Origin of the sequence: Pseudomonas sp. W22_MBD1_FP4 (genome assembly GCF_052113765.1) — a bacterium.
Lineage (GTDB): Bacteria > Pseudomonadota > Gammaproteobacteria > Pseudomonadales > Pseudomonadaceae > Aquipseudomonas > Aquipseudomonas sivasensis.
Window position 1 is genome coordinate 114,014 of sequence record NZ_JBGQOI010000013.1, and the last position, 50,714, is coordinate 164,727.

Here is a 50,714-nt window from a genome sequence, read left to right on the forward strand (position 1 = left end):
AGACAGCTAACCCGCTCCGTGGCAGGTACTTGAACCGAGAAGACCTCTCGCAGGCGATCCTGGACGCAGAGAGCAAGAACCGAGAGCGCGATAGCAAAGATGGTGTGGCTAGCTTCTGGACGGGCTTGTAGGGCCTCTCGTAACCTCAATGGAAAATGCTCCAGCTACTTCCATTGAGGTTACTAAATCCGCATACTGTGGATCTGCAACGTGCACCCGATAGAGGTGCAATATAATTGGATCGTACGATCCAGTGTCAGCAACTCCAACTCCCCAACCATTCGTTTCGTACGTCGCATTTAATCAATGTGCGTGGCCTGCCGCACCGCCCCCCCCCACCAAGACGCTTCTCTCTCCGCTCCCGTGTAAGGCTTTTCAACGCAAACGTATAGATCGCTTTGAGCGTTAACGATGATCAGCATCGCTGCGCCAGCGAATAGATCGATTATATCGCTGCCGGTACAAACGCTTTGAGCGCTGCCGTAAAAGCTATTTTGTCCGTTACCGTCTCCGGCGCGTTTTACGCTAACGGTATCAAGCTCTGTGCCGCTGCCCTTACAAATCGATCAGTCGTTATCGCGTAGAGCGCTTTATTTGCGAGCGTCACACAGCGCATTTCTTCGCGAGCCTTCCAAGACGATTGGACGTTGGCGTTTACAGCGCTTTGTAAAGTGAGCGGGTATGGCTTTGCTAGGCGCAAACTTCTCAAGCGCTTAAGCGAAGACGGAAAACATGCTTTACGCAAACGATGAGGCGTCCTGGGTTGGGGGTGTTGAGGGCGGAGTTGATTTGTATGTTCTGTGAAGATAGTCCTCAACCGCCGTATAGATTCACTGGATTGTGCTTGGAGCCGCAGGCACGCGGAGGCGAATCAGTAACTGAGCAGATCAACGACGCAGCATTGGTTTTTTTGAATTGAAGCTAGTCGCCCGTCAGTTATCACCAGGGCATTGCGAAGTTGAGCGAAGTTCCACGCTGGAACTTTTGGATCTGAATCCCAGGCTGGGATTTTCTCATCACAGCAAAAACAACAATCAAGGCAAACAATTGTGAATCAGTTGAGTCTGCCTTGTGTCGAGCATGAGCGGAGCGAGTGCGAGACGGCGCCTGTGGAGTAGCTAGATTTATTTTATGCCAGGCATGGGTACTAGTTTCGCTTACAAGCCAGAGGGCGCGCGTGTCCTCTGTGTCCTAATGATTCGAAATAATTAGAAGGGTAGATTTCAGTAACCTAGAAAGCTCGGCCGCAGTGAAAGGAGATAGCTGAGGCTTCGTTTTGTGTCGAGCACGAGCGGAGCGAGTGCGAGACGGCGCCTGTGGAGTACCTACCTGTTTTTAGGTCGACAACGACGGGGGTGAAGTGCTTACTCAAAATTGCGCGAAGTTCCAGGCAGGAACTAAAAGAACGGAAGATTCAGTTGTGCGCAGAGAAAATAGAAGACCTGTATAGCAGGTTGCCGGCCACCGCTCTGCTTTGTGTCGAGCACGAGCGGAGCGAGTGCGAGACGGCGTCATGGTTGGGACTGCATATAGGAAGGCGGTGGTGCTGATTGATGTAGCGTTATGGTGCTCATGTCGCCTGACCGTCCATGTAGCCTAGAAGGCCTGGGCAACAAGATCGGGCGAATGCCATGGACCAATCTCGCAATCTACCCGAGATGCCACTTCGAATCCGAGCGGGCCAAGGGGCAAGCATGGGATTCAGACAAATTGTGGCGTCGATTAGATCTATAGGGTCAGGCGCTTTTTCAATCTACGTTACCAGCCCAGTGGCGGGTGTAGTGGTTGATTCGCTTAAGGCATAAGCAAGGGGCTTAATCACGCTAAGTTGCATGTCGCAAAAATGACGACACCACCACCTCATAGAAGATGGTTAATTCGGTCAATCATGGCCCCCCTTTCCAAGCTATCTGGTTATTGCTCCCGCCACCGAGCACGATCAAGCAAGCAGATTGACGACTAGCGAATTGCTGTTTGGCGCCAGACTTCCGTTGGAATCAATTGTGCTCATGAGAATGGCGGGATAGGTGTAGGCGCCAGCTTTGATTCGATATAGCGCAAGATTGGGGGGCCTTCAAAGCCTAACAACTCGACATGATCAGGATGCCAGATGAATATTGAGCGAACCTTCCAGGGTATGTTGTGCTTGATGGGTAGGTGATCATCGTAATCAACGGAAAAGGCGCCGCCCCTCGCCTACCCTCGCGCCACAAGAAGTTCCACAGTGGAACTTTCCTTTGAGTCGTCCGCGCCTCCCTCGCCCCATACACAGATTTTGTTAGAGGCAGGTTAACCTTTAGGAGGTTGGGCCATATGTCAGCGCTTGGTAAATCTCTAGCAGGCCAGCGTTGTAGCAGCGAGATGGCTTCTCGATGCAAGGCGCATTCTCGAAAAGGTAGCCTCTTAAATCGCAACGCGCTCGTGCTGATATCTTTTCCGCCAGTTCCTTTTGTACATAGACCCAGAAAGTCTTCTGCGCCCTCCTCCACACAGATCAACGGAGCAAGTATCCGTAGCTACCGCAGATGCGTTGCGATGACGCTCAAACCTCTGAGTAATGCAGAATCGATCTTTAAGTACTGCACCCATACTTCCAGGCGGTTGGACGTGTACGGACGCGAGCGGTGGCAAGTCGATGCTTGGGGAGGAGTGGATAAAAGTGATCTGTGCGTTCAACAGTACGTTTCTCATCGATGATCCATCGTCATGCCGCTCGATGTTTGCAGCACTTCTGATGCGACCGGATCAACACTAGTACTGAGGAAGAGTCGCTATACCCGGCAACCCCCGTCGAAAGCAGTCATCGGCGGCATTGGGCTTGAGATGGGCATCCACTCGATGGTGATTTGGCAAATGATCGCGATTAAAGGTTTACCAATCCAATAGTGGCGTTTACGCCAATAAGTGGCGCAAATGACTTATCTAATTGAAACGCCGGTATTCGGTCATTGTTCTGACTCTTTGAGCCAGTCGTTCAAAGGAAGACATTCAAAGGTCCAGGCTGGAACTTTTCAGGTCGTCCACAATTAAATTGGTTGAGCTAGCAAAGGGCTACAGAGCCACTCAGAGTTCCAGCGTGGAACTTTATATTTAGGCGTGCGGGCCCTCCTCTGCCGCAATTCGAAAATTACTAATACTAAGTTCCAGCGTGGAACTTTTGTGATGGTGCTGATGTTTTCGTTGGCGCCCCGACCTTGGCGCCAGCGGCAGTATCGATGTCACGCTTGAGCAATTCGTTACTGCTTGGGATCTAGATCTACTTTCTTGGCCAGCCTTTCATGGTTTCGAGGTGCGGCGTGATACCAGAATATGGAACCGATATGCCCGACTCATGTAAGCATGCAAAGCAACCTTTACGTAGATCCACACGGATATCCGATTGATTGCTTACCCAGTTAATTAAGCATAGAAACTCACATCCATCGCGCGCTGCCGGCACTGAGCCAAAATAAAATAGGAACATCCTGGAGGGTTTAGGCTTTGCAAAGGGATTTGACTTAGTTCCAGGCTGGAACTTTAGGTTATGGTTGAATCGATGATCGCCATAGGCTCTTTTGATGATGATTTCCCGCGCGAGATGGCTGAGTAATATTCGTTAGTGCGACGAGTGTGTTTTTTATCCTGGCGAGGTGACGCGCTAGATGGTGAGTGGGAATTCTTATGCAGGCTATGCTGGGTTTAAAAAGTAAATCACGCGATGTCGAATGACAGATGAAGCCCTGTAGTGCCAGACACTGAATGAGCAATTCAATACCATGTAACAGCCGGCTCACGTGAACCAGCACACGGAGCGTGCATTTAATCCAGGTTGTGGAGCAGCCATGCTATTTGAGAGTTCCACACTGGAACATTATCAGGGGCTAGAAAACGAGTGTGGGTACGAAGATGCCTGGCGCTGCATTGGTTACGATGTTTCATCGCGGTTACGAATTCAAAAAATGTAAAACCCAAATCAGGACCGAATGCTTATAAATTTGAGCAGGATTTTGAATGGTTCCTATCAATCTCAAGCCGATTAATAAGCACTTTCACCTATTGATCATCGTTTATCGTATGCGCTCCTACGTGAAATCAACATGAGTCGCTGGGCAGTAGTGCTCCACATTTCAACGTAGAGCGTTATGGAAAATTGTGAGTTTTCGTATGTTTTGCAGGGCACACCTATACATCAGCGTCTATCCAAGATCCGGAATCGCGCTACTACAAAGTTTCATGCTGGAACTTTTGATTGATGGGGTGTGGGTTGATGGTGTTTGGCACAAGGCTGGTTAAGCCATACATCGACAAGACGTTAGCTTACAAGTACAGCCTGTCGGTGACCTACGTATCATCCCATCCTACCTAGATGATTCGTAGCGCACGGCGAAGGTAGCGCAATAAATTGATTGTTCTTTGTAGCTCCTCTTGTCGACAAAGAATCCAGTGAACCTCCGTGACCTCAGGTCAAAGCTCCTATGTAACTGAAGCTACGCTTTTATAGAGTGCCTGATATGGCTATTAGGAGGTGCCTGATTTACAGGAGCTAAGCGCATCTGTCGGCAAGTTTTAGCACCAGGTGAGGTAGGGTTGGAGGTGATACTTAGTGGAATGCCAGTGCTTCAGGTGTGGGATAGGCCCTGAGAGGCTTTGGTTGACTGATGTACCAGTCAAAGGGTGGAAGATGGGGCTAGAAGTGAAAACTAAAGGCGAGCGGGACACTCCTCACTGGATGAGGATTATTTTTTAAGCATATTTCTGATGTTTTGGACCGATTGGTTGCCGACAGTCTTCTCGCGGGGCGCCACGGCCGGCTTTTCAGGCGGCGGACCTGTTTTGGGGGGAGGAGTGGAAGAGTTTGCCTGAGAGTTCCAGCGTGGAACTTTTGGCGCCACTTGTACGTCGGCGGCGGTAGATGACTGTGCAAGCGCTGCACTAGCTAATAGTCGACGTACTGACGGCTTCTGGGCTGAGAGGTAGTTAAAGCGGTGAAAGTTTTTGTGCGGCACAAGGTGCTCGGGTGCCACTCGAACGCCCCGGTAACCACTCTGCTGGGCCAGGGCGCGCAACGAGGCAGCCATAGCCCGAGCAGAAGTGTAGAGCCCGATGGCTTTATAGAAGGCGGGGGCGATGCAGATCAGGGCGACGCCGCGATGGATCAGACCATGGCGTGATAAATTCGAAAGAGCGCGCTGCACCGTCCGCTTGCCCAGGCCCGTCTTGCCGGCAATTTCACCGATGTAGATTTCCCTGAATTTATCCTTCCTGACTTCCAGGCAGGCGCCAGAAACCAGATCGCATTTATCGATGAGAAATGACAGCACCTGAACAATGCTGCGGCGGAGTTGGTGATGCATGCGGTGATTGCCAAGCGATTCCCGCTCGATACGAATTCTGGACTTGAGGGGGTAGCTTGACGTGTCGCTTGTGGCTGAGTTCCAGCGTGGAACTTTGTTGCCTAAAGCCTTGGCTTCCCGCATGAGCTTGTACTGAGAGTGGTGCTTGCGATTCCCGTAGTAGTCCAGGTCGACATCCCACTTCGCGCGCTTAACACTCCGTAGGTAAGCCAGATCCGCCATGACCATTGGATCGACTTCAAAGCATGCGAGCTTATCCTTCAACATTCGCTTGAAGTTAAGGACGCTCATCTGTGGGGATTTAGGACTGGGGGAAGTCATTGGTTAGAGGCAAATTTAAGCCTGCAAAAAACTCGGTGACCAAGCAATAGGGGAGGGGGTGTTGAAAAAATGGTGACGAAATGCGCAAAAACGCGAAACAGGTATTGACCTGAGTTTCACGATATCGGATTATACGGCCTAGAGTTTCGCTAAAAACTCTAAGAGACTTATGCATAATCCGGCATTGCATTTTGACCACTTAAACCCGCCCGCTAGCTCGTTTAAGGCCACAAATGTATTTGCCGGTTTTTTTTGTCCGCTCCCCCTGCTCATGCTGGCCAGTTGGCCTAAGTGTGATGCATCGAATTAATCTGGTACTAAAAGTTCCAGCATGGAACTTTTCAATTAACGCTCCGCTAAAAGCGTTAATTTGTAAGCACTTATCGGAGCTACGCTCTCTGTGTGCAAATTCTGCGTGGTACGTTTCTTGTATGTGCGTGGTACAACAACGCCGGATACTACCCTACGAAACCGAACGAACGGTACTGTTTATTTGTACAGTTACGGGCGGGCCTTTGAGTTTATCTTGCCTGGGTTTAATATAACTCTACGTAGCTAATGCGCGCATGAAAACACATGCAACCAATGCTGGTAAAGCGCGGCCCCAATAAGCCGCTAAACGGCAACCAAGTCACTTGAGAATGCGATCACCATGTCTAAGCGTGAAGAACTCGACGGCCTCCAGTACGGTGCCCAGGTGCGATTCTGGGGATTGAAGTTTCCAAGATTCGCTATCGAGGTTATGACCGCCACGATGGATCCAGTAAGCGAACATCAGGCTCAGTCCATACGGTGCACGCCTGGATGGGGAGGTGTTTGCATTCGACTGGCCGGCAAAACAGATGTAGCCGGCTACAAACAAGGAACGTTCGCCTTTGAACCAGGTACCTGGTGGGCCAGGGTTAATCCTCTTCAATTTGCGAGCCATCAGTTGAAGACGCCAGTAGCGCGGTTTCTCCTGGTTCGCATCGGAAGTCTTAAAACCAGACACAAGCTGATCGAGTCAGACGGCGCTCAAGCACACTGCGTAATCATCGAAAAGGTGGAGCCCAAAAAGTACCGCAAGAGAATGCAGCTGGTGATTTCTAGCACCGAAGGGGAGGGGGCGATCAGCGAGTTGGATCCTGAACACCGAGAAGGGGAGGGCGGTGTGCCTGCTCCCGAGAAAAAGGTTTAAAGTCCACGTAGATCGTATGAGCTAAATATTGCCAAGGTTCCCCAGGTTTGCGGGTGACAATTTACGGCGCGTCTTTCCTGGCTCAACGGGAGTAGTCGAGTTTGGTAAAGATGTAGGCTTTGCGTTGGGCGTTGGCTGTTCGTTTACCGCGCCAGCTGATGATTTGGACACCTCGGGGGCGGCGGGGGCGGCGGGTCCAGAGAGCTTGGTTTTAGCAGATGACTGCTTAAGCTTACCCCCCATCCATTTCGGCGCGGGCATGCCGCCCAGGTGAGCGCCAGCCATCACAGCAGACATGAAGCACTCAACGTCTGCGTCATGCTTGTAGAGTGCAAAACCGCTCTCGCCAAACAATTTGACACGAGCCAGGTGAAAGAACGTTGAGCAGGACTCAATGAACAGCCTCGTGGGAACGTGAACGTCATCGAGCACGCACCGTAAATCCACAAAATCAAGACCATTTGCCAGCGCATGCTGCTGATGGAGTGCTAGGTACCGGTCAGCAATAGCGATCATGTTGGCAGCGGTCGTTGCCTTCTCAAGAATCACACGCTCTCGTGTATGGCCGTCAGCCATGGTCACGCAAACCACTTTGATTGGCATTTGTCGCAAACCTTTAGATCTTCATGTCTGCGTATCTTAGCGATGGCCAAGAACGATCACAACAAAATTGATATGCAAATATCGTTGTTTGCTTGCATGGGGCTCGCCCGCGTATGCTTGCTCGATATAGCGTTAAGTTCGCTCAACAATTCAGGGCTGAAGATGGCTGGATACGACTATGCAAAGGGCTTCATCGGTGGCTTGAAGGTGACACCTGTATCACGTGATGAAGATAGGGTTGGCCGTACGCCAGCTGTGCACGCTCAGGTGACCGAGTACTTCAAATTTGGTCAGTTCTCGTGCGACGCGGGGATGCTGCTGTGCGGGTCACCTACCAAAACCACCCTCTATGAGTTCCCTGGCTCAATCAGCGCGATAACGTGTTATCGGTGTATCGCCCTGCTAAATCGCTGGTCGCGTGACTGTATCAATTCGCGTTGTACCGGCCATGCATTTACCCGTGACGGAGTTACAAGAACTGTAGCTGCTAAGTCAGTCCTGTTTGCCGCTGAGCTGCTGGAGGTGAACCATCAACTGCTGGCTCGACGCGGGCAAGTGAACATCTCTCTCTCCTCGCCTGATAGCGCCAGCGATGGCCTGGAGTCGATCAGGTCAGTTCTGACCGCGCATGATTATGGTTCGGTATTCGAACGGAGCAATGACGCCCAAGAGTGGAGACTGATCAAACCGGCGACCGAGGCCGAAGCGGCTCTGTTGAAGCGGAAGAAGGGAGAGAGTGCTCGCGGCAATACAGCAAAGCAGGGTGAGGTTCGCCAGAATCACCTGGTGCGACTCACGCCGGCCGAGAGTGCAGGTTTGAAGGCGCTCGGTGGTGCCGCGTGGATCCGCGCGAAGATTGCCAGCACAGCGATCCCGCGCAAGAAAAAACAATTTGCTTTGGATGAAGCGGAAAGACCATTGAAGGGTTTCACTCTGCGCGCTACCGACAGAGAGTGGGAGAAACTATTGAAGTTGGGAGGCAATGCCTGGGTTCGCTCTGTGATTAGTGCAGAGCGAGCATCGGACAGGGCGCCAGCAGAAGAGGCTCAGCAAATCGCAGCTGAGCAAGGAATCGCGCAAAGGACTCCCTAAACATTAATCGCTGAATTAACCAGTTCACGAGCATGATCAATGTCTGATGCATACCCCTGATCAACAAGCCATTCGCAGGTGGTTGCTACCTCCGCAGTTCGCACAGCGGCTTTAATGGTGCCAATGAGGCGTTTTTTTAAACCACCAGGCTGTACGACACGGCTGGAGGCGTCGACTGTTGCAGGGTTGATCATGAAGACTCCTTTATTCTCGATTAGATGGCCCGGAATAACTTTGGGTATCCACCTTGATGGCTCACTCGCCGGCTTATGCTTCATTCAGTGCCGGTTTCTTCCTGCGGCTGGCAGTCACCACACATGCCAATCTGCGATTCCTCAAGATCTGCGTGGCAGGTGCTGCACTGCTCGATGGCCAAGAGGTTTGCGCGATGATTGATATGATACAGATGGCCGCGAACAGGGACGATCCGACTACGCGCGCCACGCTTCATTGAGCGCTGATCGATGATCACGTTGTATGAAACCTGAGCACGACCAATATCAACCATTTCGGTAAGGTGCTTGCGAGCGGTGCTGATTGAGACGCCTTGCTGCTGGGCGTATTGCGCGGCAGTCATGTCCATCGCTGTCATCCTGGTTGCTTGCTATGGTGGTATGTTGCAATGAGCAGAGTTTACCATAAAGTGTAAACAGAAAAAGGGTTAATTTACTGTTTATGGTAAACAAGTCGGCTGCGCCATCGCGATCCGACATCAAGCCCGCCTCTACCTGGATGGGTACCTTGCAAAGCTGGGGAAGGCTGCCGGGATCGCTACAGCGCCGCGCAACCATAGAATTGAAGGGCTGACTCAGTAGAACAGTCGAAAACAGCCCCTAGGCGCTCGTGGCGCTGCGGGCGCCGACAGCATTCACAACTCGCTCGCACGTTTGTTGGTCAAAGAACCCGATGTGCGTTACAGACCTGGGGATGCCTAGTGCTTCAGAGAGCCACTGATAAGCATGCTCGCGCTTCATAGGTGAACCCTTGCCACGCCACAGCGGGTCAAACGCCGCATGAGCTGCGTTGCGGGCCTTGCGGGTTGCGCCATCAGCAAGCGTTCCCAGCGGAATGTCAGTTTTTGGATGGCACCCGACATACGCCTTGCACGCGGAGCAAAAATAGCACCATGGCCACTCGCCGTATTGGCGGCCGTAGAAAACGTCGTTGGTCGTAAACGAGACGTGGCCACCGCAATAGCGACAAGTCGAAGGAGCCGGCAGAGGATCCTGAATACGAGCCTTTGTAGCGTGGCAAAAGCCAGGGATCGCGGGGCTGCTAGCAACTTCAATGTTGAGCAGCACGGCCAATTGGTCAGCAAGTGAGGGCACTGAATTCAATTCCTCGAATCTATGAATGCAAAGTTGGCATCCTCTTACTGGCGAAGCCCCGCACAATGGCGAGGCTAGGTGAGTAGAGCGACCTTAACCGGTCGCTGCAACTGCGGTCGTAATGATGCGGTACTCACCCCAGTCGCCAAGCTTGCAGGGGAAGTCATAGGCATCACCGAGCATGCCCTCCGGATGATTCGCCAGCATCAGATGCCTACGTTCAATAGCTTGCTCTTGGGCGGCCTGTACGATGGCGGCGCCATCAAAGTGACGAGTGCCAGGCCATTCGCCGTAAAAGTCTCCGGTCAGCTCCTGGGCTGTCTCGCCAGCATCGGCAACAAACAGCGAGGCATCGCCAAGGTATTTTCCGTCCACATACCAAGTGCGACGCTCAACTCGGGCAGTGATCACAGTCTTCATTGGGGCCTTCCTCGATCAGTTTATGAGGGCGTCAACATTGAGGGGGGAGGAGGGGGCAGCCAGAGCGGACATCGCTTTACGCAGAAGGCTTTTCACCTCATCCGTGTCACCTTCATCCAAGAGGAAGGCCACACTGTCCAGCTTGTTCAAAGCGAGCTGCATCGCTGCCAGCGCCAGCGGCGAAGCACTTATGGCGCGAGTGCAGGTATCAGCGAGAAGCCGCTCCTGTGCAGGCTCAGCAGCGCGGACGGTGAGGAACAAAACATAGTCCTCCTCCAACCTTTCCATGCTGGGTACTTCCGCGAAGCTATAGAGCTTGGAGTCGCCGAGGTTCTGGCGTTCGGCAGCGGGGAAATTGATTTGCAACGGCGTCTGGCTCATTACGGTGTCCTTCTCGAATGAAGCGGACACACAACTCGTGTCCTGGTACTGCCGAAGGCCCTTGCAGGCCGGAGGTGGGGTGAGGTAATTCGCTACTTCGAAGGCTGGGGTGGTTGGTCCATGTTGAAGCCTTCCCAAGCACCACGCACCCAGTCGACCGCGTAACGGCCATTGCTATTACGCTCAACCAGAGTTTTAAGCATCGCGTCACCAGAGGAATAGCCGAAGCGCTCGACAGCGACGCGCAAGATCCCTTTTTCGAAATGAGGGCGCTTGTGATCAGATGGTTCTGTGGGAAGGGTTCGTTCATTGTTCATGCGGATGACCTCAAGATGCGGCCCGGCGTACGAGCCAGAATGGTTAGGCCGCGTCGCGAGTCGCGCGAGCTTCCTTCACTGCCTTGTGGTACTCCGCAATCATACGGGCCACTTCGTCTTTTGCCTCGCTTTCGGGCATTACGGAGAGCATTGCATCAACGCCTTCCATCAAAACCATACCGGCCAATGCGCGGGCCTTCATGCATTCATCATGCTTTGCTTTCGAAATCATTTCGGAGCCCTCAGTGATTTGTTTCAATGAGGGAAGTTTACCATATAGCGTAAACTATAAAAGCATTAATTTACGGTTTAGCGTAAAACTAGCAATCTACTCGCAAAGTCTTCTGCCGAGCGCCCGCACGTGCCAGATTGGCAACCATGCTCGTGACATGCTGTGCTGTTACAGACCGCACGATAACCCGTGCCGCCACACAGTTCGCAGGTGCTACCAGTGTGGGCGGGGCAACGGTAAACCTCTCCTGGGTGGCCGTGGGGTTGTCGTGGCAGGTGACCAGCGCCAGCATCAGGCACGATGCTTGAGAAATACTTTTTGAAGCTTTCTGAAACCGTGTTTTCTATCATTCACGTCTGCTCGGAAATGGGTATTAGGTGCAGCTAACCACTCAGCACCATCTTTAAACAGCCTTCTTCTTCCAGGCTCATAAGGTTCTCATAGGGCGCGGGGTGCCCCAACACATCCAGCAGACCAACAAAGATCTCCGGCGTCCACTTCGCTTCCTCAGGATTCAAGCGAGACAGCTGCGCATACGCTTCGTCGAAAAGCCCATATCGCAACAGCACCTGGGGCAATAATTCGACTTGTAGGCCATCAGCTATCGCACTGCAATACTCAAACATCTGCTGTATTTGGATAAGCAATAGCCCTGCTGCACTGCCCCTGGTGTCGTGGAGCGATTTGATACACATACGTTGGATGTCATCGACCATATGCATGAAGCGCTGCCATTCAATGCCATTGAGGGCGCTCGTGGAGTGAGCCTTTACCCTCAACCGCTCGCGGGCTTGCTCCCAGCTTTCACCAGGTCTAGCGCCAGCTGCGACTTGCGCGTCATTCAGCGGCGCCTGGCTGTCGTCCATAGATTCGATCACAGGGCTCCCCTATTCCTTTTCAGCTGCACGCTTTACGGCTTTTACCTTAGTCTGTCGAGCAGATGCCTGTATTTTCTCAATAATGCTGTGCAGGCCGGCCTTTGCCGCAATTAGATTGGCTGTATCACCGGACGCCGCCTCAAGGATCGCGCTGAGGTAACCAGCTGCGTCATGCAACGCTTCCAGTTCTGGAGCAGATACATAGATGCTTGATCCTTTCATGGGCACTCCGTTAATTGGCGGGAAGGTTATAGGTCTGAAGGTAGGTGATGCAGTCCTGCATTGCCTCACGCTCCGACGGCGCAGTCCCCCAGCCATATCCGTTACGGCCAGATACATCCCAGCCCCACATACCTGGTGAGCCGCTGTGCATCCCAAAGGCCACTGTCACTAGTGTTTGAGTCTTCTGATCCTCGACCGACATTTGAAACTCCTTACAATGATCACTGCCCGAGCAGCCCATTCACTTGGTGCTTGGTGAGGCCCGATCCGATTTCGCTGATGCAGGTGTAAATAACCCGATTGCCGGCGTCGTCAGTTATGACGTTGTGGCGCTCATAGAGCCCTACTTGAGCTTCATCCAGTACGAGCACTCGGCGAACGGTCCAAGTGACTTTGTATCGCACAGGAGTGGTGTTCACGCGCTCGCGTTGCTGCTCTGCCAGCAGGCCATTTCGACATAACATGTTCGGGCGATCAATCTGCATAACAGCGCTCCTTGTTTACTCGCCGCTTTTTGCCGCTTCAATCTCGGCTCGCCGCTTCATCACATACTGCTCCATGTAGTGAATCGCCTTTTCGAGATTAGCTACGGCATAATCTGGGCAAGGGACAGAGTATTTCTTCTCGGGATCATTGACCCAGGAACGTACCGTGCGGACTGAGCACGGCCGACCGCTGACCGAGGCGATTAACTCGGCGCTTTTCTTTTGGGTAATATCGTAGGTTTTGAGTAGGTGCAAAAAACGAGTGCGATTGTCCACGTGTGCCTCGGCTTAACGACAATAGGCAATCTTGCCTACGCAAGCATATAGGCAATCTTGCCTACTGCGCCAGCATTTGTAGCGCTCTTCAATGGGCGCCGCTCTGCTGACGCGGCCCCGCGTATGACGGCAGGGCTTGGATTCAGGGGGGAGCCAAGGTAGGCCCCCATCGGCAGGCATGTTGCAGCTGGCTACCTGGCTCTGGTTGGTCCTACACCAGCCTCACGGGCGCGCGCTTATCGTTGGCTTTTTGTTTGAGCCAGAGTCCGCGTTCAGGCTCGATGCCAACCATCTCGTTACCCCAGTTACCTTCATTCCAATAAACTTTTATCTCGCTATCGCTGATCGGTGAGCCCGTGTAATCGGCGATCATCCTGCGAAGGTCGGCGCGACTGTAGGCTGCCGCATATATGCTTCCAGAGGTACGGCCAGGATCGGCACCTTCCCACTTTGGGTCGTGGCGGTTGTGGCAAAAATACGACCGACCATTCCAGATCTTTAGCTTTCGGATGGGCATTTATTTTCCTCGTCAAACAGCCACAGGGTCGCATTCAGCCAAATGCGCTGCTGTGACGCTGCAAAGAGCCGCCCGTTGTTCATCACTTATGTTGGCTGTCTGCATCCAGTTGTTTAGCAACACCGCCCCGTAGGATGCTTGCTTGCGCGCTTTCCTGAAGCGTTCCTGTAGTCCCTCAACTGATGCAACAACGCTATCAGCACCTGCCGATGGATCCACTGCGAGGGCGCGAGTGATTTCACGCAAGGCACGCACCGCGTCACGAGCGGCTGTACTTGCCTCGACACTGATCACGCTGCTTTCAGCGATCGAATCCAGTTTCCAGAAAATGTCCGCCAGCTTCATATCCTGCCGACCAGTCATTGTGCCCCATCCTTTCGACCTGGCGGACGCCAAAATAGCATCCCCCCTCTACTGGCTCTGCCCCGGTTTTTAGGCCAGGGCTTGGGGTGGATAAGTGCTCGCTATTTGCGGATCCCGTGTCGCTGCATAAGAACCGACGTTGCCGAGCGATATGGTTCACCGAGGTAGTCAAGCAAGCATTCAGCCTCCTTATCGGTGACCTGTTCGTAGGCCTCTTCTGGAGTGATCCCATAACGGTCAGCGATGACGGCAAGGATCGCAGTTTTTGTTTCGCTGCTGATCGCAGAAAAAAACTTTTCGTTTCGCTCGTTCAACATCATTTCTGCCATCCCTCAAATTGATTTCAGTGAGGGAAGTATACGGTAAACCGTAAACAATCAAAGAAATATTTATGATTTACCGTAAATAAATAACCATTGCGACAAGGCTCATGACCAGTCGGGATGGTCAGGGTCGATCAATGCCTTACCAGGCACGATCATTTCTTTGCCCGTGTCGATTCGGGCAACAACCCAATTACCTGCACCACCATAATTTGTTGCCTCAACGGTGCGTACCAGGTTGCCGCTTTTCACGAATCGGTACGTGGTTTCGGGTTTGATCGGCATGTTTATTTTCCTCATCAGCCAAGCAACTTGGGAGACAGTGGTTCTATGGCGTGGCGTGGGCCAGAGTTTCAGGTGATGCTATCAGTGGGTCCTAAGACAAATACAAAGGAAGCAGGGCAAACAAATGCTTAACGAAATTCAGTTATCACTGCGCTTCCCGTCGCCGATCAATTTCATTTTTGAACCATTTTTTCTGTGCTGAATTAGATATCGGCCAGTCAACACGAGGAGGAAAAAACCACCCGTAGCAAAAAGAACCGTCTGAACTTGCTCGGGACGCGCAATTAATATGTACCAGAAAGTCATGGTTAGAATGATGGCGCCTAAACCACAGACATACGACTGCAAGGCGCTTAGACGCACCGACTGACGCTCAGAGTCGGCCATAACCAACTCGGCCGCCTGACGGGCTTGTTCGACGGCATTCAGATCGACAAATTTAGGATCTTGCTGCACTCGTGCTAATGCGTCGGTAAGGATTTGTTGTGGTGTTGTTGTCATTACCCAGGCTCGTTCGATGATTTCGATACTGACAAAGCCCGCACGATGGCGGGCTTGACTGGTGCGACCTGATGTTAACAGCTGCGCGAAACGTTATTGGCATTCGCCCATTTCCAGCCGCGCCGCCATTCTTCGTTGCGGTCACCTGAAAACAGCTCACCGCCACGGTAGTCTTGAAAGCCTGCTTGGAACGAGTAGGACTGTTCGAAAAACCAAACCTGTAGGTCGCTCATTGAAGTCATCCTTTGATACGGTGATTACTTGAAAGACGCCCAATACTTCCAGGCGTCACGGTGAAAACTTACGGCAGCGCCATCACGACGCAGCAGCGCCTGACCGTACTGGTGCCGGTGGTAGATGGCATTTGCTTGAGTGGTCGCTGACATGGGCCTTCCTTGGGTTGATTGGGTCGCCCGGCGAACCAGGCTGCGCTGATCAGGAGCGAGCATGGACAAAGTCGCGCATCGAGGCGACGGAGCGCAGCGTGACGTCTTTGTACTGACGTCCGTGAACGCTGGACTCTACCGGATCGCGAACAACTACAATGGCGCCCTCAAATTCTTCAAAACGGCTTTCGTAGCCCTTTGCATCCAGAGTTTTCTGTATGGCCAGCGCTTCATACTTGTTCACTATTCGCATCCTCAGTGATCCAATTCAGTGAGGGTATTTTACGGTAAACCATAACCTTAGTACAGCTTTAAGTTACGGTAAACCGTAAACTTATGATTTAAGTGATGGTTTTGCAGCAGCCCCGCAGAGCGCAAAACACTTTTTGATCTCAACGTCGATACCAGTTGAGCTGGTAGCACCTAGCGTCCGTGGGAATCTGGTCTCGGACCCAACGCAGGCAGTCGAGATACTGCCGTTCAGGAATGCTCGGGCTCGGCCGAGCCGCTTGTACCAGGTATGCCGATCCACCGGACGTGACGATGAAATCACCTGGGCTCAGGCCGTCCGCGCCATCGATGTATAGCTTGCAGGGAGTGAAGGGTTCTCGACGCCTTGCCATTCGACTTCTCCTCGACTAACGCCATGATTGATGCAGGGATGTTTTTTCCCCTCCTCGCGCAGCGCACTAACAACCCACCGCCCTAATCTGACTTGCCGTGATTATCTCCAGCTCTCCGATAACCGACGGCGCCAGCAGTGCAGAGCATCGCTACCAATGACACAAATAACAGGAAGTACTCTATCAACCCTGATTCGTAGAAAAAGGGCACTGCAAGCGAGCCAGCTATCGCAATGGTGGAGAGAATCAGCAGCTCGTACGCATGCCTCCTGGGCAGCGACACCACAGCTCCTTTAATGCCTTTTACTTTGTGGTCTGAGATAGCGGTTATGTTCTTGGCGCAACGGGCGGAAATCGCAAGAGAGAGCGCCAGCAGACAGCTTTGAATCAATGAGTCGATGTCCATTTCCCGAAAACCAAGAAACGCGCGAACAATGCCGATGACCATGCTGGCGTATAGCAGTACTGACATGGTGTTGGCGAACAGTCGCCAGTAGGTACTTGCGGTTTGGCATAACCGCCACTTTGCGAGCGGGGAAAACCTCGACAAAACACTTTTGGTGTTCTTTTTGCTCATGCTCATGAATCGCTCCTAAACCAAGGTGAATACTTTTCGAGCTGCTGACGCTAACCCTTCAACCTCTATGGCGTAGAGATCGGGATGCTGCTTATCGAAAGCTGGCATGTGCTCTGTTTCGAGCCATTGGCCACGCGTCGAACCTTTGGCCAGCCAAGCTGATTTCTCATTTCCTGACTGGGTCCATTTATTTGCCCCCATGCCATGCGCGGCGATCTGTTTGACGGTGATGAACCCTTGACTACGCATCAGAGCGACGACCTTTATCGCCGCTTCTTTCCAAGGTGTTAATCGAATGGGTGAGGGCACCCCTGCTGGCAAGTCGCTTACGACCGCTGGTACTTGGCAACGCTGGGCAGGCGACCAGTCAAAAAGTAGTTCGCGGCCAAAAAAAACGTCACGATCTTCAAGGGTTAGCAATGAATCTTCCAAGTCGAACCTGCGCACGTAACCTGTGCGCTCCCAAGCATCCCTAGGGATCAGGACCTTGACTCCCAAGCGATGCAGCATTTTTGCAATCCCCGCGCTAGCCTCGGTGATCTTGCTGACGATCACGATCCGATGGTCTGGGCCTGCGCGGCCGAAAAAATCATCCCCATGGTTTGGCAAGATCTGATCCGCGACCTTTGCGTTTAAGGTTAACTTTGCTTCCACACCAATCTGTCGGCCATCATCGTGAACCACTAAGACATCAAAGCCGGCCGCTTCCGGGTAGCACGTCCAACCATCAATCTGGTTGAACTCACGCATGAACACTTCGCAGAGTTCTGATTCTTTGGTTATAGGCTCCGGCTTGGCCTTACGCATGGATGCCGTCGCGGTAGAGTCTTCCCCCGACTCGGCTGCCCGTCGATCAATCTGTTTCTTAGAAAGTGTGGTCGCCACTGCTTGCCTCCTCTGGTCGTCCGTGTTTATCCGTGTGAGTTGCAGGCGCAGAATTCAGCGTTTTTGAAATGCTGTGGAGCGTACTGCCGCCACTCGCGTATCATGGTATAGGATTACGATACGTTGTTGATCTAGGCGCGCGATGAAAACGCAAATAAAGTGGACTGTACAATCCAGAAGGAGGGCGACTTGAAGCCAACACGAGAAACCTACGCAGAGTTGCAGCAGGCTTACGACTTTTTGAACACCGAGCTTTTCGAGGGTCGCCTTCCCGAAACATTGATTACTCTCCAGCGCCAGCACGCGACCTATGGTTATTTCAGCGCCAACCAGTTTGTGAACATGGTTGAAAACGGCGAGACGACTCATGAAATTGCGCTAAACCCAATTTACTTTGTCGTTCGGTCGATTCCGGAAACGCTTAGCGTGCTTGCTCGTGAGATGGTAACGCTTGATCTCCTGGTGAACACAACGTCTACGCCGCCGCGCCGCCGCTATAGGAACAAAGAGTGGGCCGATGCGTGCGAGGCAATCGGCTTGATGCCCACAGACACCGGCAAGCCTGGTGGCAAGCGCACCGGCGACAGCGTCGAAACGTACATCATCGAAGGTGGCGCCTTTGACCTGGCGACGTCAAGACTGCTCGATACTTCGTTCAAGCTTTCTTGGGTTGATCGCTACCCGCCGCAGATGCCGAAAGATGACATCCAGCCCCTCGCGCTGGAAGATCCGGTCGTAAACACTGCCCATGCACTTGCTCCAGCTGATGGCGCACAGTCTTCGCTTGCTGCCCTTATCGAAGATGCGGGAGAAGAGAGAGAGGAGGGCGAGGAGAATGGTAACTCTGGCGTCGGCACCGCTGAAAACAAGCCACCGCAAGATCCGAAGACAAATGCATTCGCTCCAGAACATACCGCTCCTTCGACTGCGAATGGCAAGGAAGTTGACGCACCAAAGATGAAAGTCTTTGCACACGCTCAGGCTGACCAGCTTGCTCATTTCGGCATTGAGCAGCGGCCTGCTTCGAAGAACCTGAGCAAAAGCAAATTCCAGTGCCCCCATAAACAGTGCAAAGGCAACGCCTGGGGTCGGCCAGCTTTACGGTTCTGGTGTGAGGGCACAGAAAAAAAACCCCATGAGCTTGTGCAAATGAAGCTCATCGGTACCGGCAAAGCAGTAGATGAGCATTCCGAAGACGACGAGCCGGCAGTTGATTGATAGAGCGTTGCCGGCAGCTTTTTGTCGCGAACGGGGAGACTCTCTACTGGCTTTGCCCCGGCTAAGGCCAGGGCTTGGGCGCATCTCCAAATAGCTACTGACGGGCCGCTGCAAGTACCTTGGCAGCAGTTTCCTTTGCATCCATGGCCTTGCCCCACGATTGCTGCATGTAAAAGGGTTGGCCTTCTACTACGGCGGAGGCGTCCGAATAGGGAACCTCCAACTCGTCTGCCACAAACTGCACTACAGCGCTTTCCCACTCGTAATAGCTTCCCATCATGGTTTCCCTACACAGACTAAATTTGGGTTGATGATTGCTGCATGTTGCGTCGCACAGAAGTCAGAAAGATCCACAGCATTTTGTTGCTTCACCGTAACGCTACTGAAGATGGCGCAAACCACTGCCATCAAAAGCACGAAACTAAAAACAACTGACTTGTGCTGACGCATCGGCTTTTCCCTTGAGACGAATAGCGGTAACACCCGGCTATCGTTAGAACAACTGACCTTGGCGATCTGCATACGAGCACCAGCGGTCAAAGCTCTCCGCTCCGCACCAGATGCGCACGCTGTCTATGAACCCCTCGGCACGGGCTGTCTTAATCAGCTCCGCAATCACCTCTTGCGAGTCGCCCATTTCAAAACAGGTATCAAACTGACGCTCCCCTAACCCTTCGTAGCGATCCCACAATTCGTAGTTAATGATCTCGTTAACTACGCCGTGCTTGAACGCTATTTGGAGGAATTCCACGCGCGCCTTGAAATGGTGGAGCTTGGTAGTTAGGCCGTGCAGAGCGCGGTAGGTTGGCGTCAATTCTGAGCGAGGCATTTCGCATTCCTGAGCATGATGATGTGATGGGGCCAGTTTACGGAATACCGTAAATACACGCAATCAATTATTTACCGGTAACGGTAAATTAATGTCATCCCCCGGCCAGGCACTCCAGATGCAAATGACCGGCACGAGCATGGCAAGGATGCCCGTCATGTAAAATTAACAATCTATATACTGGTATACATTTGTGTATATACTGGCAGAAGCCTACATAATCAGGACCTCTGCATGAATACGATCAGCTTCGGCTCCAACCGCGTAAAAATGGAAATCGTGGACGCGCGCCAGCCCGCAGGGTTTCGCGTCCAGGTTCAGATGCAGCATCGACCGGAAGACACCTGGGAATGCCTCACTCATGTTGAGTTGTTTTCTTCGCGCATTAACGCGGAGCGCTTGATGACCGCTGTGGATCGGAGAGGGACACTAAACCTGGATCGCTGGGTCTGGCGCCCAAGCGAAATGAGTGCTTTCCAAAAGCTTCAGGTTGCACCCACCGGAACCCTGAACACGGATTTCTACACCCCATCATTTTGATCTACCGGCCGGCGAGCCGGCCCTGTTAAGAGCTAGTTCACTGTAAGAGGTGGCTGCTAACAGCTGAAGCATTCAAGGAGAGCGGTATGACAACAACGCCCACTGAACAAAGAGTTTTCACGACCCCTTACAATGTCGACGGCGGAGAGCGGCGCGAGGCGTCAACGCAGGGCACAGAGTCAATCGTCGACTCCCTCATGCGCGACTATGGCGACTACGTTGGCCAGAAGGTTCTGAGTATGCGGATCAGCTATATCGGTGGGGTGCCGCGCTACATCGCTTCACTGGAATCCGGCAGCATGGTCACCATTAACATCCTGACCGGCAACTCGCCAATGAAGAGCATCAACGTATGTGACTCGGTGCGTCAGTCTGAGGAACCTAGCGACGTACTTAGAGCGCCAGGACGATAATCGGGGGGCTAGAGGTCAACTTACTTTCAGCGCCAGCCCTTCAATGCGATCATGTGCACCACTGTATTGGTAAACCCAGCTCGATGCATTGAGCTGGTCCGGTTGATGTAGGGAGTAAAAGATGTCAGAACCAATCGAGCCGCTTGCACCTGGTTCGCTGTCGCCTGAGCACTTTCAAGCGCTTCTAGATGGCACAAGGATTAGCGGGGAAACGACCATTGATGCCCTTCGCGACCACCTAGTGGGTGGGATGTCTTCGATTGAAGTGATCAAAAAGCATGGCGTCGCGAAGGCTCATTTTTATTCGAGGCTCAAGTTGATTCGCTCAGCACATGAATACGGCGCGCGTGTCAGCCAGTTTTACAAAGTCGTGCCCATCGCGACGATTGTTTCTGTTGGAGTTCAAAGCGCCACTGATTCATCGAGCACGTAGTCACGCAAAACTAGCCACATCCACTACAAATCATTTATCTCCATGGCGTAACGCGGTCGATGAGACGCCAAGGTCAAAATAAGCAACAGTTTGAGGTCAAGCATGACAACCACTAAAGACACGCCCAAGGCAGGGCATGACCATGAGGAGGCCCCCACCAGCTTGACGGCTGAGGAGTTTGAAGCGAGCAAAGACAAATTCTTTGACCTGTCCCTTAAGAGCGTAGAGCTAGCCCGCCTGGTGCTGGTGGAAGGGAAAGGTACTACCGCCGCTGGTGAGGCACTAGGAATGTCAAAACAAGCCGCTAACGGTGCCATGAACCGTGTGCGCGCGGCTTTGGTAGGCGTGCCGTCCGACTGGGTTCTGTATAAGGGGATGATGCCAAAAGCATTGGCCGCAAAGACTCGTTTGGCAGTAGAAAAGCTCAAGCAGAAAAATAATTGAGTAAATGTCGTAAATAATGTGTTTACGGGGTTTACAAGGGTTCACGACTTCAATAGAATGGGGCCATCAGCGACAAACATGAAGCTGAACCCACCCAAGGAGCTACACCATGAAAACTTCTCTGAAAGCCCTGCTGATCGCTGTTGTTGTTGCTTCCACCGCTACTCTGGCCGGCTGCAACACCACCCAAAAGTTCCTGGCTGACGGTCAAGCCCGCTACGATGCCGAACCTGCTGCTTACGAGGCCATCACCGGCCAAGCCAACTACCTGTCGGCCACCCCTGAGATCAACGTTCACGGCTCGTAAGTCGAGCAGCCTGTCAGATTAAGCCCCGCCACTGAGCGGGGTTTTTTTCACCCTCAACATTCAGTTGCGACTCATTCGAGCCCTCAACATTGGGCGCGAGCATCAGATTTGGAGCTACTCATGGAACTCAATGAAACCCTCAAGGTGTTGGCCTGTGTTCGCCAAGGCGGCGCCCGCGAGACTTACCCCGAATACGATGCGATCTACCACCGCATGCAGAAGCTGTGCTTCACAGTTGCCAAGGTGCTGATGACCATGCCTCTTGGCACGCTTGCTGATCTTGGCGACCGTGAGTTCCTGGGCATTGCGCCATATAAAGGCAAGCTCGAAGTTGTAGCGCTCCAGGGCTACGATGACGCATGCGAGGGTGATGATGTTTTCTGGAACTTCCTCGGGCCAGTACCCTACAGCGACACTGATATGGGCGGAGAGGATCAGATAGACGAACTCTCCGAAACCATCGAGAAATGGTTGGCTTCGCCGGTATTCCACCAAATGGCGCCAGCTAACAAGCTTGAACTCCTGGTCCAGAAAGCTGAGGCATGGGCAGTTGCTTACGATACCGAGCGGGCAGCCAAGGGGTACAATCGCCCGTCTTAAGCTTTTGGCTTTTCCCCACACCCGGCAAGCCGGCCCTTTGACCGCCCATTGCTTTAGGGCGTGCAGATAGCTCTTATGAAACGCCTTCGTCTGGTACCAGCAATCTCAACACTTACGCCGGCGAGCAATTATCCATCGCTAAGGCCTGCTTCTAAAACTTGGGGTGCAGGGTCTTACGAATGACGCTTTATCGCGTGAACTAAACCAATATGGGCACTAGCATGACGACTCATTCCTCAGTTCCACGAAACGCCTGGTGCGTGTTTAACAGTTTCGATTTCCTGATGCATGTTGAGGCCGCAGATGAGGCAGAGGCAAGACAGATAGCTGCCAGCAGGACTGGTTTGGAAAAGCGGCTTACGGTCTACTTGGAAGACGACACCGTCAACACGTTCGCCGGTCGTAATACCTTCAGCCTTTTTGCACTGCATGGTGGTTTGTCGATTGATATGACAGAGACCCGCCACAAGATTGGGCCAATTTCTCGGGACGATTTCACGTCCATGCTCAATAAAATGGAAGTTTGGGTTCAGACGCCAGAAGCAGCCCTAGCCGCCGAAGACGTCGATATCGAGCTTGAGAACGTCACAGCGAAAATCGCCGACTTTAACGCGCTGCTGAACAATCCTCGCTGGGCTTACAAAACATGTATCAAAATTGAGCTTGGTCGTGACGTCAGTCGAGAATTTGAAAAGGATCTCGACAGGGCAGATGCTTATAGCAATTTCCTCTACACCAGCTCCCCAGAGGACTGACTTAGATAGTCGCTAAGCCAAGCCTTCGCTCGCCTGGCACCTCCGTTGACACACTGTTAGCGCCATCGAAAATGAACTCAAATAGAGGGGGCAGTATTGAATATTCCAGTCGTTGATTTGTTTGCGCCGTACAGCATTGCACATGTCCACCCATACTGGACTGCTTTGATGATTGGGGTGCTGATCGCACTCGGGGGGTTCATTCTGTGGGTTTCGTTTTATACTCGGGTACGCCTGAAGAAATTACGATGGGGGCTGTTCGTTGTTTATCTTGCTCTTGCGCTACCCATGGTTTGGACTGTTTTTAAGCCAGAACGACGGTGGCCATCTCCAGAGTCCAACGCTATTGACCCTGGTCATCGCATCAATCTGAGGGATGCAATTCTTGAAGGGAAGTCTGCGAGTACTCCTAACTAAATATCCCAATTCCGCTGCACACCAAGCCCTGGCCAGAAACCGGGGCCTTGTGCGTAAAAGGGCACGATTGTCGAGCCCTCACTATCAGGAACACCACATGCCTCTCAACGCAATGCAGGAAGGATGGGGTAACCAAGTGCCTCTCTTGAGCGAACGAGTCAAGGCGAGCTGGATTGACCAGTTGAACTACATTCGCGATGCAACCAGCGAAGATATGGTTCATGAAGCGGGCCTCCTTGCCAAGGGTTTTGTGGTAGGTCTGCATGAGGCCGAGTTGATTGATGAGGCAGGGGCTAAAATGCTCGGAACGGCGTTGGTGACTATCCAAAAGGTTGCGGTGACCCGCCTGACTCAAAATCAACACCTGGTTCGCTAAACAGCAAAGAATATCGATGTTGCGGGGGCCGCTTAAAGCCGCCGCCTACAAGCTTGCCAAATCGCGTTAAGGAGTTAGTGATGCCTGTGTTCTCATTCCGCGCCGAATGCCGGCTCGACGTCGACAAGTTCACCCTCGCCGTTGACCAATCCGGTATTGCTTCAAAGGTACTGATTCATCCAGATGCAGAGGGGTTTCCTGATGTCAAAGTTGAAGCCGAGTTCGATACAACGCTTGAGCAACTGCGAGCAATCTTACGAAACCAGTCGGATAGTCATGTGATGATCCAGACTCTTCGTGCGTTGCCTCTTGTCAGCAATTCGCTTGAACGCGACCGTGCGTTCCAATAGCCACCTACCCAAATAAGCAAGCTCACGGGATGCCTTAGCCAGGCCGCGTGATTAAGGAAAGAAGTAATGCACATCATCGATATTCCGTTTGTATTCGGCTTGATCGCACTGGCTCTCGCTCTCGCGGTTTCCGGTGCTTGTTGGCTGAAATGGAAAGCCGAGTACGATGCTATTTATAGCGCCTGGGAAGAAGAGGAGAGGGCGAAAGAAGGGCGCTTTCAGGAGCCTGGCTGGCATGGTCCTATTCGCCCATCCAAGGTTGGCAAAGCGAAGGCCATATTCATTTTGCTGATCATAGCTCCACTGATTGCGTGCGCATGGGCTTGGTTGGTTGCTGCTTGATACCGGAGGTTCGTTGCTTATCAACGCCTTTTTTCGACATCCACCAAATACCATTTTCCTGCCACCTCGGCAGAGTTTGGGGATATCCAAGGTAACGCTGTACTCTCTTAGCTGGACCTCATGCATTTCGCATCGAGGCCACTAAGCGAGGCAATACCCATGATGAAAGATGGCGTTGAAAACCGAATAGAAACCGCCGTAAAAGCAGCTCTGATGACAGTCGAGCTTCTGGTGGCCGCTGGACAGCCCCTCAAAAGCGCAAGTGCGGCTTCAGAAAAACTCACCATGCAAGCCGTTCGCGCGTCCCTGGCGAAGGAGCTTGGGAATAAGAGCGGATCTGTGATTACCCATACGCTGGCCACCACGCCCGCAGTCGAGCAAGCCGTACCATCCCCAGCGCCAGCGAAGCGCCGTACTAAAGCCAAACAGCCTCAGACCGTAGTTTGATTACCAGTGCTGGCCGGGGGGCAAGGCCAACCCCACCCCCCGGTCCGTTACTCAGTTACGCCCCCCGCACCCGGCGTTTTTTTGGGGAAGAAATGCTCGCCCGAAGTCATAAAACGCGTCTCAACTGAACGGGCCCAGGTTTTCAGGCAAGGGGTTGAGGTGCATCTGAGCGACTTTTCCTATCCGTGTCCAATCTTGCAGCGAACCGGTATCACTTGGCGTAAAACCTCTTCGCCACCTTCGCCAATCAAAGGCTCCTGTCCCTGCTGGAGTGGTCTATACACGCCATGCCAAGGCGAGTCGATTTCGGAGTTACCCACTTCGTAGGCGAACCCATTGATACAAATCTCGGTGCCGGTACCGGCGGTAAGCATTTCCAACTGAATTGGATGCTGCTTAATGGCCTGCTGAACTCCTACGGCGCCGATCACCATGCCGACGCACACACCCAAGGCAGCCACCGCAATGGTGCGCCAGCGAATAGCCAGGGTTGCTGGCTGAGTTGAAGGAATCACTTTATTTTCCATGGCGGTTACCTTCAATTTCATCCCAAGGGTAGGCATCCTGTGAGCCCAGCAGAAGCTCATACACTTGCTCCCAGCTTACTTTTTCATCAGCACCGATGAAGTATTCCCCGTGTTCACATCTCACCCATGTATCACCTACTACCCACAAAACTGATTGAGGGATAGCTAGGACCATTTGCATTACAGGCGCGAGCATCAAAGGGTGGCTGTCATAGGGAGCCGGAATAGCCATCAATCGTTTCCTTTAGCGTTGCGCATCAGTAGCGAATCCATCTCTGATCCATCTGTAGATCCGGTAGAGCAGCGCTGGAATGAGGTATGCCAAGATGGCCCCCAGCCCCAACACAACCCAGCCGATCGGCTGGACTTGCGTGAATCCTTCAGAAAGAAAGCCGAGTGTAGCGATCCACCAAATAACAAACAGCACGCCAACTACTGCGCAAACCCTGCGCACTCCTTCCGGCAGACGTTTCATATGGTTCTCCCTGTCGCAGACGCGCAAACCGCGCCTCTCATACGTTCTCGGCCCGCACAGGGCGGGCTTGAGGGTGTAGCGACTTTTCTGTTAAGTCAGTCGAGGCCGCGCAGGGGCAGACCAAAATCATCGCGCAGCACTCGCAATTGCTCTTTGTCCATTTCGTCTATGTCCGAACAATCAGCATCGGCTAAGCCCTGACGGCGCAGTAGTGCCGCAACATCCTCAACCTGAACGATGTACCGGGCTAGGTCGGCAGCAGCGTACAGAATGCCTTGCTGCAACTGGGTTGGCTTATGAGGACGTTGCGGCTTGGGAATGATCCTGGCTCGCGTTGGTATGGCCAGCCTCTCAGATACCGGTAACCCGCTATCCGCCTCGGCAAAGAGCTTCTGGCAAGCCTTAGTCTTGCAGCGCATATCACTAGGAACCTGATGTGCTTCCATATCTGGCTCTACAGGCAGATTGCGGTTGCATGCAGCACAACCGTCGTCAGGGCCACCACGACGAAGCGCGTGGTAGCTAAGCGTATTTGTGCCGAATTTAACTATTCCGGAGCGAATTGGTCGGTCCATGGATCAGCTCTCTTTTACGTTGTGGCTGTGATGGCTCACTTGGTCCGTTTTTTCGCTTCATTCGACGATGCGAGCTGCACGCTGCTGGTCGGCCTCAACAGCGCCTTAGGCGACAGCAGCGGAGGTCTACCAACACCTGGAGCTGTGCCCGCATTTCTTCGTAGAGAAGCATCGTCATTTCCGTGAAAATCTGACGCTCGCCCTGACCTGGAATCACGGAGGCGTCTTGTTCATAGCTCCGCGTGATTTTCACCCGCGAGAATATCGTTGGTGAACTCAATCAGCATTTGCTTTGCGTCATCCAGAGTGGGGCAACCACCCACCAGCCAGCTTGCCCACTTGCTCTGTGAGTAAAAGGCATAGACCTCCTCAGCTTGGCCAATAGATACGCTGTACCCGTATTCTGATAAGGCCGATTTGATGTTTGCGGCCGTTTCAGCGACACCATCGTAACTACGGCAGAGTTCCGGCCCATATTCTGAGACTGCTGCGAGGATGCGCGGCAAACCTTCTTCAAGGTTAATGCCAGGTAAAACCACCTCACGGGCCGCAGCCATCTCCAGTTGAGGTACTCCTGTGTCGTCTTCTACTTCGCCCATTGTCATAGTCGTATCCTCGATACTTACGCCACGGGATGCAGGTCCGACGTCGATGATTCGGATTTTGGGTAGATTGTCTTCGCTGTTCATATCGGCTACCGGGTTGAGTCATGAGTTGGGCTGTGCAGGTTCACGCCTAGCTACTGATAGTTCCCGCCTTGGCCACGCAGCGGACGTTGCCAGCCTCGACGTGCCGCGTCGATATCGGCACAAAACTGTCGCCACTGGGTGTGCTCGACCAGATGCTGATCAGCAAGGGCCTTGACATAGCCTCGGGCTGAGGCAGCGTCTTCAGTCGCCTGCTGCTCAGTTTCGGCGAGGCCGATCTGACGAATCACTTCAGCAGCGTCACTGATGATCTTGGAGGTTTGAGCCACAGAGAAAGGTTTACCCAGCAATGACAAGACCTTACCTACTGCATCACTTGGAGTGCCGCCGAAGGCGTTCACAGCATCTTCCTGGCTCATATCGAATGCAAAGGCATAGAATTCCGCACCTTGTCCTGTTTGCTCCCCTGTGGGGCTCACAGAGATCCGCTCAGCTATGAGCACCTGGTCCAAATCAGTTGGTAGGACGTAACCCTTTTGCTGTGTGTTCATCTGGCAAACCTCTCAATATGTGGAATAGGAATGGTAGCTACATCAGCGCCAAGAGTCGGTTCGTGCGCATCTCCGTCTGTTTTATGGCGTTGATTAGGACATACCTGGTGCGGAGTGCGCCTCGATAAAATCGGCGGTGAGGTCTTCGCCGTGATCACCTTCGCCGCTTGCGTAGTCGATAGCGCTCACGAGCGCGTCTGATATGTCGCTGTGACCGTACTCTGCCTCGAAGGCCTCAACCCAAGCCGACTGCGCAGCTGCCGCTTTGGCGTTCATCTTGGCTGCGGCCTTAGCCAGGCGAACCAACTTCTTGCTAGCCATGGTTTATCCTCTACCGAATCAACTTGACTTCAACTTTCGGTATAACCGTCCCATCATTCCCTGCATTGGACGACATTCCGCGCACTGTTCTGGAATTGACCAACGCCTGAATGAACTCAGGTGATGCGACCTCAGACTCGCCTGTGATCGACACCAATATAATTTGGCTTATCTTTTCTTCCGTCGTGATGGCAGATCCAGGGTAAGGCACTCTCCGCGTGTGCAATGTGCCGTTGACTTGGCAGATAACCCCTCTGTCCGAATACGCCCGAGCTTGCAAGCTTTCAAGACGTAGACTTTTCTGTGTGTTGCGGTCGCCCTGAGAAAGATTGGAGAACACCTCGCTCTCTGCACAAAGCCTGTTCAGCAGGGAGTCTCCTTTGGAGCTAGTTGAAAACGGGGGAATAACTTCGGTTTCTACAGGTCGATTCATGGCGTACCCAATGGATAGGCCAATGACGAGAGTCACAACAGGGGCAGTAAGTGCGAGCGCAAAATTCCGCTTCATAATGAGTACCAATCTAGATTTCACGGGCTCAAAATCACCCGTTCGCTTCGCACTTGGCCCCGCTTTTGACAGCGGGGCTTTGGGAAACCTGGTGCAGGCTCTGTGTTTAATTTGAGCTTTCTTCTTCATCAGCTGCTACCAGCTGGTGACGAACGAAAATGGCATGTGCTGCTGGATCTTTCCGCATCGAGCGCCCCTCTGCATTACCGCGCTGGTAGTACAGATCGACCAACTCACACAAAAGATATGCAGCATTCTCCGGTGTCGGACGGGCGAGCATTTTCTCTGCTATTTGTTCTAGCAGTTCGCCAGCGTCCTCTGGCTCTCCCCCTGCTATTTCACGTAAAGCTCGGTAATCAGCCAATGCCTGTTTGTGCTTCATCACGGTTCCCTGATTAGTAGATGCTACGGCCGATCAAAGCATTGATGTCTATGCCGGCTTGCCGACCGTAGTGCCGATCAAAGCGGCAATTCCCTTCCAGCTTTTGTACTTGGCTTCAACCTCGGCAAGACTGCGAAACTCTTTCCAGCTTTCACCGCCGAGCCCCCATACGCGAGTCGCAGCGTTTCGGGTTTTCATGCGCCAGCCCGAGTGAATCTGCTCCAGGACCATGCGTGAGCCCCGCGCATCAAGTGCGTAACTGGTTTCATTAATCTGCTGGATAACGGCCATTTGTTTTCCTGTGAGTCGTGGCCGCTGGCTTCGGTGTGGGCGGCATCTGCTAGGTAAGTAGGCTTAAACTGTACACCCCTAGAGGTGTACACGCAAGCCAGAATCTTGCCCTAGAGATGGCCTTGACCCTATGCGTTTATTTCACCAACGCGGCGTAACTCTGGCTCGAATCGCTTATCCAGATCGTATGCAGCCTGGATCCATACCAGCTCTGGCTTCTCATCGTGGCATTCCAATCCTGCAACACCTCGCAGTTCATAACGCTTATCAGCGACCTGCTCGACAGACGCACTCGGACGACGCCCCTTTACGATCTTCTCGGCGTTTGCACGAACATAGTTCTCCGCTTGACGTGTGTACTGCTGGAGTTGGCGGGCAAGCTTTTTCTCGTCATTGAGCATTGCTCTGACGCCGTACTTTTGCACCAGGTTGTGTTGTATCTGGCGCACTTCGGGCGACGTTAGAATCGGGTCAACAAACAAAGCCGCCATAGCGCCTGGCGAAGGATCAGGGCGGTTATTCATCGTGATCTGGGTGTCTCGGCATCCAAGCACTTGGAAGCCCATTTTCTCGTACACCGGTACCTTGCTAACAAAGCACGTCAACTCCATGTGAGGGGATCGTGTAGCAACCTCATCGAGCATTGCTCTGGCCACCCCCTTACGTCGCTGTGACGTGGTGACGGCCATGTAGCTCAGCCCACATGCCTCGGGGTTGCTGATAACCGGCAGGTAGAGCACGAAGCCAATGACGGAGTCGGGGGACTTGTCATCAAACGCGACCACCAAGCCAACAGGTGCGTCTTTGAATTTACCCAGACGCTCTAGATATGCCTCAATCTCAGTGGCTAAGGCGTATTGGTAGACGGTGTAGCCGGTATTGCTTGGCGGGACGCCATTCATCGCAAGGTCCGTAACATAGTCCTTGGCCAGCTTCAAAATCTGGGAAACCACAGACGCGGGTACGCGTGCGTCGAATGTAACGATTTTTGGCATTTTCAAGCTTCCTGCTGATTAAATGGTTCGGCCTGGGACTGTTCGCAGCATTAAGCATGCACCGCAACGATTCGCTATATGCAGATCCTGGGCCCCGTGTCTTTATCGAGCCTGCGCTGAACGTCATTTTTCTCAGCGCCTAAGGTTTCATCCCATCCGCATGGATAGGGGTTTAGCGGGATTGGCCGCCTCTGGCTGCACTCTGACATCGATGTTTGTCTTTACAGATAAATCAGCGACCAGCCGTTCTCGTGCGTGCGTTAAAGCAATCCCAAGAAGATTCAAACCATTCCACTGTGACGGATCAAGCACTCGCGGATCGTGCTCCGCAAGGCCAACTCCCCAGACACGGTCATAGGGGCTCGCTTCAACTAGCACGGTGTCGGCAGTGGCTAAGAGGGCGTCGCGTAAAACCGGGTTCTGAGAAAATTTGGCATAACAGCCATGCGCCACAATTCGGCTCCGGCGCTCGCACCACGTCGCATCGTCGTAACCAGACACGTTACGCCCAATCGCTTTATGGTCGCGAGGATGCATTGCAGCCATTATCTTGCCTGCGGAAGTTTCGTCACCGAAAAGCTTAGCCTTGCAGTACATCATAAATTGCTCAACACAGTTGAAGCGGACACCTTTGACTTCAAAATCCGACCTGAACCAGTTTGAAAACGGATCATTCTCGGAGAAGAAAATCGTCATATTCCCTTTTGTGATCATATGCTCTATTCCATCAATGATGAGGTGGCGGGTTGGCCAAGTTCTCAAGTCATCCGGCGCTGCCCTCATCACCATCAATGAATGGGGTGAATGTAATGCGGCGTCTACTAGCGAGGGCTGAAAGACGGAACCATGGGTTTGTCCTGGGTCACCAGTACCTGGTTGTCGAGCGCAGCGTTCATCCTGCTCATGCCGTCCATGAACTGAGGACGTGTGCCCGTTTCACGCGCTGTCATGGTCTCCTCGGCCGCCAGTTGCGATTTGTACTCAACGTACCAGTCTTCTGGGGGCTGCCCGACAAGGTCAATGGCCTGCTCAACTTCTAGCCGCGCGTCCAGCTCAGTAGAGTATCCAAACTGCTTGCCTTCATGGACAAGAGTGAGCATGCGTTTTTGATCTGCTTCACGCTGGGGGGCGGGGAGGGCAGCACGGGCATTTCTCTCCTCCATGCGCATGCGCATGACCTCCTCACGCTGGATGCGGGCAACGCGCTCGGATACCAGCATTAACTTATCATCAAGAGCTTTCTGCTCGCGCTCCTGCACAAACACGTAAGTTCCACGTACCTGGCCCAGCACCATAACGGTACCGATTACTGGCGCTGCAACTGTCAGCGATATCGCTGTGCCCACTATGCCAACGGCATGCTGGTTCATAGTTTCAGGCTCGTTTTCGTCATACAGTAAGCGGCCAAGAACCAAGTTGCTGGCCAACCTTCCCGCGTCATACAGGTCAGAGTTGTGGCGCTCTCCATCTGGTACAACTGCGCCAATATTCAGTTCCTGCGCCTGGTGAGCTGTCACTGTCTCAGCAGCTGCATCCATCGCGGCGAAGCTGCCCATGGCAACTGCGAGTGCAGTGGTAAGCGCGAGCCCACACCGGCGTCCAGAAACTCCATGCTCAACAACTATGGCAGATTTGACGCCAAGGTCTTTGAGTAGCTTGGAGCGCCACACAGCAGGCTTGCTACACTCGTCTGATTCGCTCATGCCGCACCCAACTGGTCGATGGCTGGTATTAAAGTTTCACGCTGCTCCGTCGAGTCGAGAACGACGATTGGCAGACCGCTTCGCAGTGCTTCCAGCAGCGCATGGGCCAAATTCTTAAGAGCCATCGACCCGAGCGGACCGTGCAAGTGCAAGTCTGAACCGTCCAAACTCGCTTTAGTGGCTGTGATAGCTATATCGCCGCCCTGCACAAGCGCTTCCATGCTTAAGATCAAGCAGACAGGCTCCTGATGTTCACCAAAGCCTATGGCAAGCGCGTAGCTCATAACCACAAGCGTGTTATCCGTAGAAACTGACTCCATCTGAAACCTCTTTGTGCTGAGCGGAAATGGTGTTTGTATCTGGCGCGGCTAGGCAATCGCAAAGAGGTCTCGGCGCCCTCAAGTTGTCGCGTGTTCGATACTATCTGCTGGGGCGGTGGGCTTTGGCTTGGTTGCTCTGCGGGGCGTCGCGACTAGTGTTTTGCCCGCACTGCCATCTAGCCAGCCTGCCGACGTGTTGGGCGTCTTCAACTTTTTGATTTCGTCTGATTGGGCATTGCAGATCCGGACTAGCCTGGCCTGTTCGCGTTGTGCCGCATTAATCGTGCCTTTCACCTTATCGGGGTGATCAATCTTGGCCATAACCCTGATAAGCAGCCACATCTCTCGCTCGGTATCTCTACTGTGTTGCCAAGGCTCTGCAACCTTCTGAAATGTCCCACAGTTATTAGATAAGGCCACAGGACCAAGTACTGCTGTGACTTTGCCGCGCGCGCCAACCCAGAGCAATCCCCATCGCGCAGGGACCTCTTCAGGCTGAATCAATCCTTCTGGGCACATGTAGTATCGGTAGAGCCCCATTCCAGCGCCATCAGCTCGATGCGGCTTCCTCGCGTCTGCCAAAAAGTCACTCCGCGAGACTTTGACCTCTACCAGAACTGTCTCTGTAAGGTTGCTCGCCGCGCGAAAACCAATTGTGTCCGGCATCTCGCCGCCCCAACCAGATCTGCATTCTGAAAGTGCAACATGGCAGCCATGTCCGCGCTGACTATTTGGGCGAACAACCCATTTTTTTGCAATCTCACAAAGCTCGGCGTGGGTCATCGGTGTGCCTTATCCTTGCGTGAAACCGGGTAGTCCGGTCCTCGTCTACTGGCCCAGCCCCGCACATTGGCGAGGCTTGGGGTGTGGGTGTTTTCTTAAATCCTGAATTACACGGCGCCTGCGCCGTAAGCGTAACGCGCGACAATGCCAGCGATTTCGATGATCCGATCCATTTCACATTGTGGCGCCTGCGCTTCGTTGCGCAGAGCGCTTAACCAAACCATCACATGCTCGTTGTGCTTCATTGTGGTATTACTCGTTGCTGGCGAGTATTCACGTGATTTTCCATGGTGATCACTGCTACTCCCAGCCGTACATGTACTTGGGCTGTGTCAGGGCGGCGATGTCCTGGCGCAGAGAGGTCTCAAGCTTCTCGGTCTTGCCTTCGTCCTGGTTGTAGACCTCCAGCGAGTCGAGGTGCTTATCGCCAACCAGCTCAACATCTTTTACGGTGTACTGGTCAAGATCTTCGCCGTTCTGCTCGCACAGAACTGCAATTGCACCTTCAGGATTGAAGGCCGCCACAATGTCGTAGTCGCCAACCTGAAAAGCGATCAGTGGTTGCATGCCGACTACTGGATTCTGTGGGTTCTGATTATCCATGGGATGCTCCTCAAAATTAGATGTGTTAGTAGCGGTGTTTCAGGTGGGGCGCCGGCGTGCAAGCAAGCGGATCAGAAGTTATCACCTGTTGCTCGCAACTCCTCTGCGCGCCTGTACTCCTCGGCATCAGCGATGTCAGCAGCGGTGACGGTATATGGCTGCGGATCCATCACAGTGAAAAACGAAACGCTGCAATGACGATCAGCCCACGCCTGTAGGCGTACTGGGGACTACTGATCTGCTTGGCGTCTACTGTCATTTCAAACCTCTTCGATAATTCCTGTGATTGGCGTGCTAAGTCCCCCCCGCAAGGTGGAACCAGCGCCCGTGCACTAAGGCGCCAACTGCTCGCAAGTGGTTGAGGGATTTTGGATACGAGCTTCGCGTTCGAACTCTTGACGAATACTCTCAACGGCCATGTCGCCGATGCGCTCGGTGAGTTCCTCTTCAAGCTTGTCTGCGTACGCCATTTCATCGTGAACCGATCCGGAAACCTCGACTGCATTGCACTCTGCCAGCAGGGTTTGAATGCCGTCTAAGAACTTGGTGCGAGCGGTGTCATCTTCTGGTAACTCGAAAACCTTGGTCGAAATCTTTCTCACGCGTTGCTCCTTCAGGTTCATCGGAAGTAGTGACCAGCTGAATCAATGTGCGCTTGTTTCAGCCGGTCAGCTGTGGGTCACGGGTGCCCGGTCAGATCGACTCGAACTTGGGTTCACCGCCAAATGCGTTGGTAATTTCGGCAATGAACGTAGCGAACGTACCGGCCATAATCGCGACAGAGGCGTCGAACATTTGGCTGGCTTCTTCGCCCGCATTTTCTTTTGCGTTCTGCATGATCAGGTCTTCGAACTTGATCTTGTCGATGGCCAACTTATCGTTGATGCGGAAAGAGAATTTGTCGCCCCATGCCATGGCCAGATTGGACACTTTCATGCCAGCGTCGAGGTGCATCTGGACCTCTTCACCAGCCATATCCATGTCGCTGAACTGCACCTTGCCCGACTCATCGCCGGCGAGCACCGCGTCGCCCAGCGTGTAGAAGTTCTCAGGGGCCGTCGCTTTGTCCTTCAGCCAGCCTGTCATTACAGCGGATGGAGAGTGATCGGTTGTCAGTGGACGCACGGGGAGGGTGCCGAGAACTTCGCGAAGGGTGCTGAGAAGATCTTCGGCATCGGCTGCCTTTACGGTATTCACCAGGATCAGCTTGTGCGCAGGTAAGATCAGGGCCGAGATGCGTTTCTGTTTCGGCAACACGCGGGGCAGAAGGAGCTGGATGACCGAGTCCTTCAACTGGTCGCGCTCTTTCCCTCGCACCTTGCGTTCCTGCTCACGCTCAATCACCGCAATACGGCTTTTCAGTTCTTCATTGATGGCTTCGCCGGGAATTTGTTTGAAATTGCACACTGCGCTGATGAGGATTGCACCGGCTACCGGATGGGCGAGGATCTCACTCTCAACGCCATCCACGTCCGGCAGAGGAGTCGCGAAACCAAAGTGTTTCATCTCCTGCTCTGCCAGTTTACGAGCGGGCTTGGTCGCCATCGCCGCTTGCAGGACGGAGACATCAAAGTCAGCATCGCCGGTAATGCGGTAGATCATCAGTTTTTTGAACCAGGTCATGTCGGGCTGTACTCAGGTGGATTAAGTGATTTATGCAATATTTGTGTGCGTCATCATATAATGCTTTCAACAACGTTTCATACTATTGCACGTTGCTGATTATGGCGTAAAATCCCATCACATATTGGGATTCTGGAAACCCAATACCAGATCTATCACCCATGTGAACGAGCCCGCCAATGATTCTCAAAAAGTACATCGAAGTAAGAGCGTCAGACGCCGTCATAGCGAAGAAGCACTTCGTGCGCGTGATGCTCGTCGTTCACAGCAAAAACAGCGGGGGCTCCCAGCTAGTCGTGGACTGGCCAAAATGGGCGTCGTCTGCAAATTACTTTGGGGTGGTCATGCGGGTGTTCGGGACCGAAGAAGAGTTGCAGGGCGTCAAGATTGATCTTGATGCAGAAGCGATGAAGGCGACGCGGGTTAAAGGCGCGAAGAAGACCATGATCGTCAGCCCAGTAACCGACGTCCCGAATGAAGCCAAGATTACCTGGATCTTCAAGCGACACCGCACCCCTGGCCGCAATAAAGGCGCATCAGGCGTTGCTCGTTTGATCCGCCGAGCGATTGCACGCGGTGAGCAGCCGAAGGAATACACGCCGAAGGTGGTGGAAACGCACACGCTGATGCTTGTTTCGCTATCCACCAACAAAATTTTCCCGATGGATATTTGTCGGGAGCGTCCTACACATCAAGACGTCATCGATAGCACGCCAAACTCCTATGGGTTGGGCGTACCGGTGCCGCGTTTCTAATCAGTCATCTCACATCCAGCGATTTGGCCAAGTGCCACTAGTCTATTCGTGCCATCTGCTGATATGATGCGGCGCGTATCGAATAGTGGCATTTCGATATGAGATGTACGCGCTAAAAAGCATCTGTGCTTGGTACTGAGACGGATCTTACGCCAGGAACACCGCAGCATATGCGGCGTTCACACAACATCGCTGAACAAGCGCTCCTGTGACGCTGGCTTCCCTCGTCAGCGCCGCAATCATCCACTGAATAAGTGGAATGGACCTGGTACGTAGCTTCATCCAGCTGCTTAGCGGTCCGAATCTCTGAAAAGCTCAACCTATTGGAAAGCTACGCGGAAACTCCCGCTTCGCGGGCTTACATTTTGCGCAGGACTTTTCCGTTAATTTGTTTCGGTAATGGGCAACTCAACTCCGCCATCCCATTCGGCCATGACTTCAGCCCCGCAGGCGCTGCAAGCCGTTGCGACCTCTTGCGCCGACTCGACTAGCCGGACCTCACCCGAATGGCCGCAAATAGTGCAGCGGTAAACGTACAGGACCGTCAGGTTATCGGTGGTCGGCATGTCTGACGCTCCTATATGAGATCTGTTTCGCGGTCGCTTAGGCTCGATTCGATTGCTAACACGATTCTCTGCACTTGCAGCGAGCCTCTGTTGAATCGGCTGGGGACCATACCAAGCATTTCACACCCTACGGCAGTGGCATCTTCGTAGAGTTGCTGAGGACTCACATTTTCAGAATCGTTGCGCACTATGCTGAAACCGTGGCTACGGAGATGGCGTATTGCTCGCGCAATATCCGCCGATTCAATGTCCAGGTTACGTAGATCCACGTCGCATCCCCTGCTCATGATTTGCATCACTCCATCTAAACAGTCGGCCCATCCGCCGCCCCACCCGATGGTGGGGCGTTGGTGTTCCTGGTGCTATTTTCTATCGTTTGGCGGTGTCACCACTGCACTACAAATAGCTCGTGAACCGATGCATAAACAACATTGTATTCACGGCCTTTCTTGTCGCTGAATTTTATCCGGCCGGTGCGCTTGATTTCGTCAAACGCCTTCTCAGGATCTGCGCTGGCACACTTCTGCTTTAGCCATCTGCGAAACTGGGATTCGTCCATGGGCGACATTTTCCGTGAATTTAATTTTGCATGCCGAGACCGGTTAATTTCATGCCAGGTTGCTGGTTTACCAGCAGCAATTGCTGCTTGTCGGCCGCGTTTAGTTCTGAGCAGTCCAGCGCCTGGAAGCCCGCGCTTCCGAGCATCCTCGCGGCCAGATTCTGATCGTCCAACCGAGCGACCAGCGCTGCTGCGGTAACAAAGCCGTGTTCAAAATCGCTGAGGGCGGTGAGTGATTTCATAGGCCCTATCCTCGCTAAAACCGATCACTGCGTTAACCAAAAACGTTGTGCTCTTTGCCGTGCTATCGCGCTGGCGGCAGCGGTGGGGGACAAAACTCACCAGGTGTGTGGGGTGGATTGGCAGCACGTTCAATCCGCGCTTGATCCTGAGCTTTGCTGGCACCGTATGAGTAAGCAGCAACCCCACAAAAAATACCAATAGCCAGCCCCGCGACGAATACAGCGATAAACAGGGTTGAGAGCGGTACGCTTACAAATTTAGATTCCAGTGCCGTCATTACGTTATTCCATCATCTACGTGGACGCGAAATAGAGCGTCCTTCTACGCACTTGGCCCCGCGTTTTCACGGCGAGGCTCGGAGGTTACTTGGGCGACGTGCCTTGAACAGTTTCAGCTATTGACGCTTAGCTTCCGGCGCTGGGCGGGAGACTTAGTAGCAAGAAACTTTGCCAGCTCTACAGATAAGGGATCACCGATTTGTCGAGCAGACTGTCGCTGTGTACAGAGCGGAATTGGCGAACAGCCTACTCTTTGTTTTCATGGCCATCGTTTGCTATTTGCCGGCGAGCTGGTTACGAAGATCCTCCAGGGCCTTTTCAATTTTAGCATCGGCCTCCGCGAACTCTGCTGCTGAATCAGATCCGGGCACGAATGACACTGACTCATGCCCCCAATTGAGGATAAGCAAATCTTGCAAGGTCAAAGAGACTCGCTCAACAACGCCTTTCGTGTTGCGCTCAAGTGCCTGATCTATCTTCCGCTCTGCGGCGGCGAACTCCGCTGCTTCTTCACTATCGGGCACAAAAGACACGCTTTCATGTCCCCAAGATAGAATCGCAAGATCGGTTCGTGTCAAGGAAACTACTATCTCAGATTGCTGCTCTGCTTCGGTGTAGCGTTCGCCAAGAGCTGTTTGAGTGGTATTCATAGACATGATGGTCTTTCCCTAGAACAAATCGTTTTCATCATCAGGCGGACTTTGCACCTGGTGACTAGGTTTGGCTTTACGCGCTTCAAGGGCTTTCACTTTTGCCCATGCCTCAGCGCTGTCTTCAGTGTGGCCGCAATGCTCGCATTCGTACCAATGGTCATCGCTGGCCGGGTGAGAGTCATCCCAATGCTGCGTCATTGGCTTGAAGTGACACATGGGAACTGGCCCAACGTCGAGTGTACGCATCAGATCGTTGTAGTCAGTCATAACCTGAAAATAGCGAGCTTCGTCCTCGGGGGAAATGGGCTCCTCGATCTTGGCCATGGCGGTCTTTTCCTTAGGCGGCAGCGTGTTCATTGACGACGGTGCAGTGACGCGAACGCCGCGCCCTGGTACTGCCGATGCCCAGCATGGGCTGGGCTTGGGCGTTCCTGCGACTGTTCAGTTAACAAGTTGGTTGTTGCGCGCCGAAGTTGGCCGCGATGACTTCAGCCGGTGTTTCACCAGATTCAAAGCGTTCGACGTACTCGCCATCAGGATAATCCGGCGTGCCCGCCATATCTTCATATCCGTATCGCACGCCGAGAAGATTCACATCACGAATCCACTGACGAAGGGCCAACGCTTGTTGTCTGTTCACATTTGCACCTGATTCTTTACCGTCTTAGGGTCGCATAACCAATGAGCACCATGCTCATCGCGGGGCGGAAGAACGGCCCCAAGCAAACCGGCCTTAACCATTGCATAACCAGCGTTTCGGATATGAACCACCATCGCACCGCGACTGCGTGCGCGTGCCCAGCGCTCTGGAAAAACACCCGCACCAATCGTCCATGTCGATGCCATACGGTTCGGGGCTGTCTCCAGAAAACCTAGTATCGCGAGCTGGAAAGGCGTTAGCTCGTTCATTGTTTTTGTCCTTCACGCGGCCAGCTTAGGCCAGCCCTGTGTAGTTGGGTCAATTGCGGGACTGAGTTGCGCCATCAGTCCTTCACCGTGGATGGAACATTCGACCCAAGTGTCAGCATCAGCAAAGAGTTCGCGGCCGGTCTTGGTATCCTTGCCGCAATAGCGCACCAGTCGCCCGTGTTCGGTGTGGCCATGGTGCTTGGTAACGCAGGAGTACAACGCGCCCATTTCAAGCGGCTTTTGGTCAGTGTCTAACATCGCATTGTCGGCGGCTTTGGCCTTTTTCGAGGTTCGCCTTTGTGCTTCCCAGTAACCCGCATCAAAGGATGCCTGCTGCTCAGTGTCGGCAGCGTGGCAGGCGTAGCTTGGGCCGTATACAGCGGTTCCATCAGCACAAACCTTCCGGTTTTCAGGCTCGTTTTGGAAGGCGCAATACCCGTCTACCCAAGCCTTAGCATCTTTGCGACGTGCCAGGTCAACTGTACCGCTCCGAGTATTGTTTCCAGGCGTGAATCCACCAGTGACCCGCTTGCCATCAGCATCAAACACGTACCAACAAGCCACGTGATTATGCCCAGCGTGCGAACCCCAGCAGTAGATACGCCAGATGTAAGCCGGAGTATTTTCGATGCGAAAGCCTTTGTAGATCATGGGCTCTTTTCCTTGCAGGCCCTGTGACCAGGGCAGCTATGACTAACAGCCGAAAGCACGCTCTGCGGCACATTCAGCATCAATCTCAGCGTTAAGCCGAGCATCCTCACGGGCAACACGACGTTCGATGACCAGCAACCGCTTTTCAGCAAATGTCATCATCGCCACGTTTGGCACCTGTACGCGACCCAAACCAACGCAATCCTGGCACTGAACGTCATATTCACCAGCCATGTAGCTAGCTTGCTCGTCGTGGTGCATCTCGTGCCACTCGCTGGACGTGAATCCATTTGAAAACGCTGGGTTTTCGACCTTGCCATTTCCTTGGCAGCAATTACAGATGATCCACTTCAACTTTTTCATGATGTTTTCCCTAAACAGTGAAGCCAGCGATCAAGCGTCGCCGGCAAGGCCAAGAATGGATGTGTAATGGAAGCGGCGATTCTTTCCAGTCTTAACGTTCACACCGCACACATCACCCGGACTGGCCCAGTTCGATCCGTAACTGCCGACCTTCACCGTGACCTTGCTGCCGCCGATCTTCGCTATCACTTCGACGCCGACTGGGTAAGCCAGCTGAACAGCCAGGCTCAGACTGATTTGCGCCTCTCGGAGTGCCTTGCTAGCTTGATCGACATCCAGCAGCAGTGCCCCTCGGCTCATTGTTTTGCTCCTATTGAGGCAGAAGGAGTGCAGCCCAGCTCCCTAGGTCCGGCAAGGCGGGCCACATAGCGAGGCTTGGGGTTGCGGGACCAATCGTTTTCTTTTGCACAAGTCGCTGCACCGAAACCGGTTTGAGCCCGCACGTACATAGTGCGGACGACCTTCTCTTTCTTGCCCCGTCCCTGCACCAGATCCACAGCGAAGGTCTTCCACTGTTTGTCCTTCCAGAACGCGTGAGCGTCAGCCTCATCGCCGAACAGCATGCGCTCTTGCTTCGGCGCTGGAGTTATCGCCTTTTTCTCGGCGGCCTCCTTGGACGCTTCCATAATCTTGCCAGCGGTCATCTGCGAATCGATACCTTTGACCCACGACTGATGCATGTAGAACTGTTGCGCCTCGACGATGCCCGAGGCGTCGGAATGACTGATGGCCATAGCGTCGGCTACCGCCTCGATCACTGCGCCTTCCCACTCGAAATATTTCATAGCGCAGCCTTCTCAGTGAATTTTTCCAATGAGTTGAGTTTACCCTTTACGGTAAAGCTAGCAAGAAATATTTTACACATTGCGGTAAATTCTACGGTAAGGCGTATTGGGTGCCTAAGCGTCCGAAATTCTTCTCGATGACATCCAGTTACTGCACATTTGCAGACACCGGATTCCGGTGTGCATCAACGATCAGCTCTACCAGTTCGGCGAGCAAAGTCTCATCCAGGCACTGTTTGGTGAACGCGCGAAAGACGCGAAACCCGTGCTGGGTGAAGATGTTCGAGCGCAGGCGATCCTTCTGGAAGGCTTCCTTCGATTTATGATATCCGTAGCCGTCAAGTTCCAAGACGATATTGGGCGGAATAAAAACATCGGCCCGGTACCGGCGCGAAGGTATCAGTCCTTCACGCTCCCATTGAGCTTCAGGCAAGTGCACTCTCACCGCTTCGAATAAACGGCGCTGTGGAATTTCGTTACCTTCTCGTTTCTTGTCGCTGAGCTGCTTAGCGGCCGGTGGCAATTTCCCATTAACCTTGGGAGGAGGGGCCATCTCCGGTTGAGGAATGCCTTTGACAATTGGGATCTGATTGCGTCCTGCGCGGGCCTGGCGTTCCATGTCCTCAGCATCAGATTTAGTGATTAGGCCGCGCGTGGCAGCCTCGTGTGGGGTGAGTCGCAGTCCCATTGAAATGTCCGAAAGATTGAATTCTGCTTACGCAGCAGTTTCACTTCAGCACTTAGAACCTGTCCCACTTATCCAGCGGCAGCAGGCAACGCCTGCTGTAAGAACAGCAGGCGGGAGTTTGAAATCGCAGTTGTGCGCGTTATGCGATTCTGCCTATTCGGCAGAGTAGGTATGTCGCAAAATCATGCATACAAGTATGCACACGCAACCCGCCTATTCGGCGTTGATACATCAGCCGTTGGGCGCGGCTGAGTGATGGAGCTGAAACGCCTCTTTTCAGAGGAAGCGTCACCGGGGAGCAACAGATCCACATAGTCCTTAAAGAAGCTTAGCACACCCATAATTGGGTGCTTTCACTTCGAGCATCCCCTGGCGAAGAGCATGGATATATAGGGAATGCTGCAAGCAAGCCTGTATCGAAGCATTGACGTTATTCGCGCACAGCTCATGGATTTCGGAAAGCGTAGCTTCTGTAATCCGTATGTTCATCCTGGTCTTATCCTTGCGTCCACGCACCCAGGCTTGAAGCAATGCCTCAATCTCTTCCTCTGGTTCAGCCTTGAACCGCTGAACAGCCTCTGCGACCCATTCAGGCCAGAGTTTTTTGGAGTCCGACTGAGCCTTCTTAACGACTGCCAACTGATCATTGGGTAGCCACAATGGATATGACGTTGACGGAACTACGGCTTTCTTCGACGTTGGCGCGGGCTTGCGTATCATGTCAGGACTCAACCTCATCAAGAGGATCGAGGGACAGAGACAAGGCTGTCAGTACCTCCTCCAAAATCTTCTTCCGCATCTTATCTGGCGCACCGCGCCAGCCATCCATAGCCTTCGAGATGACAGCTTTAGTCTTGGGATCAACACCATCAATTGTCCCAATAGCTGACAGCAGCTTCACGCCTGTTTCTGTGCCAGGCAGGCGAACTTTTACCGAGGCCACCGCAGTTGCAGCTGTCGCTCGCTTGGCCGGCGGCTTGTTAGAAGGAGGCTGTAAACCACCAGGGCTTTCCGGATCGTGGGCCCGGTTAGGCTCAGGGTTTTCGCCAGCCTTGTAGCGCTTGTGGTACGCCCTGACTGCTTCGTCGATAGTCTGGACGCCTGTGATGGCGCCAGAGCAGATGTCGGCCAGCAGTTGTGAATCTTCCGGGAGCTTGCAGATGCCTCGCCAGCGGTGAGCCCAGCTCTTCGAGCGGCCGGCAAACTCATTCTCGAACACCGAGATAGTGATCTGTTTATTATTCGGGCCGCACGGCTCGCCAAGTAACTTTTCAAAGTAACGGCGCAGCGCGATAACCCAACCACCACGCGAGATATCGAGACGGTCAAGATTCTCGTGAATCTGCTGGCTCATTGCAGAAATGTCGTCCGCCACATTGCCGACCGACGGGATAAAGTCTAGGTTTGCCAGGCGGCAGGCCCAGAACCGACGTTCACCGCCGACGATCTCGAAGTACCCATTCATCGGCCGCAAGCGGATAGGAGATATCAGCCCGTCTTTGGCAACGTTTGTCGCCAATGCAATCAACTCGTTCCACTCTTTCAAGAGCGCATCAATGCGCTTGCGCTCTTGCTCGTCTGCGACGGGAGTACTCACGCGAGGCTCACGCCCAAGAATGGCCTCCCAGCGCTTGTAGGTGGCTGAATCGGGAGCTGCTCGAAGCAACATGCGCTCAACCCGCTCAAGCCAGCGGCGCATGTAAGCCTTCCAGATAACGTCCTTCTCTTTTTCACTCGGAGCTTCAAAATTGAATTTGTGCCCATTCCGAGCTTCAGACGCAAGCCAGGCTTGTCCAGCTGGAGAAGTAAGCCATCCGTCTTTGACACGCAGCGTCCAACTCAGTGCGCGGTTACGCGATAGTTTGTTGATGTGCGTGGAGCTGGCGCGCCGGGGCGAGCCGGAGCGGGTCTTCAGATCCGGCTGAATGATCCGCGCCGCCAGCAAGTCCTTATAACGAGGATTGGTCGGCGTCGGACGAATAGAATTAAACGAAATGTTCGAGACAGGCTTCAGCGACGAAGCTGCATCCTGAAGAGTTTTGTCGCCAGTTAGCAGCCCATTGAGTTCGCTTGAACTGCCAATGTTGTTAGTCGCTATCTGCTTTCTCATGCAATCCGCTCCCATCCGTTACGCGCTTCCATCAACTTGCGCGCAACATGCTTAACAAATCTGGTCGAATCCACGCAGCTATTCGTGTCTTTGCCCGCGAAGACCTGGTCCGGCAAGTTGCGCCAGTTATCCGTTTCCGGGTAGTCGACGGATCGGCGAATGGGCTTCATCAGATACGGGCTCAAGGGCGAACTTTTGATGCGGTTGATCTGCTGCTGGTGAACCAATGTTTTTTCCTGAACGATGTTTGGCAGCAAGCCAAGAAGTTCCAGTGGAAGGTCACCAGACTCTCGCCGCTCACTGATTTTGGTTTCGAAATAACTGATCATGGACAGCACGCCGTCTACGCTTTGCTGCTCTGGTAAAAAAGGGATGTAGATGTGGGTGGCTGCGTTGATAGCGATATCAATGATTGAGTTTCGAGTCGGTGGGGTATCAATCACAACAAAGCTGTACTTCTCGGCCAGCTCTGGCGAGCGCAGCCAATCACGGAAAATATTCCCAGCTTCTAGGGCGGCGGCAGAGCCGGTTCGGAAACTTTGCATGTGTACCAGTTGATCTTCGTTGTTTGGAACGATATGGATCAGATCGCTCCCTACCGGCTGGCGTAGGTCCTTTGGAATAATCCCCATTTTTTCAAGCAGCTCGCCGGTATTGCTCGGGTAAGGCATAGGTTCAAGACTAGCCCCCTCGTTGAGCAAGCTCAGCCAGAGATCACACACCGAAGAACGCGTGATTTCCTCTTGCGCTTCGACCAGCGCAGGGTGAGGGCGTGGCACTTTGAAGATAGAGCCATTGACGATCTCTACGAGGTTCCAGCGTAGGCCGGTGTTGCCCTGTGGATCCAAGTCAATGTAGAGGATTGGCTTGCCCTGGTTGAACTCGGAGAAGGTAGCCAGGCCCTGAACAAGCACCCGACTTGTTACCGTCTTTCCGACCCCGCCTTTGTAGTTCGCTGCTACACAAACCGTAAGTGGCTTGAAGGCGAAATCGAAAACCGGCTTTTTGGCCACCATCGTTGAGGCTCCTGGGCGTTCTGAAGTGATGGCCAGCAACTTTGCTCGCCGATGGAGAGGGATCATACACAACTGTGGTACATCTTGCGTAGTACAAATTTTGATTTTGCGTGGTATCTGTTTATAGCCAAGCTTGCCCGCCAAATTTTTCTGGCGCCTACCTGGGGCGCAAAGTCATTCGCGAACGGTACCGAGATTCATGAGCTTGAATGTTGTAGGCGGTCAAGAATCCCTATGCCCTTCGCGCGGAGGCAACCACGACTTGCACAGCCAAAAGCCACATTGGTGGGCGGGTGATGGACAGGCTTTGCAAGCACTCAAGGTAGCGCCTTACCTGATCAAGTTTACGACAAGGCCACTCTTGGCGACGTCTTGAAGGGTTGGGTACATAACGGCCACTAAGAAGCACATATTGTTTCGGTCGCACACGTGAACCCACTTACAGGCTTGGTCGATTAGGAAGCTGTAATCTTTGCCCACTTGTTTAAGATCACGCGTATCGCCATTTTGATCAACGAAGAACCCACTAAGCCTCAAAGGAAAGCGGCACGCGTCAAGATCGTCGCAAAGCTTGTCGCAAAGCTGATAAATCATATCGTTGGGGTTGCGAAAACTAGGAAAGGTTGACTCCCAAGCGTTAAGGTCCATGCCAAGAACCTCTAGAGCATCGTCATTAGAATCCAAGGCAGAAACGCGTAAATGGTGGAAGATCCATTCGCCGCGGCTAAAGGCGGCAAGCTCATCCTCTGTCCACTCAACGTCCTGAACTTCATCCGGATTTAACCCACAATCATCCTCGACGAACGTCACAGCAAACGGGCGGCCGCGATACTCAATCACGACACTGAGTTCTTCGCTACCAGCGCTAACCCGCAGGAAGGTGAAGGGGCGGTTGATGCACTTCACGCTCGAAGTATTCATGATGCAAGGCCTGTATAGATGCTGGATTTCAAAATGGCAGAGCCACATTTAATGTGTAATTCAGTATACAGATATCTATATACCGACTCAATTTAAATTCACCAAATACCGTAAACAAAAAAAGAGCCATTCAGGCCCTTTTTTGCAAGCGATGTGACTCGACCTTACTGTCGGCGATGGTACGTCGCAGGGAAGTCCACTACGTCCGCTGCTGCCTCAAGAATGGATACATCCAGCACCTGGCCGTCTTCGCCGAACTGGGGGAAAACTACGGCCTTACCCGTGGGATCCATGAAGCACCAACGACATTCCTCGTCATACGAAACGCTGGTCACCTCAGGCGCGAAAGTGGCGACGTAACTAAACGCCCTCTGTATTGCGGCTTCTTGGAAAGCAAAAAACGGGGTTGTCTTTGGTTCTGCGACTTTGTTTTGCGTCATATGGGCGACCTTCGAGTTTATGGAGGAATGATCATCGCCAAGCTACTTGGCTCGGCGCGCCCATCAAGCCGCCTATGGAGCGTTGTGCGGGCGTCATAGGCAAAGGCCGACTCACCGCCGGCCTTTGAGTAGTGGAGCCCTCACGCTCAGGCGTGAGAGCTTAATTCGATAGCGGGGCGCTGATCTGGCGCGGCACCGGCGAGGGCTTCTGGCAAGCTGGCGCGGGCAATGGTGACGACCGAGGGGTTTACGTCCATCCAGTATTTGAAAGCTGAGTTATGGCATGGCGGGTTGACCGATACAGGTCGCTTTTGCAGCAGAGATTCAATTTCAGAAGTCACCCAACTGGCGTCAAACGGAAATTCAGTATGTTTCGCCCAAAATGCCGCACTGGTGATTTTGAACAGCATCTCGTACGCGGCAAGTGCGATCTTTGCGTAATGGCTTTCGGAGGTAGCGAGATGAGCCATCACTGGGCCAAATTGGCGAATGGCTTTGATTCGCAGGGTATTGGCGTAACTGATTTGTCGCGGGGTGGCACCTACTAGCGATGGCAATGCAAGGCGGTGAAAGCCCTTTTCCCGTGGCTGAACCAGCTCTTTGATTTCTACGCGGCACTCGAAGCAAATCGAGCCACGAGCATAGCTTGCGTCTTTGGCTTGATCCGAGCGGCGAGTGGAAAACTCGGTCACCGCAGAGTGGCCGCAAAGACGGGTGGCAACGGCATTAACATGCTTAAGCATAGGAATAACCCCAATTAGTAAGTCTAGGCTTAAGTATACACCTAAATATATACCAGTCTATATTTATCTGTAGTCTGTATGACTTTTTTGGGGTTTCCGCGCGCCCTACTTTACCTGCATGGTTTCAGAATCGGGTCGTCAGGATCGACACCGTTGGCTATAGCCATTTCTCGGTACGACTCAAACAATTCATGACCATTTTCGTCCAGGTCGTCACCAATCTCTCGCCTGATATAGGAGAGTCGGATGGAGAGGTTGTGGGCTGCGCCTCGCATCAAGAAGCCGGCGCACGTTGAAGGCTTGTCCGTTCCGGTGCTGTGACAACTGAAAACAGACTGGGCCATGTCATAAGCGGTTCGCGCAGAATGTAGAAAGGCTTCCGCTGGAAACTCGCCAACAGAATCCTTACGCCACGGACACTTCTTGCAGGGCTTACGTCGGTAGCACCGACCGCCCTCAGTGCTTGATTCGAAAGTCACAACCTGGTGATCTGCTCCAGCTGCTCTGGTCTCAATTACTTTGATCACTTTCATGCCGCCTCATTCCTTTGTCGTCACTATGCTCTAGGCTGCTTTACCCGCTTCAAGCCCGCGCAGCGGACCTAAGAGCAAGATGAGCTTGAGCCTGGTGCATTACCGAATTTGATGCGCTCATCTTCAGGGCTAGGCCTGGAGGAGAGGTTGCTTTTCGCCCGCTCGCCAAATCAGTCCGAATCCGCCGAGTTCGCACAAAAGCGCCCAAGCCGCATATGGAATATCTGTCTCGCCACCCGCCCACTTTCGAAAAGTCCTGGCGCCGGTAGCTCCCATTCCGAGTAGTTCAGCGATGTCTGCGCCTGTCAGATTAGTGCCCCTACGGGAGCCTACCGCTTTCACAAGAGCGCGAATCTCTGTAGGCGTAGGTTTAACCCAATTGGCGCCAGAGGTAAGGCACGCGCTTCGAATTAATGCCATGGGAGACCTGCATTTTCCGTTTGGATAACTGAGCTGGAGTCATTGGTAGCAGGGTGGGTAGTCGGGCAGAGTAAAGCGCAGCGACGGGGTAGTTTCATCATCGGGATCCGGTATTGGCCTTGGTGTTGACCCGGCCTTCACGAGAAACAATATATGCAAATCATAATGATCAGCAAATTAATTTGCCTTTTGAAGCACGGCCCTCAATTGAGTCGTCGACACGAAGGTGATTAGCCAGGGGGGAGGGCGCCACAATCAAGCCCTTAGAAATTGCTCTTCGAGAATGTAGCTACCCCTAAATGCAGAGGTGAGCACCACGCTTTTCTGGGCAGGCCCCGGAGTCTGATTAGCCATGCCAAGTCGAGCGGCTAAGGCCCCAGCTTCGCCTGCGAGATTCTCTGCGGTCATTGCCATCTGATCCATCAGCAACTGGAGCTTTGGGGGGGGAGTATCGCCATGCATAAGCCTCATGGTCTCGTGTTGCTTCAGTAGAGCAACTGCTTCGGCACAAAGCTCGACAGGGGTATCGTTTTTTTTCATTTCAAGCCTACACGAGTGGCGAAAACGGGTATTCATAAGAAGCGTCATGACCATCACTCCGATGGTCACTGGTCGCAAATTGACAGCACCTACCTGGCATATCACCAACCAAATTAATTTGATTCGACGAGATTCTTTGCTCTTAAGCGAATTTCTTGACACCATTACAGGCTATGTACAGTATTATTATATCTAGCTCGCTCTGCCAGCGTTTCTTTGTCTGATTGATCGCCACAGGTCAATGCCGCTACTCAGCGGTAAGCACACAAGCCTGTCGTATCAAAGCTGACCAGATCGAGCATAAACACAAACGGTAACCACGCGGTCTGCCAACCGCAGCGCCTGGGTGAGACTCAGCCGAAGATTTTCAACGAGAGGTTGGAGCTGGAATGAAAGCCCGAAAATTAAGTATTGCTGGTGAAGGAGCTTGCCTGTGAAGCGCAGCCTAATCGCGACCGCGCTCCTTGCGGCAACCGTAGCATCCTCAACAGCGTTCGGCGCTTTCTACCTGGACGACGGCAATATCGTCAGCACTGAGCGCGGCCAAATGGGCAAGTTTCAGCCTTACGATGCCGAGGGGCGCGCGACGTTTGAAGCCCCTAGCGCCAGCATGGCCCCTAAACAGGCCAAGTACAAAGATGCGCAACTGATGGTTGACCTCGCCTACTCGGCTGTAACTCAGCGCGGATCCGGTGAGCCTGGATTGGTTGCTGGCTTTGGCGACTCGCTGCCCTTTGTCGATGCTATGAGCATGATTTTGCCTTCCGGCTGGCAGCAGTATCGCGATAACACGCTGACCGAAAAAGAAGTACCTGAGCGTATCAGTTTTTCCGGTGGCCGAACTTGGCCTGACGTGCTGAAGCAAATCGGCGAGCGCTATGCGCTCCACTGGCATATCGACTGGTATGACAAGACCATTATGCTCAGTAAGGGCCGTCCAAGCATGGCAAGTCAGGCCCGCCAGTTGCGCGTTATCCCTGAGCCCGCCAAACCGAGCGGTGCGGCCGGCAATATTGCCCAAGGCGCCAATAAAGCAGCGTTGCCAAGCGGAGCAGTTGTTTTAGCCGCTCCTGGTAATACCAGCATAACAACCACGCATAGCATGCCCGCATCCTCGGTAAACGCGGCCACTGTTGTGGTCGGTACTACACCCAACTCTGCGGCTTTGACATCTACGACCGCCACGGTAGCCGTCGCACCTCCCAAACCATTTGTGCCTGCCATCCCAACCTGGAAGGTAGGGCCCAATGACAAAACCATCCGTGAAGCCCTCAAGGGCTGGACGAAAGCAGCTGGCTGGACATTCGAGCCAGAGCACTGGGCTGTTCCAGTCGACATTCCTATCACTGCTGGCGCCAGTTTCTCTGGTGACTTCAAAACAGCCACTCGGCAACTGATCAGTACAACTGAGCTGGGTGCAACACCTCTTCAGCCTTGCTTTTACTCCAACCGCGTCGTGCGTGTTGTTCCAATCAACGAGATGTGCGACCGGATGAGTGCTCGGTAATGAAGAACGATTTGAGAAAGTTCACCCTAAAGCCTGTTGTGGTGCTGGCAGCAGCACTTATCGCATCTGGCTGTTCTACTTGGAATGACAAGCGAGCAACAGACAGGCTGCACGATGATATGGGCCGAAGCACATATGACCAGGTCGGTCGTAATCTCGATGGTGTGACACTGGACGCAAAACGCGCTGCTCAAGACGTCGCGCGGCCATACATCACAGGCAAAGCCATTCCCCTGGCCCGTGAAGTAACTCTCCCTCCAGCGCTTCGCGGCATGGTCGATGTGACGTTGCTTTTCCGCGACTCAGGCGACCTGCTCATGATCGCCGACCGGATCACCGATGCCACCGGTATTCCGGTCAAGGTGATGCCGGATGCTTTGCTTCCAGCTGAATCTTTTATGCCGCGACTGGAATTGAGCCAGAACCAAAATGGCGCGGGCATGAACATGCCAGGTCTTATGCAGCCATCGCAGGTTCCGTTGAACCTCAATTCGCCGCTGCCAGGGCTCGGCACACCGATGGGCTCGGAACCGATCGTTTCGACACCGACGTCCGTTCCAGTAAGTTCTGCTCCGTCCAAAGGTGCAGCTAAAGAGCCGCCCCAAATGCTTGCAAAGGCGCTAGATGCAATCGCAATGCGCCGAAGCGTTTACTGGAAGTTCGACGAGCAGATTGCGGCGATTGTTTTTTACCGCACCGAAACCCGAACGTTTGAAATTCGCGGGGCGGAGTCA

General features: G+C 53.2%; 83 protein-coding genes (2 of these 83 running past the window's edge). 18 read left to right on the plus strand and 65 right to left on the minus strand.

All coding sequences use genetic code 11. The annotated features are described in order from the left end of the window. Nucleotides 1–131 carry the 3' portion of a hypothetical protein gene (locus tag ACEN2T_RS17670; protein ID WP_442117162.1) on the plus strand. Its footprint begins 1,204 nt before the window's first position, so 131 of the gene's 1,335 nt are visible here — the last part of the coding sequence; the start codon falls outside the window, past its left edge; it ends in the stop codon at nt 129–131. 4,584 nt (nt 132–4,715) lie between these two features. On the opposite strand, the gene ACEN2T_RS17675 is transcribed toward ACEN2T_RS17670, so the two are convergent. Next, nucleotides 4,716–5,624 (minus strand): hypothetical protein, encoded by a 909-nt coding sequence (locus ACEN2T_RS17675; RefSeq protein WP_442117163.1) that lies wholly within the window; start codon nt 5,622–5,624, stop codon nt 4,716–4,718. A 682-nt stretch (nt 5,625–6,306) separates the two neighbouring features. On the opposite strand from ACEN2T_RS17675, the gene ACEN2T_RS17680 reads away from it, so the two are divergent. Further along, nucleotides 6,307–6,831 (plus strand): hypothetical protein, encoded by a 525-nt coding sequence (locus tag ACEN2T_RS17680; protein WP_442117164.1) that lies wholly within the window; start codon nt 6,307–6,309, stop codon nt 6,829–6,831. A gap of 21 nt (nt 6,832–6,852) precedes the next feature. On the opposite strand, the gene ACEN2T_RS17685 is transcribed toward ACEN2T_RS17680, so the two are convergent. Next, nucleotides 6,853–7,434 carry a hypothetical protein gene (locus tag ACEN2T_RS17685; RefSeq protein WP_442117165.1) on the minus strand — a complete coding sequence of 194 codons (582 nt, stop codon included), beginning with the start codon at nt 7,432–7,434 and terminating at the stop codon, nt 6,853–6,855. 42 nt (nt 7,435–7,476) lie between these two features. On the opposite strand from ACEN2T_RS17685, the gene ACEN2T_RS17690 reads away from it, so the two are divergent. Next, nucleotides 7,477–8,526 (plus strand): hypothetical protein, encoded by a 1,050-nt coding sequence (locus ACEN2T_RS17690; protein WP_442117166.1) that lies wholly within the window; start codon nt 7,477–7,479, stop codon nt 8,524–8,526. On the opposite strand, the gene ACEN2T_RS17695 is transcribed toward ACEN2T_RS17690, so the two are convergent. From ACEN2T_RS17695 to ACEN2T_RS17800, 22 genes are all read right to left on the minus strand, one after another. Beyond that, nucleotides 8,523–8,720, minus strand: a complete 198-nt coding sequence (locus tag ACEN2T_RS17695; RefSeq protein ID WP_442117167.1) for a hypothetical protein — start codon at nt 8,718–8,720, stop codon at nt 8,523–8,525. The genes ACEN2T_RS17690 and ACEN2T_RS17695 overlap by 4 nt on opposite strands. 80 nt (nt 8,721–8,800) lie before the next feature. After that, entirely contained in the window at nt 8,801–9,109 is a 309-nt protein-coding gene (locus ACEN2T_RS17700) for a hypothetical protein (RefSeq protein WP_442117168.1), read from the minus strand. 250 nt (nt 9,110–9,359) lie between these two features. Beyond that, a complete protein-coding gene (locus ACEN2T_RS17705; protein WP_442117278.1) occupies nt 9,360–9,854 on the minus strand; it encodes a zinc-finger-containing protein in 495 nt (164 codons plus the stop codon). Nucleotides 9,855–9,947: 93 nt separating this feature from the next. Beyond that, nucleotides 9,948–10,274: a hypothetical protein gene (locus ACEN2T_RS17710; RefSeq protein WP_442117169.1), complete on the minus strand. Its 327-nt coding sequence runs from the start codon at nt 10,272–10,274 to the stop codon at nt 9,948–9,950. A gap of 15 nt (nt 10,275–10,289) precedes the next feature. Beyond that, a complete protein-coding gene (locus ACEN2T_RS17715; RefSeq protein ID WP_442117170.1) occupies nt 10,290–10,655 on the minus strand; it encodes a hypothetical protein in 366 nt (121 codons plus the stop codon). 92 nt (nt 10,656–10,747) lie between these two features. Then, a complete protein-coding gene (locus ACEN2T_RS17720; RefSeq protein WP_442117171.1) occupies nt 10,748–10,972 on the minus strand; it encodes a hypothetical protein in 225 nt (74 codons plus the stop codon). Between the two features lie 43 nt (nt 10,973–11,015). Further along, nucleotides 11,016–11,204 (minus strand): hypothetical protein, encoded by a 189-nt coding sequence (locus tag ACEN2T_RS17725; protein WP_442117172.1) that lies wholly within the window; start codon nt 11,202–11,204, stop codon nt 11,016–11,018. A gap of 383 nt (nt 11,205–11,587) precedes the next feature. Continuing rightward, complete coding sequence (locus ACEN2T_RS17730) at nt 11,588–12,082, minus strand: hypothetical protein (RefSeq protein ID WP_442117173.1); 495 nt, start codon at nt 12,080–12,082, stop codon at nt 11,588–11,590. 9 nt (nt 12,083–12,091) lie between these two features. Beyond that, nucleotides 12,092–12,304 carry a hypothetical protein gene (locus ACEN2T_RS17735; protein WP_442117174.1) on the minus strand — a complete coding sequence of 71 codons (213 nt, stop codon included), beginning with the start codon at nt 12,302–12,304 and terminating at the stop codon, nt 12,092–12,094. Nucleotides 12,305–12,314: 10 nt separating this feature from the next. Then, entirely contained in the window at nt 12,315–12,506 is a 192-nt protein-coding gene (locus ACEN2T_RS17740) for a hypothetical protein (RefSeq protein ID WP_442117175.1), read from the minus strand. Between the two features lie 19 nt (nt 12,507–12,525). After that, a complete protein-coding gene (locus ACEN2T_RS17745; RefSeq protein WP_442117176.1) occupies nt 12,526–12,789 on the minus strand; it encodes a hypothetical protein in 264 nt (87 codons plus the stop codon). Nucleotides 12,790–12,804: 15 nt separating this feature from the next. After that, a complete protein-coding gene (locus ACEN2T_RS17750) occupies nt 12,805–13,065 on the minus strand; it encodes a hypothetical protein (protein WP_442117177.1) in 261 nt (86 codons plus the stop codon). Nucleotides 13,066–13,276: 211 nt separating this feature from the next. After that, nucleotides 13,277–13,582, minus strand: a complete 306-nt coding sequence (locus ACEN2T_RS17755; RefSeq protein WP_442117178.1) for a hypothetical protein — start codon at nt 13,580–13,582, stop codon at nt 13,277–13,279. 12 nt (nt 13,583–13,594) lie between these two features. Beyond that, the gene (locus ACEN2T_RS17760; protein WP_442117179.1) at nt 13,595–13,945 is read right to left on the minus strand and encodes a hypothetical protein; all 351 of its coding nucleotides are present in this window, start codon (nt 13,943–13,945) and stop codon (nt 13,595–13,597) included. Between the two features lie 101 nt (nt 13,946–14,046). Then, a complete protein-coding gene (locus ACEN2T_RS17765; RefSeq protein WP_442117180.1) occupies nt 14,047–14,265 on the minus strand; it encodes a hypothetical protein in 219 nt (72 codons plus the stop codon). A gap of 108 nt (nt 14,266–14,373) precedes the next feature. Next, a complete protein-coding gene (locus ACEN2T_RS17770) occupies nt 14,374–14,553 on the minus strand; it encodes a hypothetical protein (RefSeq protein WP_442117181.1) in 180 nt (59 codons plus the stop codon). 138 nt (nt 14,554–14,691) lie between these two features. Continuing rightward, nucleotides 14,692–15,054 (minus strand): hypothetical protein, encoded by a 363-nt coding sequence (locus tag ACEN2T_RS17775; RefSeq protein WP_442117182.1) that lies wholly within the window; start codon nt 15,052–15,054, stop codon nt 14,692–14,694. 74 nt (nt 15,055–15,128) lie between these two features. After that, a complete protein-coding gene (locus ACEN2T_RS17780; protein ID WP_442117183.1) occupies nt 15,129–15,287 on the minus strand; it encodes a hypothetical protein in 159 nt (52 codons plus the stop codon). A gap of 24 nt (nt 15,288–15,311) precedes the next feature. Beyond that, entirely contained in the window at nt 15,312–15,440 is a 129-nt protein-coding gene (locus ACEN2T_RS17785; protein ID WP_442117184.1) for a hypothetical protein, read from the minus strand. A 49-nt stretch (nt 15,441–15,489) separates the two neighbouring features. Next, the gene (locus tag ACEN2T_RS17790; RefSeq protein WP_442117185.1) at nt 15,490–15,684 is read right to left on the minus strand and encodes a hypothetical protein; all 195 of its coding nucleotides are present in this window, start codon (nt 15,682–15,684) and stop codon (nt 15,490–15,492) included. Between the two features lie 461 nt (nt 15,685–16,145). Continuing rightward, entirely contained in the window at nt 16,146–16,646 is a 501-nt protein-coding gene (locus ACEN2T_RS17795) for a hypothetical protein (RefSeq protein ID WP_442117186.1), read from the minus strand. Nucleotides 16,647–16,655: 9 nt separating this feature from the next. Continuing rightward, the gene (locus ACEN2T_RS17800; protein WP_442117187.1) at nt 16,656–17,525 is read right to left on the minus strand and encodes a hypothetical protein; all 870 of its coding nucleotides are present in this window, start codon (nt 17,523–17,525) and stop codon (nt 16,656–16,658) included. 189 nt (nt 17,526–17,714) lie between these two features. Between ACEN2T_RS17800 and ACEN2T_RS17805 the strand changes: the two genes are divergently transcribed. Further along, nucleotides 17,715–18,743 (plus strand): hypothetical protein, encoded by a 1,029-nt coding sequence (locus tag ACEN2T_RS17805; RefSeq protein WP_442117188.1) that lies wholly within the window; start codon nt 17,715–17,717, stop codon nt 18,741–18,743. Nucleotides 18,744–18,837: 94 nt separating this feature from the next. On the opposite strand, the gene ACEN2T_RS17810 is transcribed toward ACEN2T_RS17805, so the two are convergent. From ACEN2T_RS17810 to ACEN2T_RS17820, 3 genes are read right to left on the minus strand one after another with little or no spacing between them, the layout of a single operon-like run. Continuing rightward, nucleotides 18,838–19,020, minus strand: coding sequence for a hypothetical protein (locus ACEN2T_RS17810; RefSeq protein ID WP_442117189.1), 183 nt, complete (start codon nt 19,018–19,020; stop codon nt 18,838–18,840). Then, entirely contained in the window at nt 19,020–19,265 is a 246-nt protein-coding gene (locus ACEN2T_RS17815; protein ID WP_442117190.1) for a hypothetical protein, read from the minus strand. The genes ACEN2T_RS17810 and ACEN2T_RS17815 overlap by 1 nt, the downstream gene beginning before the upstream one ends. Then, a complete protein-coding gene (locus ACEN2T_RS17820) occupies nt 19,237–19,572 on the minus strand; it encodes a hypothetical protein (RefSeq protein WP_442117191.1) in 336 nt (111 codons plus the stop codon). Before ACEN2T_RS17820 ends, ACEN2T_RS17815 begins: the two co-directional genes overlap by 29 nt. 234 nt (nt 19,573–19,806) lie before the next feature. Here ACEN2T_RS17820 and ACEN2T_RS17825 point away from each other — a divergent pair, with 234 nt between their 5' ends. From ACEN2T_RS17825 to ACEN2T_RS17875, 11 genes are all read left to right on the plus strand, one after another. Continuing rightward, nucleotides 19,807–20,112, plus strand: a complete 306-nt coding sequence (locus ACEN2T_RS17825) for a hypothetical protein (RefSeq protein WP_442117192.1) — start codon at nt 19,807–19,809, stop codon at nt 20,110–20,112. 86 nt (nt 20,113–20,198) lie between these two features. Beyond that, the gene (locus tag ACEN2T_RS17830) at nt 20,199–20,525 is read left to right on the plus strand and encodes a hypothetical protein (protein WP_442117193.1); all 327 of its coding nucleotides are present in this window, start codon (nt 20,199–20,201) and stop codon (nt 20,523–20,525) included. A 121-nt stretch (nt 20,526–20,646) separates the two neighbouring features. After that, nucleotides 20,647–20,958: a PapB/FocB family fimbrial expression transcriptional regulator gene (locus tag ACEN2T_RS17835; protein WP_442117194.1), complete on the plus strand. Its 312-nt coding sequence runs from the start codon at nt 20,647–20,649 to the stop codon at nt 20,956–20,958. A 102-nt stretch (nt 20,959–21,060) separates the two neighbouring features. After that, nucleotides 21,061–21,402 carry a TrfB-related DNA-binding protein gene (locus tag ACEN2T_RS17840; protein WP_442117195.1) on the plus strand — a complete coding sequence of 114 codons (342 nt, stop codon included), beginning with the start codon at nt 21,061–21,063 and terminating at the stop codon, nt 21,400–21,402. Between the two features lie 109 nt (nt 21,403–21,511). Next, complete coding sequence (locus tag ACEN2T_RS17845; protein ID WP_442117196.1) at nt 21,512–21,709, plus strand: hypothetical protein; 198 nt, start codon at nt 21,512–21,514, stop codon at nt 21,707–21,709. Nucleotides 21,710–21,829: 120 nt separating this feature from the next. After that, on the plus strand, nt 21,830–22,309 hold the full coding sequence (locus ACEN2T_RS17850) for a hypothetical protein (protein ID WP_442117197.1): 480 nt from the start codon (nt 21,830–21,832) through the stop codon (nt 22,307–22,309). Nucleotides 22,310–22,530: 221 nt separating this feature from the next. Continuing rightward, on the plus strand, nt 22,531–23,064 hold the full coding sequence (locus tag ACEN2T_RS17855; protein ID WP_442117198.1) for a hypothetical protein: 534 nt from the start codon (nt 22,531–22,533) through the stop codon (nt 23,062–23,064). A 514-nt stretch (nt 23,065–23,578) separates the two neighbouring features. Continuing rightward, nucleotides 23,579–23,857: a hypothetical protein gene (locus ACEN2T_RS17860; protein WP_442117199.1), complete on the plus strand. Its 279-nt coding sequence runs from the start codon at nt 23,579–23,581 to the stop codon at nt 23,855–23,857. Nucleotides 23,858–23,937: 80 nt separating this feature from the next. Then, a complete protein-coding gene (locus tag ACEN2T_RS17865) occupies nt 23,938–24,207 on the plus strand; it encodes a hypothetical protein (RefSeq protein ID WP_442117200.1) in 270 nt (89 codons plus the stop codon). Nucleotides 24,208–24,273: 66 nt separating this feature from the next. Then, the gene (locus ACEN2T_RS17870; RefSeq protein ID WP_442117201.1) at nt 24,274–24,549 is read left to right on the plus strand and encodes a hypothetical protein; all 276 of its coding nucleotides are present in this window, start codon (nt 24,274–24,276) and stop codon (nt 24,547–24,549) included. 159 nt (nt 24,550–24,708) lie between these two features. Further along, the gene (locus ACEN2T_RS17875; protein ID WP_442117202.1) at nt 24,709–24,996 is read left to right on the plus strand and encodes a hypothetical protein; all 288 of its coding nucleotides are present in this window, start codon (nt 24,709–24,711) and stop codon (nt 24,994–24,996) included. Nucleotides 24,997–25,175: 179 nt separating this feature from the next. On the opposite strand, the gene ACEN2T_RS17880 is transcribed toward ACEN2T_RS17875, so the two are convergent. From ACEN2T_RS17880 to ACEN2T_RS17965, 18 genes are all read right to left on the minus strand, one after another. After that, complete coding sequence (locus ACEN2T_RS17880; RefSeq protein ID WP_442117203.1) at nt 25,176–25,523, minus strand: hypothetical protein; 348 nt, start codon at nt 25,521–25,523, stop codon at nt 25,176–25,178. Beyond that, nucleotides 25,513–25,755, minus strand: a complete 243-nt coding sequence (locus ACEN2T_RS17885; protein WP_442117204.1) for a hypothetical protein — start codon at nt 25,753–25,755, stop codon at nt 25,513–25,515. Before ACEN2T_RS17885 ends, ACEN2T_RS17880 begins: the two co-directional genes overlap by 11 nt. A 12-nt stretch (nt 25,756–25,767) precedes the next feature. Further along, the gene (locus ACEN2T_RS17890; RefSeq protein ID WP_442117205.1) at nt 25,768–25,998 is read right to left on the minus strand and encodes a hypothetical protein; all 231 of its coding nucleotides are present in this window, start codon (nt 25,996–25,998) and stop codon (nt 25,768–25,770) included. A gap of 95 nt (nt 25,999–26,093) precedes the next feature. Next, entirely contained in the window at nt 26,094–26,573 is a 480-nt protein-coding gene (locus ACEN2T_RS17895; RefSeq protein ID WP_442117206.1) for a hypothetical protein, read from the minus strand. A gap of 230 nt (nt 26,574–26,803) precedes the next feature. Then, nucleotides 26,804–27,262, minus strand: a complete 459-nt coding sequence (locus tag ACEN2T_RS17900; protein ID WP_442117207.1) for a hypothetical protein — start codon at nt 27,260–27,262, stop codon at nt 26,804–26,806. Between the two features lie 50 nt (nt 27,263–27,312). After that, nucleotides 27,313–27,771: a hypothetical protein gene (locus tag ACEN2T_RS17905; RefSeq protein WP_442117208.1), complete on the minus strand. Its 459-nt coding sequence runs from the start codon at nt 27,769–27,771 to the stop codon at nt 27,313–27,315. A 93-nt stretch (nt 27,772–27,864) separates the two neighbouring features. Continuing rightward, a complete protein-coding gene (locus ACEN2T_RS17910; RefSeq protein ID WP_442117209.1) occupies nt 27,865–28,092 on the minus strand; it encodes a hypothetical protein in 228 nt (75 codons plus the stop codon). A 10-nt stretch (nt 28,093–28,102) separates the two neighbouring features. Next, nucleotides 28,103–28,729 (minus strand): hypothetical protein, encoded by a 627-nt coding sequence (locus ACEN2T_RS17915; RefSeq protein WP_442117210.1) that lies wholly within the window; start codon nt 28,727–28,729, stop codon nt 28,103–28,105. After that, nucleotides 28,707–28,982 (minus strand): hypothetical protein, encoded by a 276-nt coding sequence (locus ACEN2T_RS17920; protein ID WP_442117211.1) that lies wholly within the window; start codon nt 28,980–28,982, stop codon nt 28,707–28,709. The genes ACEN2T_RS17915 and ACEN2T_RS17920 overlap by 23 nt, the downstream gene beginning before the upstream one ends. Before the next feature lie 48 nt (nt 28,983–29,030). After that, a complete protein-coding gene (locus ACEN2T_RS17925; protein WP_442117212.1) occupies nt 29,031–29,273 on the minus strand; it encodes a hypothetical protein in 243 nt (80 codons plus the stop codon). 128 nt (nt 29,274–29,401) lie between these two features. Next, the gene (locus ACEN2T_RS17930) at nt 29,402–30,268 is read right to left on the minus strand and encodes a GNAT family N-acetyltransferase (RefSeq protein WP_442117213.1); all 867 of its coding nucleotides are present in this window, start codon (nt 30,266–30,268) and stop codon (nt 29,402–29,404) included. Between the two features lie 147 nt (nt 30,269–30,415). Further along, a complete protein-coding gene (locus ACEN2T_RS17935; protein ID WP_442117214.1) occupies nt 30,416–30,982 on the minus strand; it encodes an NADAR family protein in 567 nt (188 codons plus the stop codon). Between the two features lie 107 nt (nt 30,983–31,089). Then, entirely contained in the window at nt 31,090–31,824 is a 735-nt protein-coding gene (locus ACEN2T_RS17940) for a hypothetical protein (protein WP_442117215.1), read from the minus strand. A gap of 143 nt (nt 31,825–31,967) precedes the next feature. Beyond that, on the minus strand, nt 31,968–32,291 hold the full coding sequence (locus ACEN2T_RS17945) for a hypothetical protein (RefSeq protein ID WP_442117216.1): 324 nt from the start codon (nt 32,289–32,291) through the stop codon (nt 31,968–31,970). A gap of 78 nt (nt 32,292–32,369) precedes the next feature. Then, nucleotides 32,370–33,074 carry an adenylosuccinate synthase gene (locus ACEN2T_RS17950; protein WP_442117217.1) on the minus strand — a complete coding sequence of 235 codons (705 nt, stop codon included), beginning with the start codon at nt 33,072–33,074 and terminating at the stop codon, nt 32,370–32,372. 300 nt (nt 33,075–33,374) lie between these two features. After that, nucleotides 33,375–33,677 carry a hypothetical protein gene (locus ACEN2T_RS17955; RefSeq protein ID WP_442117218.1) on the minus strand — a complete coding sequence of 101 codons (303 nt, stop codon included), beginning with the start codon at nt 33,675–33,677 and terminating at the stop codon, nt 33,375–33,377. Nucleotides 33,678–34,009: 332 nt separating this feature from the next. After that, nucleotides 34,010–34,279, minus strand: a complete 270-nt coding sequence (locus ACEN2T_RS17960) for a hypothetical protein (RefSeq protein ID WP_442117219.1) — start codon at nt 34,277–34,279, stop codon at nt 34,010–34,012. 91 nt (nt 34,280–34,370) lie between these two features. Beyond that, nucleotides 34,371–35,300, minus strand: a complete 930-nt coding sequence (locus tag ACEN2T_RS17965; protein WP_442117220.1) for a recombination-associated protein RdgC — start codon at nt 35,298–35,300, stop codon at nt 34,371–34,373. Between the two features lie 179 nt (nt 35,301–35,479). On the opposite strand from ACEN2T_RS17965, the gene ACEN2T_RS17970 reads away from it, so the two are divergent. Further along, a complete protein-coding gene (locus tag ACEN2T_RS17970; RefSeq protein ID WP_442117221.1) occupies nt 35,480–36,055 on the plus strand; it encodes a type I-F CRISPR-associated endoribonuclease Cas6/Csy4 in 576 nt (191 codons plus the stop codon). A 383-nt stretch (nt 36,056–36,438) separates the two neighbouring features. On the opposite strand, the gene ACEN2T_RS17975 is transcribed toward ACEN2T_RS17970, so the two are convergent. The 20 genes from ACEN2T_RS17975 to ACEN2T_RS18070 all read right to left on the minus strand — a co-directional run bounded on the left by ACEN2T_RS17975 (nt 36,439) and on the right by ACEN2T_RS18070 (nt 48,521). Continuing rightward, nucleotides 36,439–36,621, minus strand: a complete 183-nt coding sequence (locus tag ACEN2T_RS17975; protein WP_442117222.1) for a zinc ribbon domain-containing protein — start codon at nt 36,619–36,621, stop codon at nt 36,439–36,441. A gap of 385 nt (nt 36,622–37,006) precedes the next feature. Further along, nucleotides 37,007–37,180: a hypothetical protein gene (locus tag ACEN2T_RS17980; protein WP_442117223.1), complete on the minus strand. Its 174-nt coding sequence runs from the start codon at nt 37,178–37,180 to the stop codon at nt 37,007–37,009. Between the two features lie 20 nt (nt 37,181–37,200). After that, nucleotides 37,201–37,422, minus strand: coding sequence for a hypothetical protein (locus ACEN2T_RS17985; RefSeq protein ID WP_442117224.1), 222 nt, complete (start codon nt 37,420–37,422; stop codon nt 37,201–37,203). A gap of 554 nt (nt 37,423–37,976) precedes the next feature. Further along, complete coding sequence (locus ACEN2T_RS17990) at nt 37,977–38,357, minus strand: hypothetical protein (RefSeq protein WP_442117225.1); 381 nt, start codon at nt 38,355–38,357, stop codon at nt 37,977–37,979. Nucleotides 38,358–38,369: 12 nt separating this feature from the next. Then, on the minus strand, nt 38,370–38,678 hold the full coding sequence (locus ACEN2T_RS17995; protein WP_442117226.1) for a hypothetical protein: 309 nt from the start codon (nt 38,676–38,678) through the stop codon (nt 38,370–38,372). Nucleotides 38,679–38,799: 121 nt separating this feature from the next. Next, on the minus strand, nt 38,800–38,994 hold the full coding sequence (locus ACEN2T_RS18000; protein ID WP_442117227.1) for a hypothetical protein: 195 nt from the start codon (nt 38,992–38,994) through the stop codon (nt 38,800–38,802). Next, nucleotides 38,991–39,263 (minus strand): hypothetical protein, encoded by a 273-nt coding sequence (locus ACEN2T_RS18005; protein WP_442117228.1) that lies wholly within the window; start codon nt 39,261–39,263, stop codon nt 38,991–38,993. The genes ACEN2T_RS18000 and ACEN2T_RS18005 overlap by 4 nt, the downstream gene beginning before the upstream one ends. Before the next feature lie 12 nt (nt 39,264–39,275). Further along, nucleotides 39,276–39,914, minus strand: a complete 639-nt coding sequence (locus tag ACEN2T_RS18010; RefSeq protein ID WP_442117229.1) for a hypothetical protein — start codon at nt 39,912–39,914, stop codon at nt 39,276–39,278. A 42-nt stretch (nt 39,915–39,956) separates the two neighbouring features. Then, nucleotides 39,957–40,277: a hypothetical protein gene (locus ACEN2T_RS18015; RefSeq protein WP_442117230.1), complete on the minus strand. Its 321-nt coding sequence runs from the start codon at nt 40,275–40,277 to the stop codon at nt 39,957–39,959. Nucleotides 40,278–40,307: 30 nt separating this feature from the next. Further along, on the minus strand, nt 40,308–40,577 hold the full coding sequence (locus tag ACEN2T_RS18020; RefSeq protein WP_442117231.1) for a hypothetical protein: 270 nt from the start codon (nt 40,575–40,577) through the stop codon (nt 40,308–40,310). Then, entirely contained in the window at nt 40,574–41,062 is a 489-nt protein-coding gene (locus ACEN2T_RS18025; protein WP_442117232.1) for a hypothetical protein, read from the minus strand. Before ACEN2T_RS18025 ends, ACEN2T_RS18020 begins: the two co-directional genes overlap by 4 nt. A 148-nt stretch (nt 41,063–41,210) precedes the next feature. Then, nucleotides 41,211–41,750 (minus strand): DUF559 domain-containing protein, encoded by a 540-nt coding sequence (locus ACEN2T_RS18030; protein WP_442117233.1) that lies wholly within the window; start codon nt 41,748–41,750, stop codon nt 41,211–41,213. A gap of 318 nt (nt 41,751–42,068) precedes the next feature. Then, the gene (locus ACEN2T_RS18035; RefSeq protein ID WP_442117234.1) at nt 42,069–42,470 is read right to left on the minus strand and encodes a hypothetical protein; all 402 of its coding nucleotides are present in this window, start codon (nt 42,468–42,470) and stop codon (nt 42,069–42,071) included. 1 nt (nt 42,471) lies between these two features. Continuing rightward, complete coding sequence (locus ACEN2T_RS18040; protein ID WP_442117235.1) at nt 42,472–43,860, minus strand: ParB N-terminal domain-containing protein; 1,389 nt, start codon at nt 43,858–43,860, stop codon at nt 42,472–42,474. After that, nucleotides 43,857–44,876, minus strand: a complete 1,020-nt coding sequence (locus ACEN2T_RS18045) for a ParA family protein (protein WP_442117236.1) — start codon at nt 44,874–44,876, stop codon at nt 43,857–43,859. The genes ACEN2T_RS18040 and ACEN2T_RS18045 overlap by 4 nt, the downstream gene beginning before the upstream one ends. A gap of 330 nt (nt 44,877–45,206) precedes the next feature. Further along, nucleotides 45,207–45,797: a hypothetical protein gene (locus ACEN2T_RS18050; protein ID WP_442117237.1), complete on the minus strand. Its 591-nt coding sequence runs from the start codon at nt 45,795–45,797 to the stop codon at nt 45,207–45,209. Between the two features lie 164 nt (nt 45,798–45,961). Beyond that, nucleotides 45,962–46,090 (minus strand): hypothetical protein, encoded by a 129-nt coding sequence (locus ACEN2T_RS18055; protein ID WP_442117238.1) that lies wholly within the window; start codon nt 46,088–46,090, stop codon nt 45,962–45,964. Nucleotides 46,091–46,383: 293 nt separating this feature from the next. Beyond that, the gene (locus ACEN2T_RS18060; RefSeq protein ID WP_442117239.1) at nt 46,384–46,980 is read right to left on the minus strand and encodes a hypothetical protein; all 597 of its coding nucleotides are present in this window, start codon (nt 46,978–46,980) and stop codon (nt 46,384–46,386) included. Between the two features lie 110 nt (nt 46,981–47,090). Beyond that, a complete protein-coding gene (locus tag ACEN2T_RS18065) occupies nt 47,091–47,513 on the minus strand; it encodes a DUF6283 family protein (RefSeq protein ID WP_442117240.1) in 423 nt (140 codons plus the stop codon). Nucleotides 47,514–48,188: 675 nt separating this feature from the next. Then, the gene (locus ACEN2T_RS18070) at nt 48,189–48,521 is read right to left on the minus strand and encodes a hypothetical protein (RefSeq protein WP_442117241.1); all 333 of its coding nucleotides are present in this window, start codon (nt 48,519–48,521) and stop codon (nt 48,189–48,191) included. Nucleotides 48,522–48,906: 385 nt separating this feature from the next. On the opposite strand from ACEN2T_RS18070, the gene ACEN2T_RS18075 reads away from it, so the two are divergent. Further along, a complete protein-coding gene (locus tag ACEN2T_RS18075) occupies nt 48,907–49,980 on the plus strand; it encodes a TcpQ domain-containing protein (protein ID WP_442117242.1) in 1,074 nt (357 codons plus the stop codon). Then, nucleotides 49,980–50,714, plus strand: the start of a protein-coding gene (locus ACEN2T_RS18080) for a hypothetical protein (RefSeq protein ID WP_442117243.1). It continues 999 nt past the right edge of the window; 735 of the gene's 1,734 nt are visible here — the first part of the coding sequence; its start codon is at nt 49,980–49,982; the stop codon falls past the right edge of the window. Before ACEN2T_RS18075 ends, ACEN2T_RS18080 begins: the two co-directional genes overlap by 1 nt.

Excerpts from the sequence above, each read along its gene's own strand:
- ACEN2T_RS17675 (WP_442117163.1), bottom strand. The coding sequence starts at position 5,624 with ATGAGCGTCCTTAACTTCAAGCGAATGTTGAAGGATAAGCTCGCATGC.
- ACEN2T_RS17680 (WP_442117164.1), top strand. The coding sequence starts at position 6,307 with ATGTCTAAGCGTGAAGAACTCGACGGCCTCCAGTACGGTGCCCAGGTG.
- ACEN2T_RS17685 (WP_442117165.1), bottom strand. The coding sequence starts at position 7,434 with ATGCCAATCAAAGTGGTTTGCGTGACCATGGCTGACGGCCATACACGA.
- ACEN2T_RS17690 (WP_442117166.1), top strand. The coding sequence starts at position 7,477 with ATGGCCAAGAACGATCACAACAAAATTGATATGCAAATATCGTTGTTT.
- ACEN2T_RS17695 (WP_442117167.1), bottom strand. The coding sequence starts at position 8,720 with ATGATCAACCCTGCAACAGTCGACGCCTCCAGCCGTGTCGTACAGCCT.
- ACEN2T_RS17700 (WP_442117168.1), bottom strand. The coding sequence starts at position 9,109 with ATGGACATGACTGCCGCGCAATACGCCCAGCAGCAAGGCGTCTCAATC.
- ACEN2T_RS17710 (WP_442117169.1), bottom strand. The coding sequence starts at position 10,274 with ATGAAGACTGTGATCACTGCCCGAGTTGAGCGTCGCACTTGGTATGTG.
- ACEN2T_RS17715 (WP_442117170.1), bottom strand. The coding sequence starts at position 10,655 with ATGAGCCAGACGCCGTTGCAAATCAATTTCCCCGCTGCCGAACGCCAG.
- ACEN2T_RS17720 (WP_442117171.1), bottom strand. The coding sequence starts at position 10,972 with ATGAACAATGAACGAACCCTTCCCACAGAACCATCTGATCACAAGCGC.
- ACEN2T_RS17725 (WP_442117172.1), bottom strand. The coding sequence starts at position 11,204 with ATGATTTCGAAAGCAAAGCATGATGAATGCATGAAGGCCCGCGCATTG.
- ACEN2T_RS17735 (WP_442117174.1), bottom strand. The coding sequence starts at position 12,304 with ATGAAAGGATCAAGCATCTATGTATCTGCTCCAGAACTGGAAGCGTTG.
- ACEN2T_RS17740 (WP_442117175.1), bottom strand. The coding sequence starts at position 12,506 with ATGTCGGTCGAGGATCAGAAGACTCAAACACTAGTGACAGTGGCCTTT.
- ACEN2T_RS17745 (WP_442117176.1), bottom strand. The coding sequence starts at position 12,789 with ATGCAGATTGATCGCCCGAACATGTTATGTCGAAATGGCCTGCTGGCA.
- ACEN2T_RS17755 (WP_442117178.1), bottom strand. The coding sequence starts at position 13,582 with ATGCCCATCCGAAAGCTAAAGATCTGGAATGGTCGGTCGTATTTTTGC.
- ACEN2T_RS17760 (WP_442117179.1), bottom strand. The coding sequence starts at position 13,945 with ATGACTGGTCGGCAGGATATGAAGCTGGCGGACATTTTCTGGAAACTG.
- ACEN2T_RS17765 (WP_442117180.1), bottom strand. The coding sequence starts at position 14,265 with ATGATGTTGAACGAGCGAAACGAAAAGTTTTTTTCTGCGATCAGCAGC.
- ACEN2T_RS17770 (WP_442117181.1), bottom strand. The coding sequence starts at position 14,553 with ATGCCGATCAAACCCGAAACCACGTACCGATTCGTGAAAAGCGGCAAC.
- ACEN2T_RS17775 (WP_442117182.1), bottom strand. The coding sequence starts at position 15,054 with ATGACAACAACACCACAACAAATCCTTACCGACGCATTAGCACGAGTG.
- ACEN2T_RS17780 (WP_442117183.1), bottom strand. The coding sequence starts at position 15,287 with ATGAGCGACCTACAGGTTTGGTTTTTCGAACAGTCCTACTCGTTCCAA.
- ACEN2T_RS17785 (WP_442117184.1), bottom strand. The coding sequence starts at position 15,440 with ATGTCAGCGACCACTCAAGCAAATGCCATCTACCACCGGCACCAGTAC.
- ACEN2T_RS17795 (WP_442117186.1), bottom strand. The coding sequence starts at position 16,646 with ATGAGCATGAGCAAAAAGAACACCAAAAGTGTTTTGTCGAGGTTTTCC.
- ACEN2T_RS17810 (WP_442117189.1), bottom strand. The coding sequence starts at position 19,020 with ATGGGAAGCTATTACGAGTGGGAAAGCGCTGTAGTGCAGTTTGTGGCA.
- ACEN2T_RS17815 (WP_442117190.1), bottom strand. The coding sequence starts at position 19,265 with ATGCAGATCGCCAAGGTCAGTTGTTCTAACGATAGCCGGGTGTTACCG.
- ACEN2T_RS17820 (WP_442117191.1), bottom strand. The coding sequence starts at position 19,572 with ATGCCTCGCTCAGAATTGACGCCAACCTACCGCGCTCTGCACGGCCTA.
- ACEN2T_RS17825 (WP_442117192.1), top strand. The coding sequence starts at position 19,807 with ATGAATACGATCAGCTTCGGCTCCAACCGCGTAAAAATGGAAATCGTG.
- ACEN2T_RS17830 (WP_442117193.1), top strand. The coding sequence starts at position 20,199 with ATGACAACAACGCCCACTGAACAAAGAGTTTTCACGACCCCTTACAAT.
- ACEN2T_RS17835 (WP_442117194.1), top strand. The coding sequence starts at position 20,647 with ATGTCAGAACCAATCGAGCCGCTTGCACCTGGTTCGCTGTCGCCTGAG.
- ACEN2T_RS17840 (WP_442117195.1), top strand. The coding sequence starts at position 21,061 with ATGACAACCACTAAAGACACGCCCAAGGCAGGGCATGACCATGAGGAG.
- ACEN2T_RS17845 (WP_442117196.1), top strand. The coding sequence starts at position 21,512 with ATGAAAACTTCTCTGAAAGCCCTGCTGATCGCTGTTGTTGTTGCTTCC.
- ACEN2T_RS17850 (WP_442117197.1), top strand. The coding sequence starts at position 21,830 with ATGGAACTCAATGAAACCCTCAAGGTGTTGGCCTGTGTTCGCCAAGGC.
- ACEN2T_RS17855 (WP_442117198.1), top strand. The coding sequence starts at position 22,531 with ATGACGACTCATTCCTCAGTTCCACGAAACGCCTGGTGCGTGTTTAAC.
- ACEN2T_RS17860 (WP_442117199.1), top strand. The coding sequence starts at position 23,579 with ATGCCTCTCAACGCAATGCAGGAAGGATGGGGTAACCAAGTGCCTCTC.
- ACEN2T_RS17865 (WP_442117200.1), top strand. The coding sequence starts at position 23,938 with ATGCCTGTGTTCTCATTCCGCGCCGAATGCCGGCTCGACGTCGACAAG.
- ACEN2T_RS17870 (WP_442117201.1), top strand. The coding sequence starts at position 24,274 with ATGCACATCATCGATATTCCGTTTGTATTCGGCTTGATCGCACTGGCT.
- ACEN2T_RS17875 (WP_442117202.1), top strand. The coding sequence starts at position 24,709 with ATGATGAAAGATGGCGTTGAAAACCGAATAGAAACCGCCGTAAAAGCA.
- ACEN2T_RS17880 (WP_442117203.1), bottom strand. The coding sequence starts at position 25,523 with ATGGAAAATAAAGTGATTCCTTCAACTCAGCCAGCAACCCTGGCTATT.
- ACEN2T_RS17885 (WP_442117204.1), bottom strand. The coding sequence starts at position 25,755 with ATGGCTATTCCGGCTCCCTATGACAGCCACCCTTTGATGCTCGCGCCT.
- ACEN2T_RS17890 (WP_442117205.1), bottom strand. The coding sequence starts at position 25,998 with ATGAAACGTCTGCCGGAAGGAGTGCGCAGGGTTTGCGCAGTAGTTGGC.
- ACEN2T_RS17895 (WP_442117206.1), bottom strand. The coding sequence starts at position 26,573 with ATGGACCGACCAATTCGCTCCGGAATAGTTAAATTCGGCACAAATACG.
- ACEN2T_RS17900 (WP_442117207.1), bottom strand. The coding sequence starts at position 27,262 with ATGAACAGCGAAGACAATCTACCCAAAATCCGAATCATCGACGTCGGA.
- ACEN2T_RS17905 (WP_442117208.1), bottom strand. The coding sequence starts at position 27,771 with ATGAACACACAGCAAAAGGGTTACGTCCTACCAACTGATTTGGACCAG.
- ACEN2T_RS17910 (WP_442117209.1), bottom strand. The coding sequence starts at position 28,092 with ATGGCTAGCAAGAAGTTGGTTCGCCTGGCTAAGGCCGCAGCCAAGATG.
- ACEN2T_RS17915 (WP_442117210.1), bottom strand. The coding sequence starts at position 28,729 with ATGAAGAAGAAAGCTCAAATTAAACACAGAGCCTGCACCAGGTTTCCC.
- ACEN2T_RS17920 (WP_442117211.1), bottom strand. The coding sequence starts at position 28,982 with ATGAAGCACAAACAGGCATTGGCTGATTACCGAGCTTTACGTGAAATA.
- ACEN2T_RS17925 (WP_442117212.1), bottom strand. The coding sequence starts at position 29,273 with ATGGCCGTTATCCAGCAGATTAATGAAACCAGTTACGCACTTGATGCG.
- ACEN2T_RS17930 (WP_442117213.1), bottom strand. The coding sequence starts at position 30,268 with ATGCCAAAAATCGTTACATTCGACGCACGCGTACCCGCGTCTGTGGTT.
- ACEN2T_RS17935 (WP_442117214.1), bottom strand. The coding sequence starts at position 30,982 with ATGATCACAAAAGGGAATATGACGATTTTCTTCTCCGAGAATGATCCG.
- ACEN2T_RS17940 (WP_442117215.1), bottom strand. The coding sequence starts at position 31,824 with ATGGGCAGCTTCGCCGCGATGGATGCAGCTGCTGAGACAGTGACAGCT.
- ACEN2T_RS17945 (WP_442117216.1), bottom strand. The coding sequence starts at position 32,291 with ATGGAGTCAGTTTCTACGGATAACACGCTTGTGGTTATGAGCTACGCG.
- ACEN2T_RS17950 (WP_442117217.1), bottom strand. The coding sequence starts at position 33,074 with ATGACCCACGCCGAGCTTTGTGAGATTGCAAAAAAATGGGTTGTTCGC.
- ACEN2T_RS17955 (WP_442117218.1), bottom strand. The coding sequence starts at position 33,677 with ATGGATAATCAGAACCCACAGAATCCAGTAGTCGGCATGCAACCACTG.
- ACEN2T_RS17965 (WP_442117220.1), bottom strand. The coding sequence starts at position 35,300 with ATGACCTGGTTCAAAAAACTGATGATCTACCGCATTACCGGCGATGCT.
- ACEN2T_RS17970 (WP_442117221.1), top strand. The coding sequence starts at position 35,480 with ATGATTCTCAAAAAGTACATCGAAGTAAGAGCGTCAGACGCCGTCATA.
- ACEN2T_RS17975 (WP_442117222.1), bottom strand. The coding sequence starts at position 36,621 with ATGCCGACCACCGATAACCTGACGGTCCTGTACGTTTACCGCTGCACT.
- ACEN2T_RS17980 (WP_442117223.1), bottom strand. The coding sequence starts at position 37,180 with ATGGACGAATCCCAGTTTCGCAGATGGCTAAAGCAGAAGTGTGCCAGC.
- ACEN2T_RS17985 (WP_442117224.1), bottom strand. The coding sequence starts at position 37,422 with ATGAAATCACTCACCGCCCTCAGCGATTTTGAACACGGCTTTGTTACC.
- ACEN2T_RS17990 (WP_442117225.1), bottom strand. The coding sequence starts at position 38,357 with ATGTCTATGAATACCACTCAAACAGCTCTTGGCGAACGCTACACCGAA.
- ACEN2T_RS17995 (WP_442117226.1), bottom strand. The coding sequence starts at position 38,678 with ATGGCCAAGATCGAGGAGCCCATTTCCCCCGAGGACGAAGCTCGCTAT.
- ACEN2T_RS18005 (WP_442117228.1), bottom strand. The coding sequence starts at position 39,263 with ATGAACGAGCTAACGCCTTTCCAGCTCGCGATACTAGGTTTTCTGGAG.
- ACEN2T_RS18010 (WP_442117229.1), bottom strand. The coding sequence starts at position 39,914 with ATGATCTACAAAGGCTTTCGCATCGAAAATACTCCGGCTTACATCTGG.
- ACEN2T_RS18015 (WP_442117230.1), bottom strand. The coding sequence starts at position 40,277 with ATGAAAAAGTTGAAGTGGATCATCTGTAATTGCTGCCAAGGAAATGGC.
- ACEN2T_RS18020 (WP_442117231.1), bottom strand. The coding sequence starts at position 40,577 with ATGAGCCGAGGGGCACTGCTGCTGGATGTCGATCAAGCTAGCAAGGCA.
- ACEN2T_RS18025 (WP_442117232.1), bottom strand. The coding sequence starts at position 41,062 with ATGAAATATTTCGAGTGGGAAGGCGCAGTGATCGAGGCGGTAGCCGAC.
- ACEN2T_RS18030 (WP_442117233.1), bottom strand. The coding sequence starts at position 41,750 with ATGGGACTGCGACTCACCCCACACGAGGCTGCCACGCGCGGCCTAATC.
- ACEN2T_RS18035 (WP_442117234.1), bottom strand. The coding sequence starts at position 42,470 with ATGATACGCAAGCCCGCGCCAACGTCGAAGAAAGCCGTAGTTCCGTCA.
- ACEN2T_RS18040 (WP_442117235.1), bottom strand. The coding sequence starts at position 43,860 with ATGAGAAAGCAGATAGCGACTAACAACATTGGCAGTTCAAGCGAACTC.
- ACEN2T_RS18045 (WP_442117236.1), bottom strand. The coding sequence starts at position 44,876 with ATGGTGGCCAAAAAGCCGGTTTTCGATTTCGCCTTCAAGCCACTTACG.
- ACEN2T_RS18050 (WP_442117237.1), bottom strand. The coding sequence starts at position 45,797 with ATGAATACTTCGAGCGTGAAGTGCATCAACCGCCCCTTCACCTTCCTG.
- ACEN2T_RS18055 (WP_442117238.1), bottom strand. The coding sequence starts at position 46,090 with ATGGATCCCACGGGTAAGGCCGTAGTTTTCCCCCAGTTCGGCGAAGAC.
- ACEN2T_RS18060 (WP_442117239.1), bottom strand. The coding sequence starts at position 46,980 with ATGCTTAAGCATGTTAATGCCGTTGCCACCCGTCTTTGCGGCCACTCT.
- ACEN2T_RS18065 (WP_442117240.1), bottom strand. The coding sequence starts at position 47,513 with ATGAAAGTGATCAAAGTAATTGAGACCAGAGCAGCTGGAGCAGATCAC.
- ACEN2T_RS18070 (WP_442117241.1), bottom strand. The coding sequence starts at position 48,521 with ATGACGCTTCTTATGAATACCCGTTTTCGCCACTCGTGTAGGCTTGAA.